Genomic DNA, 57,671 nt, shown 5'->3' on the forward strand with positions numbered 1-57,671 from the left:
CCGATACGAAAACCGGTATGGAAACGGCAGCCGCAATGTCTTTCTGGAACAGGGCAAGAAAGCCGCAGGATCCCGTGATCGCACGCACGCCCTTGTCCTCAAGCCGTCGAGCGGCGGCAATCACACGGTCCTTCATATCTCCGCTCGGGTTATTCAAAAGCTCCGGCACGGTGATGCCGTCAAGCATTTCGTAGATGACGGAAAACGGCAGGCTTGAGGGGTTCTTGATATGTCCGGGAGGCTTTGGAAAGTAGCTCTCCAGCGCCAGGACGCCGATTGAGACGCCGCAGATATTTTGTCCGCCTGGATAAGTGACCATCTTGGGCCTTCTTTCAAAATCGGTTTGGACGATAGGGCGAAAGGTCGATGTTGGGGCGTCCGCCAGCGGCGAGTTCTGCCACGATCCGTCCGGTTTTCGGCGCCATCATCAGCCCGTAGTGGCTGTGCCCGAAGGCGGCGATAAGATCTGGAAACCCGTCGAATTCGCCGATGCAGGGCAGGCTGTCGGGCAGGCTTGGGCGCTGTCCGGACCATTTGGTGAAGGCGTTTGCGTTCAGGTCTGGCGAGAGTTTCCCGGCAAGTGTGACGAGCCCCGCAAGGCGTTTTTCGTTGATCGGCGAATCAAGCCCGGCGAATTCGGCAGTGCCGGCAACGCGCAAGCCGTCCTCCATGGAGGAGGCGACGAACTTCATGTCCACATCCATGATCGAATTGTTGAGAGTGATGCCCGGCTCGGTAAACGTCACGTGATAGCCGCGTTCGGATTGCAGCGGAACCTTGATGCCAAGCGGCCGCAGTAGTTCCGCGGACCAGACACCCATCGCCATGACAAGCTTGGATGCGGTGTGCTCGCCATCGTCGGTCACATAACGCCAGCCGCCAGCTTCCATCGGTTGAATACCGTGGACGGTCGCGCTTGAAAAAACGCCGCCCAAGTCTTTGAACTTGTCAAAGAGAACCTCGCCGATCCGCCCCGGAGCCAGCGCGCGGGCCTGTCCCTTGATCACGATGGCGGCCTCGAACTCTTCGGATAGGGCGGGCTCGATCTCGCGCAATGTATTGCCGTCGACGCGCTCGAGATCCGCTCCGGCGGCACGGCGTAATTCGTTGTCGAACGAGTCGAGCCGCGCCGCGTTTCCATCGCGGAAGGCATGGATGTAACAACTGTCGCGGATCAGACTTTCATGCCCCGTTCCGGCCAGATGGTGACGGTAGAGAGAGATGCAGTCATGGTTGAGCGTGTCCATCGCCGCTGAAATCTCGCGCACCCGCTCTCTCTTTCCCTGCGCCAGAAAGCGCAGCCCCCAGCCAGTCAGCTGCGGCAGGTAGGACGGCTTGATCGACACTGGCCCGAGGGGATCCATCAACCAGCCGGGAATCTTCTTCCACACACCGGGCATGGATTGCGGGACGATCGACCAAGGTGAAATAACACCCGCATTCCCGAAAGACGTGGCCTGCCCCGGATCTCCCCTGTCGACAAGACGGACGTTAAGCCCGCGTTCGATCAGCGAGAGAGCGGTGCATATACCGACAATCCCCGCGCCCAGGACAGTGACATCGCGTTCCATTGCCTCAGGCCACCTTCTCAAGGCGCTTGCGCTGAACCACCTGACTGATGATCGCGGGGGCCGCAATGATGAGTGCCGTCAGATCGGCTTGCAGGGATGGCGCTATGAACACCAGTCCGGCAAGAGCCATCAGCCAGCGGTAGATCGCACCCATCGGCACCAGCCAGTATCCGACGACCGCAGCCGAGAGAGCGATGACTCCGGCGATGCAACTTGCCGCCGTGTACGTGAATTGCCAAAAATCGAACCCTGTCGAGGACACGAACAGCAGCACCGGCGCATAGACAAACGCCATCGGGGCCACCACCTTGCCAAGGCCAAGCGTGAAAGCCGACATGCCGGTGCGAAACGGGTTGGACCCTGCAATCGCCGCCGCGGCATAGGCCGAGGTGCAGACCGGCGGTGTGATCTCGGCGACCACGCCGTAATAGAGCACGAACATATGGCTGGCGATGGGCGGGATGCCAAGTTGCGCCAGAGCCGGCTGCGCGACCGAAACCAGCATGATGTAGAGCGCGGTGGTCGGCACACCCGCGCCCATCAGGATGCAGGCCAGAGCGATGAAGACGAGGCTGATGAAAAGCGTGAGATCCGCAATCGAGAACAGCTCCCAACTACCGACGGTGAAAAGCCAGTGCAGATCGGTGCCAAGGTTCGACGCGGCCTGCGTGACCATGAAGCCGATGCGAAAGCCGATGCCGGTGGTGTTGATGACACCGATCACGATGCCGACGGCAGCAGCGGCAGCGCCGACAGCCAGGGCATACTTGACGCCCGTTTCGAAGGTATCGGCCATCTCCTTGATCGTGGTGCGCTGCTGAGGATTGAACGATGCGATCACGGCGCCTGCGATCAGGATGGCAGACATGCTCAAATCGAACCCACCACCCAGATATTTCCAAATGACAAAGGCGATGAACGCCGCGGCATAGGCCAGCGTCACGGGATTCCTGATGCGCGACATACCGGCGATAATCGACAACGAGATGCCGCAGAATGCCGACATATAGGGTGTGTACCCTGAAAAAAGCACCACGAGCAGACCGATCAGCGGCACGATGTTCGCCCAGCCACTGGTCCAGACGGCCTTGAGCCTCGGCAGTTGATCCGCAGGCAGACCGCGAAGATCGAGACGCCGCGCCATGAGGTGCACTACGGAAAAGACACCGACATAGTGCAAAAGCGCGGGAAAGATCGCGGCGATGACGATGGTGGTATAGGGGAGTTCGAGAAACTCGGCCATGATGAAGGCGGCGGCGCCCATGATCGGAGGTGTGATCTGACCCCCCGCCGAAGCCGCCGCCTCGACGCCGCCTGCGAAATGGCCGGGATAGCCCAAGCGTTTCATGTTGGGAATCGTCAGTGCGCCGGTGGAGACCGTGTTGGCCACCGAGGAGCCGGAGATCGTGCCGAAGAAGGCCGAAGACACAACCGATACTTTCGCCGGCCCGCCGGTATAGCGCCCAGCGAGAATGGTGGCGTTGTCGATGAAGAGCTGACCCAGCCCCGTGCGCTGGGCGATCACGCCAAACAGGACAAAGTGAAAGACGATGGTCGAAACGACCCAAAGCGTGACGCCGAAGATGCCCTCTTGCGGGAAGTACATCGAGCCAATGAAAGTCTTGAAATTTACGCCCGGATGCTGAAGCAGACCGGGAAAGATGGGTCCAAACAGTGCGTAGGAGATGAAAACGCAGATGATCAGGGGCAAAATCCAGCCCAGTGTGCGCCGTGCAATATCCAGAACGAGGACGATCAGGATGCAGCCGAACACCAGATCGTAGGTGTTTGGATTGCCCATGCGGAACGTCTGTTCCTCGATCCCGAGCCATTCGATGCCGCGCCAGGCGAGCCCAAGATAGAGCGCCGAGGCAGTGCCGAGGATCATCAGAAGAATATCTGTGTAAGGCACTCCACCAAGACGAAACCTGCTTTCCCTAAGCTCGAAAGCCGACGATGTCTTGAACATCGGAAACAGAGCGTAGGTCAGAATGAACAGGCCCGACAGATGCCAGCCCATGTGCCAGTAATCGGTTGGCAACGCCAAACCTGCCGTCAGGTAATGATAGGTTGCGAAGGCGAGCGCGACGTAGCGAAGGAACTTGGCCATTCCGGGAGCGATCTGGCGCGTCGCTGCCCCTTCGTCGTACTTTTTTTCGATCTCCGCCAGGTCTTCGGCGGAAAGACCACGCGCCTCGTGCTCGGCTGTGTTCGTCATTGTCCGCTCTTTCGCAATATTCAGATATTGGATCGGCGGGCGACTGACAGATCATGCCTGTCGCCCGGTTTCGATCTGCGCGCAAAGGCCGGGCGCTTATTTCAGCAGGCCGGCTTCCTTGTAGAACTTCTCTGCACCCGGATGCAGCGGCACGCCGAGCGACGCGACGCCGTCAAGCGCGGTTTCCGGTGTGATCTGTTTGCCCTTGGCGTGTCCGTTGTCCAGAAGCGTGCGGGTATTGTCGTTCCATAGCGCCTTGGTGATGCCGTAGACCAGCTCTTCGCTGAGATCCGACGAAACGATCAAGAGTGCGGATACGGCTGGGGTGTTCACCTCGTAATCCACGCCGCTGTAGACGTTCGCCGGGATCTTGGACGGAATGTAGGCCGGAACGATTTCATTGATCGTGGCAAGGTCTTCATCGCTGAAGCTGTGCAACTCCATTCCCTTGGTGGTGGAAAGTTGCACCATTGCCGACACGGGCCAGCCAGCGGCATAGAAATATGCGTCGATCTGACCGTCGGCCAGTCGCTCTGCGGACTGGCTGTTGTTCAACTCGGCCTCGTCGATATTGTCGCGCGTGACGCCCCAGTGTTCAAGCATTTGAAGTACTGCGACCTGTGTACCCGATCCGGCCTGCGCGATGCCGACGCGCTTGCCCTTCAGATCGGCCAAGCTGTCGATTGACGCGCCATCGGGTAGGACAAGATGCAAATCTTCTGGGTAGAGATTGGCAACAATGCGCAGTTTCTCATGCGGTTTGCCGTCGAATTTTCCCTCACCCAGATACATCGAGCGCGTCACGTCCGCCGCGGCCATTCCGGCCTCGAGCTCTCCATTCTGAACCGCGGTGTTGTTGAACACCGACGCGGTGGTGGATTGCGCGATAGCGATCAGGCCGGGCACGCCGCATTGGCCGCCCTCATCGCATGGCCGCGATCCCGGAGGGGCGGAAATGCCGTTTGCGATGGTGCCGCCAATGGGGAAGTAGGTGCCCCCCGCAGACCCTGTACCGATGCGGAAAAAGGTTGGATCTTGAGCCATCGCCATACCGGCGGTCAACGCCGTGGCGAATGCCGCTGCAGTGATTTTTGTCAGGACGCTCATGTTTTTATCTCCCTGTTTTAGGCAAGGCTCCGGGGAGCCTTCAAACTCAGTTTAGTTGAGCACAAGGTAATCTAGACGGTATCTTCCTGATAAAAGCAAATTTGAAATTTCTATGTTTTCCATAATTGATCTTATATGTATCGCTTATGAACTTGCAGCAGTTGGCGGTCTTCCGCGAGATTATGAACACCGGCTCGATGAGTGCCGCCGCACGCAATCTGAACCGGACCCAACCCGCGATCAGCGCGGCGTTGAAATCTCTCGAAGCCTCGCTTGGCATGGATTTGTTCTATCGCGAGGGGCGTCGCCTCGTGCCGGTTCCCGAGGCGTATTATTTTCTCTCCGAAGCGGCTGGAATTCTGGATCGTCTGTCTGCCACGCTGTCGAACATGGAGGGTTTGCGAAACCGCACGAGCGGCGCGCTTCGCATCGTCGCCATGCCCGGCCCCTCGGCCTATCTGCTGCCTGATTTCGTAAGCCGCTTTACCCGCGATAAGCCCGACATCCGGATTACCCTGGCAACGCGCAGTTCACCGCAGGTCCTGAACCTGATTGCAGCGCAGAACTTCGATGTGGGATTTGGCGACCTGAGCCTGAAGGGAAGCATTGCCGAAGACCTCGGAAACGAGCTCTTCGAGACGATCACTTTGACCCACGATTGTGTTTGCGCCCTGCCGGCCAGCCACCCGTTGGCGGCGCAGGATGTCGTCACCGCAAAAGACCTTGACGGCCAACCGATGGGTGCGCTGCAACCGGGCCACAATACGGTGAGCGACACGCAAGCCGCTTTCGATCAGTGCCGGGCAACGTTAAACGTTTGCGTCGATGCGCAGTATTTCATGCCGCTGCTGCACTTCGTCGAGGCACGTCAGGTTTGCGCTATCATTGACCCTCTGAGCGCCCAGACTTATTGCCTTCAACATCCTAATGAACGCACGATCAGGTTCGTCCGGTTTGAACCGTCGGTGCGATTTGAATATTCTCTGATTACACCAAGACGACGCCCGCAATCCCTTCTCGCGAAAGATTTCGCAGGGCAATGGTTGAATTACGTCAATGACATTCTCGCCGCGACCGATACGATCTGCTCCGGGTAGGTCAGGTGTCGAGCCGTTTGGCGGCGATGCTGAGTTCACGCCAGAGTGCCTCCGCCAAAGATCTGAGCCCCATGACCGTGAGATGATCATCAGCGCGTCGAACAAGAAATACGGTCATATGCTTCAGTCCGGTCCGTGTGGCGCAGCCGGGACACAACAGCGTCGGGTCAAGGTTAACGAGCTTGGACATCAATGCCGCAATCAAATCCGCGCCGGTGTTCGACACTATGTCGAGGACGACGAAACCGTCGGTCTGCTCGGTCACCGCGCAACCGGGTGCCTCTTGTTTGACAGCGGCGGCAAAGTCGGCGGCTTCAGTCTCTGCGCGTCCGATCAACCATTGATTACTTCCGATCCAGAGCGCGACCGCATCGCCACTGAAAGTCGCTGTCCCGGCTGAGGGCAGGGTCATGCCGAACGGTTGAGGCGCGCTTCGATCTCGCAGTACGGCCAAGGACGCCAGAGCAAGATCGACATTTTCACTGATCGTGAGAGCGCCGAAGGTTTCGCGGCGCGGCGTTCGCCCACCAAAGGCGGAATTCGGAAGCAAATCAGTCACGAAGGCGCCCTCCTTCCGGATCGACAAAGCATGGCGATAGCACTTCGACGTCGAAGTTCTGGCGCTCTATGGGGTTGGCTGCAATGATCACTTCGCCCATGCGCGTGTCACCGTTTTCAAGATAGCCGAGGGCGATGTGGCTGCCGACCGAAGGGGAGTAGCAAGCGGACGTGATCCAGCCCTGATCGGTTTGCAGATTTTGCACATCGCCTCTCGTAAAGAGATGCGCGCCTGCTGGCACGGGCGAGTGTGGGTTGAGCGGTTTGAGACCAACGAGACGGCGCTCGTCCTCGGCAAGACCTTCGCGGCGTGACATGATTGCGCCAATCGCATCCTTCTTGTGCGATACCATTCTGGCCAGGCCAAGCATTGTCGCGGTTGTCTGACCGTTCAATTCGGCACCCGCCGCATGGCCTTTTTCGATCCGCATCACACCAAGCGCTTCGGTGCCGTAAGGTGTGGCGTACAAGTCCGAGCCGCGTTCCATCAACCGTTCCATCAAAGCGTTCGCGTATCGCGCCGGGACCGCGATTTCATAGGCCAGTTCACCTGAAAACGAGATGCGAAAAAGCCTCGCGCGCAATCCGCCGCAGGCTGTAAGCGCGCAACAGCCCATGAAGGGCAATGCGTCGTTTGAGATATCCAGGTCGTCGACGATACGACTGAGAAGCTCACGTGAGTTCGGACCTGCCACAGCGATTTGCGCCCAGGCGTCGGTTGTCGAAATCAGATGGACGTCCAATTCGGGCCAAAGGCACTGCCGCGCAAATTCCAGATTGCGATAGACGGCACCGGCGTTCGCGGTGGTTGTGGTGACCACATATTGATGCTCATCGAGACGCGCACAGGTGCCATCGTCAAACACGTGGCCGTCCTCCCGCAACATCAGACCATATCGGACCCTGCCGACCTTCAGCGTTTCCATCGTATTGGCGTAAACACGGTTGAGAAATTCGCGTGCACCGGTGCCTTGCACGTCGATCTTTCCGAGTGTGGAGACATCGCAGAACCCCACTCCGCGACGGACAGCATTGACCTCGCGGTCGACAGCCTGTCGCCAGTGCGTTTCGCCTGACTTCGGAAAATACTGCGCGCGCATCCAAAGCCCGATTTCGACAAATTCCGCGCCCTGCGCCTTTGCCCAAACGTGGGTCGGTGTCAAACGCCTTGGTCGAAAACGGGTGCCGGTGTCACCGCCGCCGAGAGCCGACAACGACACCCCTGTATAGGGGGGGCGAAACATGGTCGTGCCCACTTGCGGGATCGTCCGGCCCGTCAGTTCTGCCATCACAGCAAGAGCAGAGACGTTGGAGGTCTTGCCCTGATCGGTCGCCATGCCAAGAGTGGTCCAACGCTTCAAGTGCTCGACGGAGCGCATGTTCTCTTGGGCTGAAAGCACAATGTCCTTGACCGTCACGTCATTCTGGAAATCAACCCAGGCACGCTTTGTGCCGGGCGCATGCCAAAACGGAGCTTGTCTGACGCCGCGATCCTCTGCCGTCGGCAGAGCGATCGCCTGTGCGTCGATGCCCAGATCGGACACCGCCGATAGCGCCGCGTTCATGCCATCCTTCAGCGCAAGCGTTGCGCTGCCCCGGCCCATCGCGGCGCCTGCCGCAATCATTCCACGGGGGCCACGCTCGCCCGGCACGAAAGCCAAGAGATCGTCTTTCCAGACCGGGCGTCCGCCATGCTGAGACGCGAGGTGGATGTTCGGATTCCAGCCACCCGAAACGGCAAGAGCTCCGACGTTATGCCAGGCCGATTTGCCGTCTGACGAGATTTGGATCGCCTTCAGACCAAGACGCCCTCGCGTGCCAGTGATGGTGCCATTCGCGATCAAGCGGTAATCTCCGAACTTGCGCGCGTCTGCTCGCGTGTCGATCACGCCAAGAACATCGATGCCCTTGGCGATCATGTCCAAGGCGGTGCGGTGCCCGTCGTCTCCGTTGGTAAAGACAGCAACCGTATCAGATCTGGACCGCACGGGTGCCGCAGCCCAACGATTGACGTAAGCGCGCATCGCACCGCCAAGCATGATGCCGGGACGGTCGTTGTCGGCAAACGGAATGTGCCGTTCGATCGCCCCCGCTGCCAGAACCGCACGTTTGGCGGTGATCCGCCAGAGCGTCTGGCGCACCTTGTGACCCGCCTCTGGCAGGTGGTCTGCCACGCGTTCGACGGCACCGTATATGCCGTGATCATAAACCCCGAAGACTGTGGTTCGCGGCATGATGCGAACATTGGACAGGCTTTCGAGTTCGTCCTCCACCGTCGCCACCCAGTCGGCGGCGGGCGCATCATCAATGGGATCGCTCTCCAACAAGAGCCGCCCACCCAACCGGAAATCGTCATTGACCAGAATGACGCGCGCACCCGCGCGACCGGCAGTCAGCGCTGCGGCCAGACCCGCCGCGCCACCGCCGATGACCAACAGTTCGCAGTGCAGAAAGCCTTTGTCGTATTCGTCCGGATCGGGCAGCATCGACAGCGCACCGAGGCCCGCCGCCTTGCGAATTGCCGGTTCATAGACCCTTTCCCAGAAGGCGCGCGGCCACATGAAGGTCTTGTAGTAGAACCCTGCTGCGAAGAACGGCGCGACGCGGTCATTGAATGACAGAAGGTCTCGTTCGAGCGATCCGACATTGTTTTGAGATCGCGCGACCAAGCCTTCGAATAACTCGACCGTTGCAGCGTTTGTGTTGGGTTCGGTGTGTGCGCCATCGCGGATGGTCACCAGTGCGTTCGGTTCTTCGGACCCAGCCGAGAAAATCCCTCTGGGGCGGTGATACTTGAAACTGCGCCCAACCAGCTGCACGCCATTCGCGAGGAGAGCGGAAGCAAGAGTGTCGCCGTAATGACCGGTATAGGCCGTTCCGTTAAACGTGAATTGTATTGCCTTTTCGCGGTCGATCAGACCACCGCACAGACGGCTCATGCCATATCCCGCAATACGAGTTCCGTTGCCAGTTCAGCATCAAGAATTTCATGCGTTATCGTATCGCGCGTCACGACCAGCCATGAACGGTCGCCCTGTTCGTGAAACCATAGTTCGCGGTGCAGACCTGCCAAATTGTCACGAAGAAACACATAATCGCAAAACGCGTGTTCGGCGTCGGCTGCATCGGGATTTGGCCGCTTTAAGAGCCTTGCATCGCCGAGATACGTGAATTCCTGACTGTCTCGCAGACCAAGAAGCGGATGAGGGATCAACATTCCGGGTTCCTCAATGCAAGTTCGGCTGGGCGCCAGCGCCCTTTTCATCAATGATATAGCCGCGCGCGAAGCGATCCATCCGATACGCTGCGGCAGTCTCGTGCGGGCGATCGGTGGCCAGCAAATGCGCGAAGGCGTAGCCGGACGCGGGCGTCGCCTTGAACCCGCCATAGCACCACCCGCCGTTGAAATAGAGGCCGTCGATTTCGGTTCGGTCGATGATCGGTGAGCCGTCCATGGACATGTCCACGACGCCGCCCCAGCTTCTCAACAGCCGGGCGCGTCCGATCATGGGCATGAGCGCTGTGCCGCCTTCGACAACATCCTCAACAACCGGCAGACCGCCGCGTTGCGCGTAGGAATTATACCCGTCGATATCGCCTCCGAACACCAACCCGCCCTTGTCGGATTGGCTGACATAGAAATGTCCCGCGCCGAAGGTGATGACTCCCGGAAGTGTCGGCTTGAGACCTTCGGAGACAAAAGCCTGCAACACATGGCTTTCGATGGGCAGGCGGATGCCGGCCATCGCCATCACCCTTGACGATGATCCGGCAACTGCAACGCCTACCTTTTTCGCGCCAATGTAGCCGCGCGAGGTTTCAACTCCGACCATCCGACCCTTGTCGCGCCGCAGCCCCGTGACCTCGCACCCCTGGATCAGGTCGACACCGTATATGTCGGCCGCACGCGCGTAACCCCAAGCAACGGCGTCATGGCGTGCGGTTCCGGCGCGCTTTTGGATGAGCCCGCCCTTGATCGGGAAGCGCGCGTTGTCGAATTTGAGAAATGGCAGCAATCCTCGCAGGTCGTTGCGCGACAGAAGCTCTCCATCAGCGCCTGACAGATGCATCGCATTCCCACGCCGCCGAAACGCATCGCGCTGGCCGTCGGTATGAGCAAGATTGATGATCGAGCGTTGACTGACCATCGTGTTGAAGTTGAGATCCTGTTCCTGGGTTTCCCAAAGCTTCATGGACATTTCATAGAATGGCTGGTTTCCGGGCAGCAAGTAGTTGGATCGGATGATCGTCGTGTTTCGGCCGGTGTTGCCGGAGCCCAACCAGTTTTTCTCGAGCACGGCTATGTTGCTCTGCCCGAAACGGCTGGCCAGATAGTAGGCCGTCGCAAGCCCGTGGCCGCCGCCGCCGACGATCACGATGTCATAGGATTTTTGCGGTTCGGGATTTCGCCATAACGGCTTCCATCCCTTGTGGCCCGTCAGCGCCTCTTTCGCGACTCTGAAACCCGAGAACTTCATGCCCTTGCTCCTCCCGAATCCCTGATGTCACAGTGAATGCGACCTGACGGCGGTGATCCACGAATTCACCTTAAGCCGAGGTTGTCGATGACCGCAAATGGGTGGGGACGGATTTGGATGGGCGGAAAATCTTGAACCAAATAATTGCCATTCGCCAAACTAGCCCGGCTTCTGATATCGTCAAACCTTGGAAACCTGCGCTTATGATGACGATCTGAAATAGGTTTACGGGTTCGTTTTTATATCATACCAATGCTTTGGTGCAGCGATCCGCGATTGCTGCGTCCTGTGAATGACGCTTGGATTTCCGTCCGTGGGATCGGAGTCATATCACACACCGGATCATTCCGGCACGAAATCTGGGAGGATATAACGTGACAAAATCTGATATCATGGGCCGTCGGTCCTTTCTCAAGAGAACCGCTCTGGGCGGGACCGCCGCGGGTGTCGGCGCTTTGGCTGCACCGGCTGTTCTGGCGCAATCGCCACAAGTTCTGAAGATGCAAACAGCCTGGCCATCGTCCAATATCTGGCAGGAAATGGCGCAGGATTATGTGACCCGTGTCGAGGCGATGTCGGGCGGTCGACTGAAGATCGACCTGTTGCCAGCCGGAGCGGTCGTCGGGGCGTTTCAGGTTTTGGATGCGGTGAACGACGGCCTGTTGGACATCGGCCATGACGTGCCGGTTTACTGGTACGGCAAGAACAAGGCCGCGTCGCTATTCGGCACCGGGCCGGTGTTTGGTGGCTCTGCGACCACGATGATGAACTGGTTCTACGAGGGTGGCGGCAAGGCGCTTTATGACGAATTGACCCAGGATATCATGGGGCTGGACGTTGACGGCTACATGGCATTCCCGATGCCCGCACAGCCCTTTGGCTGGTTCAAGGATCCGGTAACAACCGTCGCTGACGTGCAGGGCTTCAAATACCGCACGGTCGGTCTGGCCGCAGACCTGATGACGCGGCTCGGCATGTCCGTTGCCCAGCTTCCCGGCGGCGAGATCGTGCCCGCCATGGAGCGCGGCGTGATCGACGCCTTCGAATTCAACAACCCGTCGTCGGACCGCGATTTCGGCGCTCAGGACGTTGCCAAGAACTACATCCTGTCCTCATATCACCAGGCCTCGGAGAGCTTTGAATTCCTGTTCAACGGTCTGCTGATGGAAGACATGGAGCCTGATCTGAAGGCGATCCTGATTCATGGCGTCGAAGCGGTATCGACGGCCAACACCGCCAAGGCGGCGCGCCGCTATTCGGCGGACCTCAAGTATCTGCAAGAAGAAGCCGGTGTCGATGTGCAGCGGACCTCGCAGGAAATCCTTGCGGCGCAACTGGAAGCTTGGGACCAGATCATCCCCGAACTCGAGGCTGATCCTTATATGAAGAAATGTCTCGACAGCCAGCGCGAATGGGTGGACCAAGTCGTTTATTACGAGTTGATGAACTCGCCGGACTACACCCTGGCCTACGAGCATTACTTCCCCGGCCGTCTCAAAATGTAATGGCCCCACGGCCCCTGTGTTCTGACAGGGGCCGTTTCACTTTGCGGGAAGTTTTTCATGCTGCAATATATCCGGTTTGCGGACGCGGTGTCCGCGTGGTTCGGCAAAACCTTTGCCTGGCTCATCGTATTCATGTCGGTCGGCACTGGCTACGAGGTCTTCGTGCGCTACGTGATGAACAAACCCACATCCTGGGCGCTTGATGTGTCGTTCATCATGTACGGCACGCTGTTCATGATGGGCGGGGCCTATACGCTGTCCCGACGCGGGCACGTGCGGGGTGATTTCCTCTATCGCCTCTGGTCGCCACGCTGGCAGGCGCGGGTCGATCTGGTGCTCTACATCATCTTCTTTTTTCCCGGCGTCAGCGCCCTGATCTTCGCGGGCTGGAAATACGCGTCGCGATCGTGGGAATATGGCGAAGTTTCGGTGAGCAGCCCGGCAGGTATCCCGATCTATCAATTCAAGACAGTCATCGTCGCCGCAGGCATATTGCTGTTCATTCAAGGCATCGCCGAAGTGTTTCGCTGCATCCATTGCATCCGCACCGGTATCTGGCTGGAACCGGACGAAGACGTGTTCGAAACCGAAGACCTACTTATTCAACAGGCCAACAAGGCCGAAAAGGATGCCCATCCATGACCGATCCGCAGGTCGCCCTGATGATGCTGGGGCTGTTTATCGTCTTTGTGTTCCTGGGCTTTCCGATTGCATTCACCCTGATGGCGATGGGGATCGGGTTCGGCTACTACGCCTATTTCGACGAACGCCGCATGTGGCGCGCCTATGACAGGCTCGACGCCGAGGCGGCAAGCTGGTGGGACAGCACCAGTCTGTGGTTGGAAGGGTTGTTCAACAACCGAATATTCGATCTATTCGTAAACCAGACCTATACTGTGATGAGCAACGAGGTGCTGACCGCAGTGCCGTTGTTCTTGTTCATGGGCTATATCGTCGAACGAGCCAACATCGTTGACCGGCTGTTCGATACGCTGAACATAGCCTCGCGCCGGGTTCCGGGCAGCATGGGTGTGGCCGCTCTCATCACCTGCGCTCTGTTTGCAACCGCTACCGGCATTGTCGGGGCCGTCGTGACCCTGATGGGACTTTTGGCCCTGCCTGCGATGCTCAAGGCGCGCTACGATCCGGCCTTCGCGTCCGGTATCATCTGCGCGGGCGGCACATTGGGTATTCTCATCCCGCCATCGATCATGCTCATCGTCTACGCCGCCGCGTCCAACGTCTCGATCGTGCGGCTTTATTCCGGAGCGTTGCTGCCGGGCCTGACTTTGACGGGGCTCTACCTGATCTACGTCATCGGCCGCTCGATCCTGCAACCCAGCGTCGCCCCCAAGCCGACAAAGGAAGAGGTGCCGGACGTACCCTCAGGCAAGTTGCTGATGATGATCCTGACATCCTTTGTTCCCTTGGCCGTGCTGATCTTTGCGGTGCTTGGTTCGATCCTGTTCGGCCTCGCAACTCCGACCGAAGCGGCTTCCATCGGTGCGCTGGGCGGCATTCTTCTGGCGTTCATCTATCGCGCGATGACGTGGCAGCGCATGCGCGAAAGCGTGTATCTGACGGTGCGCACGACGGCGATGGTCTGCTGGCTGTTCGTCGGCTCCTACACCTTCAGTTCGGTCTTCTCGTATCTGGGCGGCGAACACCTCATCAGCGAGTTCGTGCAATCGCTCAACCTCACACCCCTGATGTTCCTGTTGCTTGCGCAGTTGATCATCTTTCTGCTGGGCTGGCCGCTGGAATGGTCAGAGATCATCATCATCTTCGTGCCGATCTTCCTGCCGCTATTGCTGATCTTCGAAATCGACCCGTTGTTTTTCGGCGTGTTGGTGGCGCTGAACCTGCAAACCAGCTTCCTGACCCCACCGATGGCGATGTCGGCCTATTACCTCAAGGGCATCGCCCCGCCCGAGGTCAAGCTGACGCAGATCTTCGCGGGCTGTCTGCCGTTCCTGGTTTGCGTGATCATCTCGATGGTGCTGATGTATATCTTCCCGCAGATCGTGTTCTACCTGCCGAACCTGTTCTATGGGAGCTGATCAAACCATGACTGACGCCGTAGCCTTGCGCGACCGGATCGCGCGAGGCGAACTTTCAGTGACCGACCTGGCCGCGCATTACATTGACGCGATCGAGGCAAGTGAGCCCGAAATCGCGGCCTTCGCCTGGTTTGACGCCGAGTTTGTGCGGCGGCAGGCCGAAGCGCTTGATGCGCAGCGCCGTGCCGGACGGGTGATCGGTGCGCTGCACGGGATACCCGTTGTGCTGAAAGACGTGATCGACACGGCGCGCATTCCTACTGAAAACGGCGCCAGCAACGATGCAGGCCGCGTGCCGCGCTCCGACGCGGCACTGGTCGAACAGCTTAAATCGGCAGGCGCCCTGATCCTTGGTAAAACGGTCACCACGGAACTGGCGTTCATGAACCCGCCGCACACACGCAATCCGCATAATCCCGACCGCACACCGGGAGGCTCGTCTTCCGGTTCGGCGGCCGCCGTCGCGGCGGGCATGGCACCTCTGGCAGTGGGCACGCAAACCGGCGGATCGGTGATCCGACCCGCGTCATTTTGTGGCGTGACGGGGTTCAAACCCACCTTCGGCGCGATCTCGACGCAAGGCGTGCTACCGCAATCGCCAAGCCTCGACACGGTTGGTGTCTTTGCCCGAACTCCCCGCGAAGCCGCGCTCTTGTGCGACGTGCTGTTCGCGCCAAAGCAGGGCGATGTCCCGGTGCCGGCGCCTGCATTGCTGCGCACCGTCGACGCAGGCGCGCCGCTGAAACCGGTTCTGGCCCTGTTGCAACCGCCCGGATGGGAGCGCGCAAGCGAGGACACGGTTGCCGCCTTTGATGAACTTGGCGCGGCGCTTGGCGAGCAGGCGTTCGAAATCACATTGCCCGATCTTTTCGCCAAGGCCGAGGCCGAGCGTCGCCGGATCAACGTCGCGGAGATGGCACGGTGTTATCACGGCTATGCGACACGCGGCGGCCTGTCCGATATTCTGAGCGAGGCCATTGCAGAGGGCAATTCGGTCCTTGCGCGTGACTATATCGCGGCGCTGGACTGGCCCGATGTGCTGAACGCGATGCTGGACGAGGTATTTCAACGCTGCGATGCCATCCTGTGTCCCGCAGCGACCGGGCCCGCCCCCGGACGGGACACGACAGGCGATCCGATCTTTAACGGGTTGTGGACCCTGTGCGGCACCCCGGCCGTGACCGTCCCGATCCTCACCGTCGATGACATGCCGATGGGCGTGCAACTGATCGGTCCCCGCGGCGGCGATGCGCGCTTGCTCCGCACCGCGCAATGGCTCTACGATTGGGCCGAAACCGCAGGAGAGACAACATGAACTGGATTCTGGCCGCCCTCGCTTTTGCAGTTTTCGCAGGCTTCATCGGTATCCTGATCTTTTCCGTGCCCAGCCCCGACCTGATAGCCGTTGCCGCGTTGACGCTTGGTCTGGTGATCTATGACCTTGTGACATCGGTGCGCCGGAAGGACTGATCGCGCTGGCGCGTCTCTCAAGCACACATTTTTGTTCCATTTTAGACTCCGTCATGGTCCACTCAGTGAAACTTCGCGGTTTCTGGGGAGCGAATCACGCCGATGGAGGGACAACGCGCCATATCGGTCCAAACCGTTGGCCGGACAGCGCTTGTCCTGCGCGCTTTGGCCGAAGGCGCGAGCCAGGGATCACGTCTTGCGCGGGTGGCCGATGCCACTGACCTGAGCAAAGCCACTGTTCTTCGCTTGCTCAAAGCGCTGATAGAGGTCGGGTATGTCGAATATGATGAGGCGACCAAACTCTACAGGCTGGGTTACGCGCTTTTCCTGCTCGGTCAGTCTGCGCGTCGCCTGCATATCATAGATCTCGCGCGCGCCAGTCTGGACCGCTTGGCTTTTGAAACAGGCGACACTGTCTTTCTGTCAATCCGGGACGGCACGATGGCGCAGTGTGTCGACCGGCGCACAGGTTCCTATCCCATCCGCAGTCTGACCCTGTCGGTCGGTGATCGGCGTCCCCTTGGCGTTGGGGCCGGGTCGCTGGCGTTGCTGGCCTTCGAAAGCGCTGATGAAATTGCCTCGGTTCTCACTGCCAACGCTGCCGAACGAAACGCGTTCGAGAGGTTTGACACCGACGCACTGAACCAGATGATCGCGGCGGCGCAACGGTCTGGGTACGCCTATAACGACGGGCGCATCGTGGCGGCGATGAATGCCGTTGGTGTGCCGGTCATGGACGGAGAGGGACGCGTTGCAGCGGCAATCTCGGTTGCTGCTATCCACGAGCGCATGAACCCGGAACGTCGGCAGATGATTGTCGACCTTCTCAAACGCGAAGCGGCCAGTGTCGGGCGCGCTCTCGATCAAAGACATCGATCCGGCGCCAATTCCGCCCCGGTCCGGGCTCGGGAGCCGATCGAATGACCCAGACCGCCAATTTCGACAGCGACCGGTCCACCACGATGCTTGCCCTGATGCACCGCATTCGCGCGTTCGAAGAGGCGGCAATCACAGCGCAGAAGCAAGGTCTGGTGCTCGGTGCGATCCACCCGTCCATTGGACAGGAAGCCGTTGCGGCTGGCATTTGCGCCAATCTCGAACGCGCCGATCTGATGCTGTCCACCCATCGCGGTCACGGCCACACACTTGCCAAGGGTGCCGATCCCTTGGCCATGATGCGCGAACTGTTCGGGCGCGCGGGTGGCACATGCGGCGGCAAGGGCGGCTCGATGCATATAGCGGATTTCGGTGTTGGCATGCTGGGTGCAGACGGCGTGGTTGGTGCAAATATTCCGATTGCGACAGGTGCGGCGCATGGGCTGAAGCTGCAAGGCTCGCGCCAGATCGTGACCTGCATCTTCGGTGACGGCGCGATCAACAGAGGGCCGTTTCTTGAAGGCCTCAACTGGGCGCGGGTGTTTGATTTGCCGGTCCTGTTCGTCTGCGAAGACAACGGATTTTCCGCGACCACCCGAACCTCGCACATGACTGGCGGCGCCGGGGCTGGCGCGCGCGCCGAAAGCCTTGGCATACCATCGGTTGCCGTCGATGGTAACGATCTGGTGGCCCTTGATGCCGTTGCCCGAAACGCAATCAGCGACATTCGCGCCGGCGGCGGACCAATGTTCTTGCATGCCAAAACCTATCGCATCACCGGACACACTGCTGTCGATCCCGCGACCTATCGACCGGCAGACGAGGTCGAAGCGCAGCGTGCCAACTGTCCGATTGCACGGCTTGAAACCGCACTCGGCTTGTCCGGCGTCACCCCCGAGACCTTTTCCGCACTGCGAAACGATGCAGCGCGTGAAATGGCCGACATCGCAGCACAGGCGCAGGCAACCGACTGGCCCGATGCCGCGCTTGCCTTCGTTGATGTGCAGGATGTCGGGTCTCCTCGGCAAAGGCCTTTCTGATGGCGCGCGACACCTACCTGAACGCGGGACGCCGCGCCGTGATCGAGGAAATGCAGCGCGACACCGCCGTCTGGGCTTTGGGCGAAGACCTTGGCCGTGGTGGTGTGTTCGGCCAGTACAAAGGCATGCAAGAGTTGTTCGGCAACGCGCGCATTGCTGACACTCCTATTTCCGAAGCGTGTATCATGGGCGCGTCTGTTGGCGCTGCCATGACCGGCACACGTCCCATCGTGGAGATGCGGTTTTCCGACTTTGCGCTGTGCGCTGTGGACGAACTCGTCAATCAGGCGGCAAAGGCGCGTTTCATGTTCGGCGGGCAGATGCGCGTGCCGATGGTCGTGCGCGAGCCCGTAGGCATCTGGCGATCCTCTGCGGCGCAACATTCGCAATCGCTCGAAGCGTGGTACACCCATATTCCGGGGCTGGTGGTGGTCGCGCCCGCGACGCCCGCTGACAACCTTGGACTGCTTAAATCAGCAATCCGCTGCGACGATCCGGTGGTCTACATGGAACACAAGGATCTCTGGGCGCTGGAGGGCGCGCTGCCCGACGGGGATCATCTGATCCCCGTCGGGCGCTGCTGAAACTGCGCGCAAGGGCGACGCGCTCACGCTCGTGACATGGTCGGCCATGCGCCACGTCAGCCTTCGCGCCGCCAAGTCACTGGCGCAATACGGTGTCGAAATCGAAGTGATCGACCTGCGCACGCTTTGGCCGTGGGATCGGGAAACGGTGTTCGCATCGGTGTGCCGCACGGGGCGTCTTTTGGTGGTGCAGGAAGCAGTCAGCGTATCGGGCTTTGGCGCTGAAATCGCGGCCAGCGTGGCCGAAGCGCTGCATCACGAACTGCGTGCGCCGGTTCGCCGCCTTGGCGCGCCGCGTATTCCGATCGCCTATGCCCCGCCGTTCGAAGAGATGGCTCGGGTTAGGGAAAATGCCATCATTGATGCGGTGCAGAGCATGATTGCCCCATGTACCGCGGCTTAAAACCGACGGCATATGCCGTCGCAACATTTAAAGGGAGGAAACCAATGAAGATTTTCACGAATATCGTTGCCGGTGTGGCCTTGGCCACCATCGGTGTGACCACCGCGGTGGCGCAGGAGTACAAAGACGAATACCGCGTCTCGACTGTGGTGCCCGCGCCGTTTCCGTGGGGAATCGCCGCCGAGAAATGGGCCGAGCTGACGGCCGAACGCACCGACGGGCGCATCAACCTCAAGGTCTATCCCGGTGTCCAGCTGGTGCAAGGCGATCAGACCCGCGAGTTCACCGCGATGCGGCAGGGCGTGATCGACATGGCGGTCGGATCGACGATCAACTGGTCGCCCCAGATCACCGAGCTGAACCTGTTTTCGATGCCGTTCCTGATGCCCGACTATGCAGCGCTTGATGCTCTGACCCAAGGTCCGGTTGGCGAGAAGATCTTCGAGATCGTCCAATCCAAGGGCGCGGTGCCTTTGGCATGGGCCGAAAACGGCTTTCGCGAAGTCACCAATTCCAAAACCCCGATCCGCAAGCCGGAAGACATGGCTGGCCTGAAACTGCGCGTCGTCGGCTCGCCAATCTTTAGCGACATGTTCAGCGCGCTCGGTGCCAACCCGACCCAGATGAGCTGGGCCGACGCGCAGCCTGCGCTGACCACCGGTGCGGTCGACGGGCAGGAAAACCCGCTGACCATCTATTCCGTGCTCAACATGCACGAGCTGGGTCAAAGCAACGTGACGCTCTGGCACTATGTGGCCGATCCGCTGATCTTTGCTGTCAATCAGCAGGTGTGGGACAGCTTCACTCCCGAAGATCAGGAGATCCTGAAACAGGCCGCGGTTGATGCTGGCGCGCATGGCATCGAGGTCGCGCGCAAGGGTCTGACCGAAGATGACCAGTCCTTGATCGAAGAGATCAAGGGTCACGGTGTCGAGGTTGTGACGCTCACCGATGACGAGCGGCAAGCGTTCATTGATGCAACGCGCCCGGTTTACGATGCCTGGAAGGACAAGATCGGGGCCGATCTTGTCGATATGGCGGAAGAGTCGATCTCGAACCGCTGACAATGCGATACCACGTTGCCGGGCCTGCAATCGGGCCCGGCATATGGCCCAGGAGAATAGCCAATGGACCCGAGCGCGCCTGATCCGGACGCCGAGACTGGTACTGACCACACCATCGTGCCGATCCGCATCGAAGAAGCGCTCGGAGCTGCTGCGATGGCGCTGATCTGCCTGATCTCGTTCGCCAATGTTGTCGCCCGTTACGCCACCAACGTGTCTTTTGCCTTTACCGAGGAATATTCGGTGTTCCTGCTGGTCTTCATGACCTTCGTCGGCGCTTCGGCCGCATTTGCCGCCAATGAACATATTCGCATCACCTTTCTGGTCCAGCGACTGCCGCGACCGCTGCAACAGCTCTGCGGCGTGATCAGCCTGTTGGCCACGACGACGCTGTTTTCGCTGATCGTCTATTACGGCGGGCGCGTGACCTATGCGGAATGGTACTGGGAGGAAACGACACCGGGGCTGGGCAATCCTTCATGGATCTACACCATCTGGTTGCCGATCCTGTGCATCGCGATCCTCGGCCGCGTGCTGGGCCGGGGCTGGGCGCGGTGGCGTCGGGGCCAAGTGTTGTGATCTTCGCAAATGTGATGCTGCTCGCGGTGTTTGTCGGGTTGATGATGATCGGCACTCCGATTGCCGTTGCCTTGGGTCTGGGCGGGGCCGTCGGTGTCTGGCTCGGCCTTGATCTTGTATCACTCGGCATGATCGGGCCGAACACATATGCTGCTGTCGCCAAATATCCGTTGATCGCCATTCCGCTCTTCATCCTGACCGGCGCTGTGTTCGAGCGTTCCGGCGTAGCCGCGCGACTTGTGGAGTTTGCGCAAGCGCTGATCGGCCCTCGCCGGGGCGGTTTGGCGATGGTGGCGATCCTCGTCTGCATGATCATGGGCGGCATGTCTGGCTCCGGCCCGGCCGATGCCGCGGCTGTTGCCACCGTGATGTTACCCTCGATGGTCAAGGCGGGATATCCAAAGCCGTTCACCGCATCGGTCATCGCCGCCAGCGCCTCAACGGCCATCCTGATTCCGCCCTCCATCGCGATGATCGTCTATTCGGTGATCATCCCGGGCATGGATCTGCGCGCGCTGTTCGCTGCCGGTCTGATCCCCGGATTGCTACTGGGGCTTGCCATTGCCGTACCCACGATGATCCTGTCACGCCGCCACGGTTTTGGCGACAACGAGCAACCCGAACGTTCGCCATTCTGGGCCAGCTTTCGCCGCGCGGCGCCGGGCCTCATGGCACCGGTCATCATCCTCGGCGGGTTGCGCTCTGGCCTGTTCACACCGACGGAAACCGCCGTTGTTGCGGTGTTCTACGGCCTGTTCGTCGGCACGGTGCTGTATCGCACGATGGGCTGGCGTGATGTATACAACGTGCTGGCCGAAAGCGCGCGCATCTCGGGAGTGTTGATGATTATCCTGTCGCTCGCCGGATTGTTCGCCTGGGCCGGGTCAACGATGGGTGCGTTCACGGCCACGGCCGATCTGATCCTTGGTGTCAGCGACAACCAATGGATCATCCTGATCCTTGTGATGATCGTCATGCTGCTAGCGGGAATGGTGCTCGACGGGGTGTCGATCTATCTGATTACACTGCCGCTGCTGATCCCGATCATCAACGCCTTTGGGTGGTCCTATGTCTGGTTCGGCGTGGTCATGGCGATCAACATCGCGATGGGGCAGTTCACACCTCCCGTTGCCGTCAATCTGATGGTCACTGCCAAGATCGCAGGCGTGCCGCTGGAGTCGACCTTCCGCTGGGTCGGCTGGCTGCTGCTGGCAATGGCTGTCGCGCTGGCGCTGATCATCATCTTTCCTGAAATCGCCCTGTGGCTGCCACGGCTACTGGGCTACCGCGTGACATGAGGCAAGCATGACAGATACCAATGAAATGACCGGCGGCGAGGCTCTGGCCCGCACGTTGCTGGCGCATGAGGCCGGGCCGATCTTTGGCATGGGCGGCTTTCAGTTGCTGCCGTTCTACGACGCGGCGCGGCGGCTGAGGCTGAACCATCACCTGATCAACGACGAGCGCTGCGGCACCTTCGCCGCCGACGCCTATGCCAAGGTGTCCGGGCGGGTCGGGCTGGTGGATGCCACGCTCGGACCGGGTGCCACCAATTTGGTCACCGGTCTGGTCGAGGCGTTGAACGCGGGCTCGCCCATTGTGGCCATCGTTGGCGACACGCACCGCGATCACGCGTGGAAGAACATGACACAGGAAACCCACCAGGCCGAGATCCTGCGCCCCGCCGTCAAGGAAGTGATCCGCGTCGAGGCGGTGCATCGTATCCCCGAGCTTTTGTCGCGCGCGTTTCAGGTGGCCACCACGGGCCGTCCCGGACCGGTTGTTCTGATCGTGCCGGAAGATATCTGTCACGGCACGCACTGGTTCAGTGATGATGAGTTTCTCTCCGATCCGCGTTATCAGGCGGCTCCGGCGCTGCGTTGCCGGCCCGATGCAGACAGTCTTGCGCAGGCAGTTGCGATGCTGGCTGTTTCGGATCGCCCGCTGATCCTGGCGGGCGGCGGTGTTCATATCTCGCAAGCGAGCGATGACCTGACCGCGCTGGCCGAGGCCGCACAAATCCCTGTCGCCCACACGATGAGCGGCAAAGGAGCAATCGCCTGCACCAGTCCGCTCTCGGCTGGATTGTTCGGGCGCTATGACCGCATCGCCAACGAGTTGATCGACGCGTCCGACTGCCTTCTGGTCGTGGGCTGCAAACTGGGTGAGATTGCCACCAAACGCTATACCGTTCCGGCGCCCGGCAAGACGGTTATCCATCTCGAAGCGGTGGCCGAGGAAATCGGCCGCACCTATGCTCCCACTTTGCCCCTTTGGGGCGACGCCCGCGAGGGGCTGCGCGACTTGCACGCTGCGCTCAAGGATTGTCCGATTCCGGATGCGCGCAAGGCGTGGTGCTCCGGTATCGAGACGAAGATGCAAGCCTGGCGCGACATGGCGCGCGACAGGCTCGAAAGCGAGGAGGTGCCGGTCTCAATGGGGCGACTGATGGGCGAGTTGAACCAGCACCTGCCGGCCGATGCCATTCTCATCGCAGATGGTGGCTTTGCTGCGCATTGGGGCGGTTTGCTTTATGACAGCAAGGTTGCAGGGCGCGGTTTTGTCCCTGATCGCGGGTTTGCCTCGATCGGCTATGGTCTTCCCGGTGCCATAGGTGCCTGCATGGCGGCACCCGACCGCCCGGTCTTTGCGCTCACCGGCGATGGTGGGTTCAACATGGTTCTCGGAGAGATCGAAACCGCACGCCGCATGCGGCTCGCTCCGACGATCATTGTCGTCAACAACGCGGCGTCGGGTTATGTAAAGGCGCTTCAACATCTGATGTACGGTCAGGATGCCTATCAATCCAGCGATCTGACCGAGACGGATTACGCGAAGGTGGCCAGCGCAATGGGCTGTCTGGGCATTCGCGTCGAAACGCCAGATGCGCTGGGCGATGCGATAAAACAAGCGCTGGCGGAAAACCAACGGCCGACTGTGCTTGATGTGGTCGTCACGCGCGATCCGGCCAAGATGCTGCCCGCCGCAGACAGCCGTGCCGTGAAGGTCAAGAAAGGCGACAGAATTGCCTGATCACCCGCCCGTTCTGGCCGATAGCGTGACCAAGCTCGACACCAGTGCTGCTGGTCGGGTCATCGTCACCGGTTCGCATGGCGGAGTTTACGCGGCCTACCTCGCGAGGCGCGCCGGAAGTCGCGCGGCGATCTTCAACGATGCGGGCGTTGGTATGGGCAACGCAGGCATCAGTGGACTGTCGTGGCTCAATGAACAGGGAATGGCCGCCGCTGCGATTGATTACACAAGTGCGGATATCGGCAATGCCGAGCAAGCATTTGCGCAGGGCCGGATCTCTCACGTCAATCAAACCGCAGAGCGCGTTGGCGTGACGCCCGGCATGGCCTGCGCCCAAGCTGCAACACGTCTGGCGGCTGCAGACATGCCGCACGCACCGTGCCCCGACATCACCGAAAGCCGTGACGTGATCCGCCCGAAAGGCGCGTTGTGCAAACTGGTACTGATTGACTCCGCCGCCTTGGTTCGCCCCGAAGATGCGGGGCAGGTTATCATCACCGGTTCGCACGGAGCTCTGTTTGGCGATGATCCGTCAAACGCCCTCAGGGTGGATGCTCTGCTGGCCCTGTTCAACGATGCAGGCGGGGGCATTGGCACAACACGTCTGCCCGCCCTTGACCAGCGCGGAGTCGCTGCGGTCACTGTCGCTGCAAGCTCGGCGCGGATCGGAGAGGCGCATTCCAGCTGGAAAGACGGTGTGATCTCGGCGGCGAATGCTTCGGCATCTCGTTTTGGCGCGAAGGTCGGAATGCCGGCGCGCGATCTGGTCCATTCGGCGCTGACTGCGCCGCAGTAAGCGTCTCACTGGCTCTTGAAGCCTTGAAAGCGGTGTGAACAAGTGAGAGAGATGCCGCATATTCAGAAAGACACGTCCCATGACGATCGCCGCCCGCCCCGGAACTCATTTGACAGTGCTGATGGTTCTTGGTCTGACCCATCTGCTGAACGATCTGATGCAATCCCTGATCCCGGCGGCGTATCCGATCCTGAAAGAGATCTATGACCTCGATTTCGTTCAGATCGGTGTCATAACCCTTACGTTCCAGATCGCGGGCGCAATGCTCCAACCGGTGATCGGCATGGCAACCGACCGTTACCCCGCGCCCTATTCCCCAGTCGTCGGCATGATGTTCACGCTGTCGGGCCTGTTCAGCCTCGCCTTTGCGCCAAGCTATGCGATGATCCTGGTGTCTGTCGCGCTGATCGGAATCGGATCGTCGATCTTTCACCCCGAAGCGACCCGTATGGCGCGCTATGCGGCCGGGCGAAATCAGGGCTTGGCACAGGGGATCTTTCAGGTTGGCGGACAGGCTGGCGGAGCTTTGGGTCCGGTCTTTGCCGCATTGATCATCGTGCCCTGGGGGCAGCCCAGCCTCGCGTGGTTCGCGTTGACCGCGCTATTGGCGATGCTGCTGCTGACGTGGATCGGCAGCAAGCAAAACCAGATCAGGGCCGAATTCACTGCAATGCGTGCGCGGGGGAAGGCGAGTACCGAAACCACCAGTCACGCCGCAGCGACCATCGCGATCGGGCTTGTCGTGCTGACTTTCCTGATGTTCACCAAGAATTTCTACAGCGAAAGTTTCCGCTCGTTTTATACGTTCTACCTGATCGAACGCTTCGGCCTCAGCATCCCTGCCTCGCAGATGATGCTCTTTCTGTTCCTGCTCGCCGCGGCTGTCGGGGTCTTAATCGGCGGTATCATCGGCGACCGGATCGGGCGTTATCGCATCATCTGGATCTCGGTTCTTGGCCCATTGCCGCTGACCCTGATCCTTCCTTATGCGGATCTGTTCTGGACCGGGGTTCTGACAGTGATGATCAACCTGATCATGGCCAGCGCCTTTGCTTCGATCCTGATCTACGCGATTGATCTGCTGCCGAACCGGATTGGCCTGATCGGGGGGTTGTTCTACGGGCTGAACTTCGGACTCAGCGGTGTCGCCGCCGCCTTTCTGGGAATCCTTGCCGACAGCTACGGGGTGGAAACTGTTTTCTGGTTCTGCTCTTTCCTGCCACTTGCAGGATTGGCCACATGGTTTCTTCCGCGAATAAACGACGAGCCAGACTAGGCCGGCATATCTGCGATCTCTCCAGAGGTTGAAAACCGCACGGTCGCGGCCACCAAGACCTGCATCGCATCAAAAACCGGCACGATCGCTTTGATCTCCTTTGCCAAGAGCGAAAACTCGGTGCAACAGATGCAAATCACGTCAGCGCCCTGATTTTCCATATCCGCCGAAACATCGCTCAGAATACGCGCGGCGCGTTTGGTTGGCCCCTCGGCCTTGATCGAGCGAATGGTTGCCAGCACCTGCTCGGCATCTTGTGCATAGACCGGCGTCATCCCCGCAGCGCGCAACGCTGGTTCGAATACGCCAACGCGCTGCAAGGCGGGCGACCCCAGCAGACCAACCTTGCCTTTCGGGGCCAGACGCGCCGCCTCGGCACTGGCAAGATCAACCATGTTGAGAAACGGAACATCGGTCGCTGCGGACACCTGCGCCGCATAATAATGCGCGGTATTGCACGGCATCACCAGCGCCTGCGCTCCGGCCGTCACAAGACGTGCAGCCATGTCGGCCAGGACCGGACCCGGGTCTTCGTCTCCGCCGTCAAGGATCGCCGAAATGCGGGATGGCACCTGCGTATTGTTGTCCACCAAAAGCGGCACATGATCAGCATCATCCCGCGCCGAGACCGCGCCAACGACCTGCTGCATGAAATAAATCGTCGCTTCGGGGCCCATGCCGCCCAACACACCAACTGTTCGCATCCTTGACCCCTGTTTGTAGCCTTTGCCCCCAGAATATTCCTTGTGTCTGCCATAGGCGCGCGGTCCTCAAGACCAAACGACAAAGCGATGCTCGCCGCACAAGCCGCCCATTGGCTGCCTGGGCCGGAATGGAATGTCGAATTTGGCTCGACTGAGCTACTCCCCATTTATTGGACAGCATCTAGCGTAAATTAAGCTACTCTTTGCATCTGCTGATTTTTTTGCTTCGTTTCGCCGCCAGTAGATCACAGCGGGTGGTTTGCCGCCAAGGGCGGAATGCGGGCGCTTATGGTTGTAGAAGTCGATCCACTTCCTGACGCCTGCCTTCGCCTCTGATCCGGTTTCCCAGGCATGCAGGTAGACGCATTCATACTTCAAAGACCGCCAGAGACGCTCGACAAAGATGTTGTCGAGGAAGCGGCCGTTGCCGTCCATCGAGATGCGCACGCCGGATCGCCGAAGCCGGTCTGTCCACGCAAAGGACGTGAACTGGCTGCCCTGATCCGTATTCATGATTTCTGGCGGGCCAAACTTGTGAATGGCTTCATTCAGCGCATCGACGCAAGTTTCAGGGGGTCGCACAGTCAACCCGATAGTTTTTTAGCGCCAAGCAGCTAGGCGCCGCAAGTTCACCCCCCAAGGATAGCCTTTTCATCCCCTTCTAGGTTGACTTACTCAAAACCCCTTCCGTGATCTGGCCTGTGTACGGTAATGGGGATGCCCTCCCCGGCACTCGCGTCCCCCCATGCCATGCCCGTGAGCTAGAATGCTCTGAGAAGTATCCCGTTTGTCACACAGATAGCTATCGTCGTGATTCATATTTGTAGGCCCCCAGTCGGATGAGATCGCGCTGACGGCTTCAATAGCCCTGTACGACTCTCTGAGGACTCCTGAGGGGCATACCTTTCAAGGCACCCTGATTAGGATACTCCATGATCGACCACGAAAGGCCCGTGTCCGTGGACCGTAGCACAAATCGTCTAACAAAATGCTCCTATTGACCGTGAATCCACGGAACTGGTAGGCCTTGTTTTGCTGATGCAAGCAGCGTGTCTGTACCGAATTTGTGCCTGAACCCGGAACCAAACCCATGTCCTGTCCAGACTTCACCCGGACAATGCACGGAAACCAGTCCCTTCAGCGGCACCACATGTTCCGGTTCATCCCAACGCCTTCAACCCGGTGCGCACTGCGCGGTTCGGGTTTTGCTGTAGGATGTATTCGCCCAGCGTTTTGGCAAGCGCGGTATGCCCTTTATCGAGCGCCCGGTTGAACAACTCGCGTTGATAGCGCGGAAAGCTGCGTCGGGTGCGCAGCATTTGGTAATACGCTTCGCTGGTGAGCGTGCCGTTCAACGCGCCGAGGATGATCGGGCTGAGGATACCCATCTGGTTGAGCGAACTGCCCAAGCGGTGACCCAGCAGCGGGGCACGCAGGTTTTGAACGTTCTTGTTGGTGAAGCGCGCCGCATGCTGCGCGTCAAGAGGCTCGTAGGGATCGAACAGGATCGACACGCGATTGGCCGCCTTGCTGACCTTCGCAGCATCGCCATAGCGCCCGCTGAAATCACGATCCCAGACCACCTTGTAACGCGTCTCCCAGGGGACCACCGACTTATCGACGGTCGATTGCGGTGAAATCGCCACCACGTCGCACCCCGGCGCCGCGGGCGAGAACGCACAAGCGGCATAACCGCCCATCGACGCCCCGTAAAACACCACACGTTTGAACTGTTCGAAAAACCCCGATGCCTTGAGATCGTCGAACTGGTCATAGACCCAAGGTTCGCGATACCATGTCCAGCCGCCCGCCAGAACGCCCAGCATCGACCATCCCTGATCCTCGATAAAGCTGTACCCCCAGGGCCGGCGGTCCTCGCGCTTCGTCATCGCGATATCGAGATTGTCGAAAGTGACGACCAATGTCTCCGGATCGCGCGGCACATAGAGAAAGCTGTGGCCATTCGTGCCGGGTCTGTACCAGCCATCCTTGCCCGCAAGTCCGGTCGCAATCTCGTCCCAGCTTTCATCCGCCACTGGCTCTGGGGGTTTCGGCGTCACGCAGATGCGGGTGATGTGCTGACCGTCTTCCTCACGTGTCGAAAGCGGAGTGTTGCTGCCATAGACCTTGAGAAACGGGAACGCGCCGGACCCGCGCCGCACGTCCATGAACACTCGCGTGTCGGAATGGATGCACCGTTGCAGAAACGGCTCGAGAAATGGCACTTTCCAACGGTCACCAAACCCTTGCAGATTGCACAGCACATCAACCGGGCGCAGGGCGTTTTCGGAACGAACGACTCTGATCCGGTCGGCATCCACCTCGTTCGCTGTCAGAAAGGCGATGTAATCTGCAAGCCACGGCTGATCGTCGTCCTTGAATTTCGCACGCCGATTGGTGTTCACCAGATGAATGTCGCAATCGAACCGATGATGCAGCGCCAGAACGAAACTGCGCGCCGTGCCGGCAAGGTCGGCCACGCTGCTCACCTCGGCAAGATCCAGATGGTCGATCAGGGCGCCATCGAACGTCGCGGTGCCGCGCCCCTTGATCGGGGCAAGCGCGGGGGTGATTTTGTGCTCCTGCACCAGGCGTTCAAGGTAGGATCCTTTCGGCGGCAAGCCGTCGTGCAACTTGCCCAATTGCCGCTTGTTCGACGCCCAGAGATGCAGGGCGGTCGTCTCGTCGGTGATCAACCCTTCGGCCAGCTCCGCTCGACGCATGAACTTGGTCCGTTCGCGAAAGGTAATCGGATAAAACGCGTTGAGTGGCTGGACATGATGCTCCAGCCCAAGCTCATGCACATAATTTGTGACCATCATGGGGCCCCACACACCCCAAGGCTGTTGCGTGACATGGACCGGCTTGCCCTTGTCGGCCTTCTTGCGCATCTCGGCCTGGCGCTTTTTCGGCAAGAAGGGCGCGATAGAGTAACGGTCGTCGGTAAATGCCAGCATCTGCCGCAAGGCTTCGCTGTCTGACGGCAGCCCCAGAATAGCGTTATTCACCCGGTGCTCGCCCGGCAGTTCATAACCGAAGACATAATCGCTGTCATACGTCATCGGGCGATGACAATAGACATCCGTATCCACCCAGATCATGCCGGGGTTCTGGTGGATCATGTGCAGGCGAAACCAGTCGGCAAACAGCGCGAAACTGTTCTTTTGCTCGTATTTGATAAAGTCGTCCGTGTCGATGATCTCGCGCCCGTCGCGGCGTATCACCCCATCCGGAACGTTGGGAATATCCTCATAGCTGAACAGCGTGATCTTCTGGCCCTTGTCCACAAAGGATTTGAGGCAAAGCTGTTCCATCCAGCTAAGCGGCCCGCCGATCCAGAGTGTTCCGACCTCGCGTGTGCGTGGCATCTGCAAGTCCTCAATCGCGCCAGCCTCGTGATGATGGGCGGCGTCGTGACACAAGTGTTACGCAGATTGCCGCGTTTTGGGTAGCCTGCGTGAATTCTGACTCAGTTTTTGCGGCATTCGTGCCTTTGCGGCCATGTCGCTTGCACGTCATAGCGACGCCGCGTTAATTTTTGGAAAAACAGAACAATAAAGCGGGCCACGACGTCCGATCATGGGGCAATGATGAGCAACGAGAGTTTCACAGTCGTCTCGACGATGAAGAACGAGGGTCCGTATATCCTCGATTGGGTGGCGCATTACAAAACACTCGGTTTCGATCACATTCTGGTCTGCACCAATGACTGTACCGATCCCACGGTCGAGATCCTGTTGCGATTGCAGGAGATGGGGCTGGTCACGCAGCATGACACCATCGTGCGCAAGGCCGGCATCCACCGCAGCGCGCTGCGGCAAGCCAGCCGACGCTATGATGTCGTGATGAATGCCAAATGGGTTTTTGTCTGCGATGTCGATGAATACCTGAACATTCACCTGGGAGACGGGTCGGTTCAGTCGCTCGTTGATGGGTCAGGCGAGGATGCCGATGTGATCTCGGTTCCCTGGCGCATCTTCGGCCCATCGGGAATCGAGAAGTTTGCCGACAAGCCCGTGACGCAACAGTTCAGGATGGCAGAACTTGAATGGGATGCGGACACCCGCCCCGAGACCGGCAAATTCGTCAAATCACTCTACACCAACCAGCATAAATTCCAGCGCATGGGGCTGCACGCGCCGGTGTCGCTTGAAGACCATCTCCACGACACGCGCCGCGTCTTGCCCGGCGGAACAGACTATATCGTCAACGGAGAGCGTACCGATGCGCCACCGCTTTTCACCGATGCGCAGGTCAATCACTACGCGCTCCGTTCAATGGACAGCTTCCTCGTCAAGCGCGCGCGCGGACGCGCCAATCATTCGCATCACGTTCTGGGAATGGAGTACTGGGATCGATTCAATCTCAACGATGAAAAAGATATGTCAATCGACCGCTACAAGACCAAAACCGCTAAGCTGGTGAAGGAATTAAAGGCCGATCCGGTGCTGAAAGACCTGCACGCCCGCGCCGTCGACTGGCACAAACGCAAAGCCGCTTCGCTCCGCATGGACCCTGAAATGGACGGGTTGGTCGAAGGTCTGAAGGCCGCCTTGTGAAAATCAGACACCCTCGGCCCAAGCGTTGTCGTTACCGCCGTGCAACCCTACTTGCCGCTCACTGCGCCGTAGTCTGCCACCGGTTCACATAATCTGTTTGATAGACCTTTGTATTCGCCGATTGCGCCTTCATGGGCTTTCGAACGGCATAGTTGAGAATGATGCCACCGGGCGAAAGGTCACCCGATAAGCGCGGGCGCGCGCCTGTTTCGTTGGGGTTGGTGGTTGTGACCACCTTGTGCGCATACATCGGCATCAATGGCTGTAATACACACTGCAATACGGTGTAATTCATGGTCTTTTCCCAAAAGCCATACACCATCTCCGGGTTGATTTGATAAAAGGAATGATTGACCCAGTTATTGCAGGGAGAGTGGCCAATCAATACGCCGCCGGGTTTCAGCATCTTGTGAATGTTGCGGTACGCCGTCGGGAGGTCGAATATGTGTTCGCACGTGCCTCCGTCGTAAATCACATCGAACTTGCGCTCGAGCGCTCTCGGCAGCTTGTCGCCAAGGTCCTGTATGATGCTCGCGTTCTCAAAGTCGGAGAAATCGATGGACTCGACTTTGGAGAACCCGATCTTCCTGAAGAACGTTTCCGAATATTCATCGTCGGAATTGGCCAATTCCTCTTCGGTCACGCCGGGGAAATAGGTTTCCAGTGTCTTTTCGAAGAGCGCCGCAGACCGTTTGCGCCGTTTTCCGACCCAGCGTTGTCGTCCCAACATCGCAATCGAACCGGACAGGTCGTTGTCCTTGACCGTCTCGATAAGACGCGCCGCAAGAGTATCGGGGAGAGCCATCAACCGCACCTTCTCAACATTCTGACGTCTGACGCGCCGATTGCGTGCCAGATTACACGCAACGGACTGCCAGCGCACAGATTTTCCGTTCTGTTGGTTTAAATGTTGCAAACGTCTGTGACCCGTTTGCACGCGTCAGCGCCACAGATCCCCTTTCATTACAAAGACCTTTCCGCTAGCAATTGTTGTCAAAACAAGAAGATACTAACCTTCAGGCGTTGGAATTTCCGGGCGTCCGAGGTGACGGGGCATAACATGGAACGCGTGATCACCCGACGTTTGGCGGGGCGCCGAACCGGCGCTTTCACGGTGTTGGATGCAGTCAGACACCAGCATGGCGATGAACAGCGCGTCACGCTGTTTTTCGCCGCGGGCACTGATGTTGCTGCGTTGTCGCCTGTCAACAATGACAGCGGAATATCGGTGCAAAGCGTCGCTGGCGCGCCGTGTGTGACCTATGTCAAAGGTATCTCACCCGAGTTTGGCGAGCACGAAACGGACATTGTCTCTGACGCAGAGTTGCATCTCTTCGAAGGCAAGAATGCTATCGCCGCTGTCCGGAACGGCGAAGATGCCGATGTGGTTGCGCTGTGGCTTGCGCATCATGTCAGAACCCAAGACCTTCAGGCCGCGTTGATCGTCGACAGAGCCGAGCCTGTTTCGTCCGAGGCGTTTGCCAGCACGCTTGAGGACAGGATCGCGGCGCTGGATCTGTCATGCCGCGTGCTTGTGCTGTCCAGTGAGCTTCCGCTGGGCAAGCCTGACACCCCGCCCGAGGCGCACCCGATCTGCGTGCCGGAGGCTCCCGGTAAAGACCGGATGGAGCCGCCGGAGCCATCGCCGTGGGATGCCCCATTGGGGGAGATGTCGCTTTACGAAATCCTGCGCACGCGATTTCTGGCCGACGCGCGGGCGGTGGCAAATCTTGATGTGCACGACCTGATCCCCATTGACATCCCCAATATATTCGACAGCGCAGTGACGGCCGAGGGTGGTGTGATCGCTCTGGTCGGGCGGCACTGCTATCCGTGGCGGGTGCGAAAGGACCAGCCGACTGTCTTTGCCGATCATGTCTGTGTCCAGTTTGACGCGACAAGCGGGCGGCAGCGCTGGTGCATCGCTCCTGCCAAAGCGCCGCAGAATGCCGTGTGGCGGATGATCCGGATCGGCAACGCAGTCCCGGATCGCTCCCGAACCCAGTTGTTCTACCGCCACATGGCGCTTCGTCACCCAACACCGTCGATCTCCAAGATCGTGCCCAAGACCTCGCTGATCGAGCATCCGCCGCTCCTGGACATGTCGCAGCAGTACTGGGGGCACAAGCCGGTCCGGATGCCCGAACTTGAACCGGACGCAATCGCCAAGGGAAAGGGCCGCCGGGCGATTGTCACCACGATGAAGAACGAAGGCCCGTTCATCCTTGAATGGCTGGCCTACCACCGCGCCATCGGGTTTGACGATATTCTGGTCTACACCAATGACTGCACCGATGGCACCGACACGATGCTGAAGATGTTGCAGGAAAAAGGCCTGGTGCAGCACCGCGAAAACCCGTTCCGCGACAGCGGACTGAAGCCGCAGCACGCGGCCTTGCAGGCGTCCGAAGATGAGCCGGTGATAAAGACTGCCAAATGGGTGACCTGCATTGATGTCGATGAGTTCATCAACATCAAGACCGGTGACGGCACGCTGGACGCGCTGTTCGCCGCCGTTCCCGATGCCAACATGATCGCGATGACGTGGCGGTTGTTCGGCAATAACGATGTGCATGAATTCAAAGACCAGCCCATTACCGAGCAGTTCCTGCGATCCGCGCCGGAATTTGCCCGCAAGCCGCATCAGGCCTGGGGGTTCAAGACGTTGTTTCAGAATATCGGATTGTTCAAGAAGCTGGGTGTGCACCGCCCCAAGGGGCTCAACCCGCAGCTTTGGGAGGAGATCAACTGGGTTAACGGTTCGGGTCAGCCCTTGCCGCGCGAGATGTATCGCAACGGATGGCGCTCCACGACCGAGACCTATGGCTATGATCTGGTGCAACTCAATCACTACGCCGTACGCTCGGCCGAAAGCTTCCTCGTCAAGCGCGATCGCGGGCGGGTGAACCATGTGGATCGCGATCAGGGGCTCGCCTATTGGTTCCGCATGAACAACAACGCCGAGGAGGAGCGTTCGATCCAGAATAGGCTTGGGATGATGAAAGCCGAGATGGCGAGACTGCTGGAAGATCCGGACATTCAGGCAGCGCATGACGCGGCCGTTGCGTCACATCGCGAGAAGATTGACGCGTTGAAGGCAACCGAAAACTATGCGGCGTTTTATGCGGATTTGACGGGAAAGCGCTTGGAAACGCTGTCGCGCTTGCACGCTCATTTCGGATCGAACGTGTTTCTATCCGGTCCGGGCGTGGTGCCTGACGACGTGATGGGGCAAGATCCTGACCAGGACTGGTTTTTCACCGTTGATGATGTTGATGAAACTGCCCACTAGGGCATCCCTGATCTGAACGCCTGCAACCGGCTCGCAGAGGCGCAGCGCTGCTCCGGTGTTATTTGAGGCCGCCCGTCCTGGGCGGCCTTTGGGCACCGACGGTGCGTTGTGGACAATTCGTCCTTAATTCACGATGGATTGCACTTGACGGCGCTTTTCGCCCTCGCTGTCACCGGAGTGGATGACCGACAGCAGGATGTTCACCTGAGCATCGGTAAGAGAGGACACGTCAGCGTTGGGCGCATATTGCTTGATCTGGGATGTGTCGGGCATTGCAGACGCGATACCGGCGAAAGCAGTGAGTGCGAGAGCGGTTGTTGCGATGAGCTTTTTCATGTGAGTCGTCCTATCTGTGGTGTCATTTCCCACCATTCGCCGGCGGGTTGAGACGTTTCGTTTGTGCCGGTCTGTGTGTGCCGACACTCATCAAGTTAGGGGCGCAGGTAACGGGTTGAAATTCACAGATCGCGCATAGCGGCTCTCTCAAAATTGACCTTGAAGAAAAGTTTTTCCGACACGTCGTTGCGCAAAAATGCACAACTAACGTGCGGATCAAGTAATGAAGGTGCGTCAGCTCACGAAATACGCGCGTGGGAACACAGGCTCATGAACGGCTTCACGCGATTGGCTATGTCACAGGACATATCAACAAAATGTGTACCAGCCAAAACCGCGGTTTGTTTCAGCGGTCTGACCGCATTGCGAGGCGCGCACAGGGTTTTTGTGAGGGAAAGTGTGCAGTTGGCGGCGATTCCACAGCGCTACAACGCGGTTCTTGGAATCAGTTTTCGCCAAAAAGAAGGGCCGGGCAAAGCTGCCCGACCCAAGATCGGTCTAGCCGATAATCGCGTTCAGTGTCTTGGAGGGGCGCATCACATCGGCGGTCTTGTCCGGATCGCCGTGATAATAGCCACCGAGGTCTACCGACTTGCCTTGCGCAGCGGCCAGTTCCGACACGATCGCGTCCTCATTGTCGGCCAGTTCTTTTGCGATGGGCGCAAAATGGTCGGCCAGTTCGGCGTCCTCGGACTGCGCCGCCAGGGCTTCGGCCCAGTAGCGCGCGAACCAGTAGTGGCTGTCGCGATTGTCCGGCTCGCCCACCTTGCGCGAAGGCGAGCGGTTGTTGTCGAGGATGCCCTGCGTTGCCGCATCCACCGCCTTGCCCAGCACCCGCGCCTTTTCGTTGTCGCGTGCATCGGCAAGGAATTGCAGGCTCTCGCCCAGCGCGCAGAACTCGCCCAGAGAGTCCCACCGCAGGTGGTTTTCTTCCATCAATTGCTGAACGTGCTTGGGCGCAGACCCACCCGCACCGGTTTCGAACAATCCGCCACCGTTCATCAGCTTGACGATGGACAGCATCTTGGCGCTCGTCGCCAGTTCGAGGATCGGGAACAGGTCGGTCAGGTAATCGCGCAGCACGTTGCCGGTGATGGCGATGGACGTCTTGCCATTGCGGATCGTTTCCAGCGACGCGCGGGTTGCTTCGCGTGGCGCCATGATCTTGAACTTGTCGGCCACGCCCTTGGCGTCGAGGATCGGCTTGACGTATTTGATCAGCTCCGCGTCATGCGCGCGGTCCTTGTCGAGCCAGAAGATCGCCTCGCAGTCTTCCGCCTTCTGGCGGTCGATGGCGAGTTGCACCCAATCCTCGATCGGCGCCTTGCGGGTCGAGGCAGAGCGCCAGATGTCACCTTCTTCAACATCGTGCTCATGCAGAACCGTACCGTCCGCCAGTACCATCCGTACAGTTCCCGCGTGCGGAATTTCAAAGGTGGTCGGGTGCGATCCGTATTCCTCGGCCTTCTGCGCCATCAGGCCGATGTTCTGCACGGTGCCCGCGGTCGCCGGATCAAGCTTTCCGGTTTCCTTGAAGTAATTGATCGTCTCGTCATAAACCGGCGCATAGCTGTTGTCGGGAATGATACAGTTCGCGTCATGCTCCTTGCCATCCGGACCCCAGCCCTTGCCGCCAGCGCGGATCAGCGCAGGCATGGATGCGTCGATGATGACGTCTGACGGAACATGCAGGTTGGTGATGCCCTTGTCGCTGTCGACCATGTACATCGGCGGGCGGTCTGCCATCACCTTTTCGATCTCGGCCTTGATCTCGGGCTTGTCCTTGACGCGGTTGAGCAGATCACCGAGGCCCGAATTGGGGTTCACGCCTGCCGCCTTGAGCTCGTCACCGTATTTGTCGAACACCGGCTTCAGGAACGCCTTGACCGCGTGACCAAAGATGATCGGGTCCGAGACCTTCATCATTGTCGCCTTCATGTGCAGTGAAAAGAGCGTGCCGTCTTCCTTGGTCTTTGCGATTTCGTCTTCAAGGAACGAATCCAATGCCTTGGCCGACATGAAGGTGGCATCGACGACGGTGCCGGCCGGATAGGACAGACCGTCCTTCAGGACCGTTTCCGTGCCGTCCTTGCCGACCAGAACGATTTTCGCGCTGGTTTCACTGTCCAGCGTTGCGGATTTTTCGTTGGAGAAGAAATCGCCGCCCGACATGGAGGCCACACGGGTTTTGCTGTCCTTGGCCCAATCACCCATGCGGTGCGGGTTGTTCTGGGCGTAGGATTTGACCGGCTTGGCGGCGCGGCGGTCGGAGTTACCTTCGCGCAGCACCGGATTGACGGCGGAGCCCTTGATCGTGTCGTATTTGGCGCGCGTGGCTTTTTCGGCCTCGGTCGACGGAGATTCCGGGTAGTCGGGAAGCGCGTAGCCTTGCGCCTGCAACTCTTTTACAGCCGCCAGCAATTGCGGCACAGACGCCGAGATGTTGGGCAGCTTGATGACGTTCGCCTCGGGCGTTTTCACCAACTTGCCAAGTTCGGCCAGATCGTCGGACTGGCGCTGGTCGGCGGTCAGTGCTTCGGGGAAGGTGGCAAGGATGCGCCCGGCGAGCGAGATGTCCTTGGTGCCGACGCTGACGCCCGCGGCGCGGGCGAATTTCTGGATGATCGGCAGAAATGAGGCCGAGGCCAGTTCGGGTGCTTCGTCAACCTTGGTGTAGATGATGTCGGGGGTGTTCGTATCAGCCATTTATCAACCCTTTCGTGATTTTCCTCTGCCATAGGCCATCAGGGGTGAGTCGTAAACCGCATACAGTGGTATACATTGCCGCAATCGGCGTGCGCTGGTGGAGGTTCGAACGGCGTGCTACGTCAATCTGAGACAATTCACATTGCCAAAGAGCGCCTCAATGAAACGTGTCCTCGTCACCGGCACCGCCGGCTTCATCGGTTACTATCTTGCGCGGCTGCTGTTGGATGAGGGTTTCGTCGTGCATGGCTACGACGCGATGACCGATTATTACGATGTGACCTTGAAAGAACGTCGCAACCAGATGCTGCTGCAAAGCGCCGGTTACAGCTTTACGCACGCCGCTCTGGAAGAGGAAGGCACCTTCGAACGCATTGCCGACGAGTTTGCGCCAGACATCATCGTGCATCTGGCCGGGCAGGCAGGTGTGCGGTACTCGCTGGAAAACCCCCGTGCTTACCTCGACAGTAACCTGGTCGGGACGTTCAACGTGATGGAGGCAGCACGGCAGCAGAAGGTCGCGCATCTGCTGATGGCGTCCACGTCCTCGGTCTATGGCGCAAACGAGGAAATGCCCTTTCGGGAAACCGACAAGGCCGACACGCCGCTGACGTTCTATGCCGCCACCAAGAAGGCCAACGAAGCGATGGCGCATTCCTATGCCCATCTGTGGAACATTCCGACGACAATGTTCCGGTTTTTCACCGTTTACGGGCCGTGGGGGCGGCCCGATATGGCGTTGTTCAAGTTCACCAAAGGCGTGTTCGACGGCACCCCGATCGATATCTACAACCACGGCGACATGCACCGCGATTTCACCTATGTCGAGGATCTGGTGCGTGGTATTCGGCTGTTGATGGACGCGGTGCCGGGCGGGCCGGAAACCGCCGTGGACGGCGACACGCTCAGCCCTGCTGCACCCTATCGCGTGGTGAATATCGGCAATTCCGACAAGGTGCGGCTGATGGATTTCATCGAGGCCATCGAGGCAGAGACCGGGATTGAAGCCAAGCGCAATTACATGGACATGCAGAAGGGTGACGTGTTCGCCACCTGGGCCGATGGGTCGTTGTTGAAGGCGCTGACGGGATATGCACCGCAGACCGACATGCGCGATGGAGTGGCGAAGTTCGTGGCGTGGTATCGCGATTATTATCGCGTCTAGAACAGGCGCGCAAAGAACACCGCGCTCATACCGAACCCGACAATGGCGACGATGATGCGAACCGCGTTTTGCGGAATCGCCTTGGCCACGCGTGCGCCGAAATAGCCGCCAAGCACGGAAAACACCATCATCAGCAGCGCGGCGGGCCAGACAATGATCCCTGCGACTGCGAACGTGGCCACGGAAATGGCTGAAAGTGCGAAGGACAGCCATGTCTTCAGACCGTTCATCCGGTGGATGTTCTGCCAGCCCCAAAGCGAGAACAGCGCCAACAGGACGATGCCCAGCCCGCCATTGAAATAGCCGCCGTAAAGACTGACCATGAACAGGCCGACCGCGCCCTCGGCAGAGATGTTGGCGCTGTGCCTAGCCGCCCATTGGCGCAATTTCGGACCGTAGAGAAACATCAAGGTCGCGAACAGCAGCAGGAACGGCACGATCAGGTTGAACGCGTCATTCGAGGTGATGAGCAGCAACAGGGAACCGACCAGCCCGCCGAGCAGGGTGATGAGGGTCAGCCGGATCAAGGATGCGCGCGTCAACTGGCGCAATTCTTCGCGGTATCCCAGCGCACCGCCAAGATAGCCGGGGAACACAGCGACGGTGCTGGTGGCGTTCGCGGCGATTGGCGGCACGCCCGTAAGCACAAGTGCGGGAAACGTCAGAAACGTGCCGCCCCCAGCGATCGTGTTGAGCACTCCTGCACCAAAGGCAGCGAGTGCCAGCAAAACCATGTCGAACATCGGGATTTCCTTGCGGTTTGGCGCGTTGCATCAGGCGCGCGCTTCATCGGCCATGATTGGCCGATGTGCAAGGTCGGTTGCCGTGCTGAACGGCGGTGCGGCCTAAAGCACCCTCTCGAACAGGTCCCGGGTGTTGGCCTCGGTCATCTTGACCGGGTTGCCGCCCGTCGATGGATCGTTGAGCGCATCGCGGACCAACACGTCGAGATCGGGGTTTTCGACGCCGAGATCGGTGAGGGTTTTCGGAATCGCAAAGCTGTCGTTGAACCGATCGACAAAGGCTTGGAACCCTTCGAATCCGCCGTCTATGCCTAGATATCCTGCTGCACGATCAAAACGGTCGCGGATGGCGTCGGCATTGAACTTGAGAACCGCCGGCATGAACACCGCGTTGGTGGTGCCGTGATGGGTGTGATGGTGCGCGCCAATGGGGTGGCTGAGAGCGTGGATCGCGCCAAGGCCTTTTTGGAAGGCCGTCGCTCCCATCGCAGCGGCGCTCATCATGTTGGCGCGTGCGTCGAGGTTTTGAGGGTCGCTATAGGCTGTGGGCAGGTTCTCGACGACAAGGCGCATCCCTTCCAGCGCGATGCCTTGGCTCATCGGGTGGTAATGCGGGCTGCTGAACGCCTCGACGCAATGCGCAAAAGCGTCAAGCCCGGTGCCCGCGGTGATGAATTTCGGCATCCCGACCGTCAGTTCGGGGTCGCAGATCACCACGGAGGGAAGCATCTTTGGATGGAAGATGATCTTTTTCTCGTGAGTCTCGGAATTGGTGATGACACTGGCACGGCCGACTTCCGAACCTGTGCCGGCAGTTGTCGGCACCGCAACGATAGGGTGAATGCCTGCGGGGTCGGCGCGCGTCCACCAATCGCCGATATCCTCAAAATCCCACAAGGGGCGCGACTGGCCAGCCATGAAGGCCAGCGTCTTGGCAAGATCGAGGCCGGACCCGCCGCCGAACGCCACGACACCATCGAATCCGCCCTCGCGGTAGACGCGCAGACCCTCTTCGACATTCGTCTCGTTCGGGTTGGGGTCCACATCCGAGAATATAGCGCGGCCCAAGCCCGCCGCTTCGATCAGGTCGAGCGTTCTGGTGGTGATGTCCATGTTCGCCAGCCCGCGATCGGTCACCAAAAGAGGCTTTGTGATGCCGGCAGCAAGGCACGCCTCGGCGATTTCCGAGATGCGGCCCGCGCCGAAGCGGATGGCGGTGGGGTAGGACCAGTTTCCGGTGAGGTGCATGGTTACGCTTTCTTGAGATGGTAGGATTTGGGGCGCGTCAGAGCCTGATACGCCAGTTTCGACAGGCCTTGCCCGCGCCCGGTGTCCTTGCAGCCAGTCCAGCAAAGCGCCGGATCGAGATAGTCGCAACGGTTCATAAAGACAGTCCCGGTCTCGAGTTGGTCGGCGATGGCTTCGACCGCTTGCGCGTCCCTGGAGAAGATCGCGGCGGTAAGGCCGAAGGGGCTGTCATTCATCAACGCGATGGCTTCGTCATCGTTCTTGACCGACATGATGCCGACCACCGGGCCGAAGCTTTCGTCGCGCATGACGCGCATCTTATGGGTCACGTTGGTGAGGATTTGCGGCGTCAGGTACGCGCCGCCATCGTCAGCTGGCATGGTTTCGATGTGGGCTTTTGCGCCATCCGTCAGCGCCTCGTCGATCTGCGCACGCACCTCTTTGGCAAAGCGGATGTTGGCCATCGGACCCATCGTTGTGTCCTGCTCCAGCGGGTTGCCAAGCTTTTGCCCCTTCACCCATGCGACGGCCTTCTCGACAAATTGGTCATAGAGGCTTTCGTGGACGTAAATCCGTTCGATGCCGCAGCAGCACTGCCCGGCATTGAACATTGCGCCGTCCATCAGCCCATCAACCGCTGCCTCCAAATCGGCATCGGCGCGGACATAACCGGGGTCCTTGCCGCCCAATTCGGTGGACACTGGCGTGAAGGTACCAGCGGCGGCGTGTTCCATCGCCTGACCGCCACCGACCGACCCGGTGAAATTGACGAAGTTCACAGCGCGCTCGGCGATCAGCGCAGACGTGGTGTCATGGTCCAGAACGAGGTTCTGGAACACGTCCTGCGGAACGCCCGCTGCGTAGAACGCTTCGGCAAGATGATCGCCCACGGCCAGCGTCTGTGCGGCGTGCTTCAGGATCACCGTATTGCCTGCAATCAGCGCAGGCGCGACGGTGTTGATCGCCGTCATGTAGGGGTAATTCCACGGCGCCACGACCAGAACGACGCCCCAGGGCACGCGCTTGATCACGCGGCGGGCGGAGGTGCTGTCCTCGACTTCCATCGGGGCGAGGCTCTCTTCGGCGACATCGGCCATGTAGGTGAGCCGTTCGTTGAACCCGCCATATTCACCGCCGTAGCGCACCGGACGACCCATCTGGTGCGCCAGTTCAGTCGTCATGCGATCCTGCTGCGCACCGATGATCTCGCCCGCCTTGCGGACCAGCGCGACGCGCTCCGAGACAGGGCGCGTGGCCCACGCGGCTTGTGCGGCCTTCGCCCGCTTGGCCGCGTCGAAGGCGGCCTCTTGGCTCAGGACGTCGCGGCTCAGATAAACCGATCCGTCGATGGGCGAAATGAGGTCTTGGGTCTTGGTCATGGTTCAGGCTCTTTCAAATCCACGCTGGATTTCCCAGTCGGTCACGGCGGCGTCGAACATTTCCTGTTCGACCTCGGCGCAGCGCGTGTAGTGGTCGATCACATCGTCGCCCATCGCCTTGCGCAACATCCTGGATGAGCGCAACGTTTCAGTGGCGGCGCGCAGCGTGTTGGGGATTTCGGGAATTTCCGTCATGTTGTAAACATCGCCCGTGACAGGCGCGTCGAGCGACAGCTTTTCTTCCATCCCGGCAAGACCGGCGGCAAGCTGGGCGGCGCAGGCGAGATAGGGGTTGATGTCAGAGCCGGGGATGCGGCACTCGATCCTCACACCCTTGGTGCCGTCGCCGACAAGCCGATAGCCTGCTGTGCGGTTGTCGACCGACCACGCGATCTTGGTGGGCGCGAACGTGCCCGGCAAAAAGCGTTTGTAGCTGTTGACGTAGGGCGCCATGAAAACCGTCATGTCGGGCGCATATTTGACCAGCCCGGCGACATAGGATTTCATCGTGTCCGACATGTTGAGCTTTGCGTCGGCGTCGTAAAAGACGTTTTCGCCATCCTTGAACAGCGATTGGTGAATATGGGCGGCGCTGCCCACCTTGTCGGCGCGCCACTTCGGCATGAAGGTCACCGCATGGCCCTGCATATGGGCGATTTCCTTGACCGCGTGTTTGGCGATGGTGTGATTGTCGGCGCAGGCCAGCCCATCGGCATAGCGGATATTCAATTCGCCCTGTCCGGTCTCGGCCTCGCCCTTGGTGTTTTCAACCGGCACACCGGCCGCGACCAGATGGTTGCGCACCGGGCGCATCACGTGTTCTTCGCGGGTTGTCTGGAGGATGTTGTAATCCTCGTTAAAGCCGCTGATCGGGGCCAGTTTGCGGTAGCCGCCCTTGCGAATTGCATCGAAGCTCTTTTCGAACAGGAAAAACTCCAGTTCAGTCGCCATCATCGGGACCAGCCCAATGTCGCTCAGGCGGGCGATCTGGGCCTTGAGGATCTGGCGCGGCGAGTGTGGAACAGGTTTGTGCGTCGTGTGATCCATCATGTCACAGAGCACCATTGCGGTGCCCTCAAGCCACGGGACCGGGCGCAGGGTGTCGAGGTCGGGCTTCATCACATAGTCGCCGTATCCGGCTTCCCAGCTGGTCGATTTATAGCCGTCAGGTGTGTTCATTTCCAGATCGGTGGCCAGCAGGTAATTGCAGCAATGCGTTTCTTTCCACGCGCTTCCCAGAAAGTTCGAGACGTGAAACCGCTTGCCCATGAGGCGGCCCTGCATGTCGACAAGGCACACAAGAACGGTATCAATCTCACCGCTTTCGGCTTTGGCTCTCAGATCGTCTAGGGTCATCTTTGCCTCCCGGCGTGGTCTGGGTGCCCAACTCCTTGCACGGAGTTGGGCGTTTCTTTTGTCAGGTCAATCGAACGTATAGGGCGCACCGGCCTGGTTGATGACGCCGTTATAGTCACGGAAGATGTTGATGATCTTCTGATGCACTTCGCCTTCCTGGGCAATCTCGTCCCAGAATTCGATAGCGGCGTTTTCGACCTCTTTCCACTCGTTTGCAGGCACCTGGCGCAAGGCCAGTTTCTCGCCATTGGCGCGCAAGGCCGCTTCGCCACCCCAGTACCACTGATTGCGGTAGGTGTGGCCTGCTTCGGTCGCGGCCATGACCAGTGATTTGAGATGGTCCGGCAGCTCCGCCCAGCGCCCTTGGTTGACAAACCAGGATCCGATCCAGGCGCCGGAGATGTTGTTGGTCAGGAAATAATCGGTCACATCGGCCCAGCCGACGGTGTAATCCTCGGTAATGCCCGACCAAGCCATGCCGTCAAGCTCGCCGGTCTGCACCGCGACCTCGGCATCCTCGTAAGGGATGTTCACCGGCACCACGCCGAACTTTGACAGGAAGCGCCCGGCGGTGGGGAAGGTGTAGAGCTTCAACCCGTCCAGATCGGCAACCGAGGTGATTTCCTTCTTGGTGTTGAAGTTGCACGGATCCTGCCCTGCGGCGGAGAGCCATTTGACCCCGACCTTGGCGTATTCCTCGTCCCAGATCTCGGACAACCCGTACTGGTTGAAGAGCACCGGCACGTCGAGAATGTGCTTGGTCGCAAACGGGAAATAGCCGCCGAACACGCGCAAGGGCGTGGGCGAGGCCATTGAATCGTCGTCGGAATGCACGCCGTCGATGGTGCCGCGTTGCAGCGCCTGGAACAGCTCTCCAGTTGGTACGATCTGGTCGGCGTAGAACAGTTCGACCTCAAGCTCGCCGTTGGAATTGGCGTTGATATAGTCGATGGCCGGTTTGGTGACGTGTTCGCCCAAGGCCGAACCGGCATAGGTTTGAAAGCGCCACTTGATCGCGTCCTGCGCCCGGACGATGCCGGGGCTGGCAAGGGTGGCGGCACCGGCGATGCCGGCGGATGTCAGGAATGTGCGTCTTGTCGTCATTTTGGTCTCCTCCGTTGGGTTTGGGTTGATGCTCCTTGATCGGAGTCTTGGGGTTAGTTCCCGTAGATGTAATTTGGCAGCCAAAGCGCAATTTGTGGAAAGATCATGATAACGGTCAAGGCTCCCACCATGACCAGCACGAACGGAATGATGGATGCATAGATGTCGCGCAGCCCGATTTCCGGCGGTGCCATCGCGCGCATCAGAAACAGGTTATAGCCAAACGGCGGGGTCATATAGGCGATCTGCGTGGTGATCGTGTAAAGGATACCATACCAGATCAGATCGAACCCAAGCGCGCCTGCCAGCGGCACGTAAAGCGGCGCAACGATCACCAGCATCGCGGTGTCGTCAAGGAACGTGCCCATGACGATAAAGCTGAGCTGCATCAGGATCAGGATCACCCAGGGGTTCAACGCCAGCTTTTCGGTGAACAGGCTCTCAATCGCCTTGACCGCGCCCAGCCCGTCAAACACCGCGCCGAAGGCGAGCGCGGCAAGGATGATCCACATGAACATGCACGAGATGCCGAGCGTGTTGCGCACGGTGTTCTCGAACACTTCCCGCGTCATGCGCCCCTTGAGCACCGCCGCCATGAACGCCGCAATCGCGCCGATGGCAGAGCTTTCGACAAGCGAGGTCCAGCCGTTCACGAAGGGCACCATCATGATGAAAAAGATCGCCAGCGGCAGCAGTCCGGCACGCAGCAGGCGGAGTTTCTCCTTCATCGGGATATCGCGCTCGTCCGCTGGCAAAACCGGCCCCAGCGCCGGGTTCAGCTTGCAGCGCACCACGATGTAGATCACGAACATCGTCGCCATCATCAGCCCCGGAATGACTCCCGCGAGCCAAAGCTGGCCCACCGGTTGACGCGCGATCATCGCATAAAGCACCAGCACCACCGACGGCGGCACGAGGATGCCCAAAGACGATCCCGCCTGTATCACCCCGGTGACCATGCGCTTGTCGTATCCCCGCCTGAGAAGTTCGGGCAGGGCGATTGTCGCGCCGATGGCCATGCCTGCCACGGACAGCCCGTTCATCGCAGAGATCAGCACCATCAACCCGATCGTGCCCACGGCCAGACCGCCGGACAGCCCGCCCATCCAGACGTGGAACATCTTGTAAAGATCGTCGGCAATGCGGCTTTCGCTGAGGACGTAGCCCATGAAGATGAACATCGGCAGCGTCAGCAGCGGATACCATTTCATCAGCTTCATCGCCGCCGAAAAGCCAAGATCGTATCCGCCGCGATCCCCCCAGAGGAAAAACGCGGCCACGACGGCAACAAAGCCGATCGCACCGAACACCCGTTGTCCGGTGAGCAGCATCAGCATCATCGTCGAGAACATCAGGATCGCGATCAATTCGTAGGACATCAGAGCTTGGCTCCCATGTCGTAACCCTTGATGCGCAGGATGTCCTTGCACAGCTCCGACAGCGCTTGCAGCAGCATCAGGAAGATGCCCACCACCATGATGACCTTGATCGGCCAGAGGTAGGGCCGCCACGATGTCGGGCTGCGCTCCATGAAGCCGAGCTCGCTTTCGCCGGTGAGGAAGCCTGCGAAAAAGCTGATCGGTTCGGAGCCGAAATAGCCGAAGGAATAGGCGGTCGAGGCGATACCGCCATAGAGCAGAAACAGCAGATAGATGAGCAGGAAGAATACGGTGACCGCATCAATCGCCGCTTTGCGCCGGGTCGACATTTCGCCGTAGATCAGATCCATGCGCACATTCGATCCCATCTGGATCGAATAGGGTCCGCCCAGAATGTAATAGGCCACCATGGCGAACTGCGCCATTTCCAGCGTCCAGAGCGTCGGTACGAAGAACGCCTTGGAGATCGATGACCAGAGCAGGATGCCCATCATCACGAAGATGCCGTACATCACGATCCGCCCGATGAGGTGATTGACCGGATCAACCGCCGCGACAAAGCCCTTCATCGCGCGGATCATTGCGCCGCCTCGCGGTTGAGGGCGCGTGTCAGCATGTCGCTCAGGAGTGTGGCGAACCGGGACACGCCTGCCGGGTCGGAGATGAGATCGTTGCGCACCTCGATCATGACGTTTTGCAACCCGCGCGCGATGCCGTGTTCGCGCAAGGTGTGGGTGACGCCATCGGTCACGGAATACGGCGCATTCAATCGTGCATCCAGGTCTTCGGGTGCCGCTCTCAGCATCGCGAGGGCGAGCGTGTCATCGCTGTCATGCAACAGGCCAAGCTCCACATCGCGCGGCTCTCCGAACCAGACCGGCGTGAAGGAATGGACGGTGACAAGCGCGGGCGGGGTCGCAAACCCGTCAAGCGTGGCGCGCAGCAGATTGCGGAACGGGTCATACACCTCGCAGATTCGCGCGGCGCGTTCGGTCTCGGTCAGGTTCAGATTGCCCGGCACGTCGATGGCTTCCGATTTTTCGGGGATCGCCGCGGTCGCGCTGGGTGGACGATTGCAATCATAAACCAGCCGCGAGACGCGCGAGGCAACAAGAGGAGCATCCAGCCTGTCAGCCAGTGCCACCGCCAGATCACGACCGCCGATATCCCATGCAGCGTGGCTTTCACGGTGCTCCGGGGCGACCCCCAGATGGTTTACGGAAGCCGGGAAAAACGCGCTCGCGTGCTCGCACACGAGGCAGATCGGCGCCGTGCCGTCGGGGTTTATCACCTCCGCAGCGGGGCCTTCGTCCTCCCCCAGAACCTTATGACTTGCCTTGATGCTCACGCACCGCATTAGGCGCAGGGGTTTGCCACCTGTCAAGAAAGTTCGTTGAATTTTGTACCAACATTTCCTATGCTGTAACGAATTCTACAAAGCGAGCCGCGCAATGCCCAAACCCCTTTCGGTCCGGGACCGTCTGCACGATCAGGCCGGGGCTCTGACACCGGCAGAGCGGCAATTGACCAGTGTTTTGATGCGCGACTATCCAGTGGGAGGGCTGCAATCCATCACCCGCATCGCGGACGCGGCCGGGGTATCGACGCCGACTGTGATCCGCCTCGCCCGCAAGCTTGGCTTCGATGGTTTTCCAGAGTTGCAATCGGCCATGCGCGACGAGGCGTCGGCGCAGTTCAAGACCCCCATCGGCAAGCGTGAGGGTTGGGGCGATGCCAAGCCGGGATCGGCGGCATTCAAGGCATTTGCCGAGGCGGTGTTCGACAATCTCAGCCGCACCATCGACCGGCTCGAACCCAATACGCTGGACGCGATTGCGGGTGTTCTTGCCGATGCGCGGCGCCCCTTATTTCTCTCTGGCGGCCGTATCACGCGCTCGAATGCGGACTACCTTTTCAATCATCTCCAGATCATCCGCCCTTCGGTCACGCTGCTGGGGGGCTCGCCGAATGTCTGGCCGCAATACATTCTGGACATGGACCGTGCGGCGGTCTTGATCCTGTTCGACATCCGCCGCTACGAGCGCGATCTGGAACGTTTGGCGGAACTGGCCAAGGAGCGGAAGGCGGAGATTGTTCTGTTCACCGATCAATGGGGCTCGCCGATTTCCCGGCTGGCCGACCATGTGGTCAACGCCATGATCGAGGTGCCCTCGAACTGGGATTCAACGCTGGCGATCAACCTGATCATCGAGGCCCTGATCGCCGAGGTCCAAACCCGCGTGTCGGAAAGCGCGCGCGACCGGATCGAGGCGCTGGAAGACATGTTTCAATCGACCCGCATCTTTCGCAAGTCAACCTGACGCACCGGGCACCGGGTCGTCCGTCAGCCTGCTGTCGAGCAACTGCCCCTCGCGCCGTAGGATCGGATGCGCCACGGTGACGACCCAGGAGTGCATTTCCTTCAGCGTATAGGCGGTTTCGATATGAACGTCGCTGGAGCCGAAACTGGCGTCATTGCCCGCACTCAATCGCTTTAGATGCGCCTTGCGGGTCCGGCGTTCGAGCCGCGCCATTTCAGCCTTTTCCTCCAGCAACTGTCGCGCGCCGATCAGGTCATTGCTGACCAGAACGCTGGACGCGGTGGACAGGTTCTGGCTCAGTTTCATGTGCAACTCGGACAATTCCGCGAACCCTTCGGGAGAGAATTGCAGCGCGCGATCCGATTTTTCCCGCGCCAGTTCAAGCAACCGCTTGACCAACAGATCACCCGACGCTTCCAGCGCAATGGCATAATCCACCAGCGCGCGCAGTTCCCGCTTTTGGTCCTTGGGCATTGCATGGGTCGGCAGATCGGCCGCAAAGACCCGGATGTCGTCAAGCGCCTTGTTCAGCACCTCGTCTTCGTCAAAGATCGCGGCGGCGCGCAGCGCGTCGTAATTCTGGTAGAGATCCATCAGCGGCGAAAGCATCTCGGAAAGGACATCCGCCATGCGGATCACCTCGCGCCGCAAACTGGCAAGAGCGCGCACCGGCACATCGGTCGTGCCGGGATCGAGATGCGATTTGTGCAAGGGTTTGGCCGCGTGATCGAAGGGCGCATCGGGTAGCATGCGATGCAGCAACGACTCCATCGGCACGCCAAGTGCGATCAGCGCCAGGACCGCCACGTTGAACGCGATGTGCACGGCAACGAGCACCTGGCTGTTGCCGATCGATTGCAATTGCTCCGGAAGGCCGAACATGTCGATGGCGGTTGCCGCAACCAACGCGGCGCTTCCGCGCAGGATCAGGTTGGCCACGGGAATGCGGCGGGCCACAGGGTCTGAATTTCGGGTCAGCCAGACCGGGATCACGGTCGAGCCGAGGTTGGCGCCCAGAACAATCGATACGCCGGCCGCCAATGGCAGCGCGCCCAATCCGACCACTGCCACCGTCATCAGAATTGTGGCGACGGAACTGTGCATGATGAACGCCAGCACCGCACCGGTGAGGAAGGCTGTCACAAAGTCACGTTCGAAATATCCCGCAAGGGCAGGCAAGACCGCGCTGTCTCGGATCGGTTCGACCGCTTCGCGCAAATAGCGCAGGGCAATCAGGATCAACGCGATCCCGACAAGCACACGGCCGACCTGTTTCCAGCGTGCAGTGTTGGCCTTGAGAAACACCAATCCGCCAATGGTAAGCAAGACCGGCACGAGCGCTTCGAGATGGAACGAAAACAACATGATAAGGATCGCCGATCCGAGGTCGCCCCCAAGCACCATCGCGAGGCCCGGTACGAACCCGATCCCGCCTGAGCCTGCGAACCCGGAAACCAACAGCGTCACCGCCGCCGAACTTTGCAGCACCATCGCCATCAATAGACCCGAGGCCATCATCGTCACCGGAGAGCGGGTCTTGCTGACCGCGCGATGCAACCGGGGTCCGGACGCGCGTTCAATGCCTGTGCGCACCATGCGCACGGCAAACAGCAGCAACAGCACTGCACCGGAGAGTTGGGTCAGAAAATAGAGAATTTGCATAGCGTAACCAGCTTGTCAGGTTACAGTGAGGATTACCGCGCCGCAAGCGGCTCCTCGGGTCGCAAACAATGATGATTATCGGATGAGACGGCGGTCGCGGGGCAAATCGTGCCCGCGTGTCAGAGCCTAGCTGTCGTGCGCCGGTCTGAGCGTGCCATGTGTTCTGGCCCGTCTGAAATCCGCCGCGAGTGTCGGGCTGAGGCTCAAGGCGCCGCTGGGCGTGAGACGCGTTGAACTGACATAATCGCTTGATAAGCCACCACGCGCGTCACAGCGCGCTTCGGAGCAGAACACCGGCCATGTGTCGACATATCTCACGCGTCCCGTTGCAGCGAGTTTGCCAAACATCCGGTCAACACTGGCTTGCCGGTTGGCTGCGTCACGTTGCGGAACGAAATCGGACATCTCGGGCATCGAGCGGTAGAGCCAGTGTCCGGGGGCGGCTGCGCGGGCCGCAATTTCCGCATCGAACCCCGGTTGCGCCGGGACCTGGCGGATCACTGAAACATGAACGCCGCGTTCCAACAGCGTCTCTATCGTTTGTCTGGCTGCTGTCTCGATATATTCGAACTGATGTGCAGTGTCGATTGGAGTGCCATCGACCGGGCCAAGCCGCACCGGTGCGCGTGCCTTGAATTCGGCGGCAGAATTGCCGGTGTAATGCAACCAATCCGCCACCAGCGTGACGTGGCGGATAGTGTCGAGATGCGGTAGCGCCTGAAGCACCTGAGCGGAGTATTGATCACAGCTGCGGCCGGTGTGATTTTTGGCATCGGTCAGGCGGGTTTGCAGTCCACCAAGGGGAATGCAGCCGGAATTTGCGATCACCAGCGCCGACACGTCTGCGCGGCGGGCCGCCTCTTCGATGCCTGCGTGCATCGCGCGCAGTTGATGATCGCCCCAGACCAGAACCGTTGGTGGCCCGTTTCGCCCAACCTGACAGACCGCCAACCCGGCCAAAGGCCCGTCGGTCTGCGTAGGGCACGCGCTGGCATGGCTTGCCGCGTCAATCGCATGGATGTAGGCTTTGGCGGTTTCGGGATAGCGCATCTGCAATCCCTGTCCGGTGAGTGCGATGACCCCGCTGGCCAGCAAAAGCCCGGCTATCAAAGCCGAAGGAGTGACGCGGGAGAGATGCACGGTTTGCTCGACCCGCTGCCAAATCGACCAGGACATGATCGAAAGCAGAACGCATGGAATGATCAGCGCGGTATAGTTTGCCGCATCAGGGTTCACGATATCCAGCGCCGCCGTTACCTGCGCCAGCGGAACCATCCACAAGAACATATGGAGCGCCATGCCAAACCATCTGCGCCGGCGGGTCGTGTCTTCCTCGGGCGCGTGGTGCTGGCGGCTGCCCAGATACAAGAACGACACACCCAAGGCGAAAAAGATGCGTGCAAAAATGGTGTCGCCGGAGACCGAAACCGTCAGGACGCCAGCGAGAAGATTGATGATGCCCAGAAGCAAGGCGTGTCGCAGGACCGGGTAACGGTTGGCGGCGAAGAACGGGATCGCGCCGCACAGGAACGTCCAGAATTGGCCGACAGGCAGCAAATGAACAACAACGGCGTCAATCGCCGAAATCGCCAGAGATGCCAGCGCGGTGAGCGACAGCACCAGCAGCAGAGCCCGCGTATTGCGATGTAGCACCCAGTAAAGCGCAATCAGAATCGCGCAGGATTGCGCAATGAGCGCGGGGACCCAAAGATGATCGAACACGCCGTCAAATCTCAGCGCATTGGACGTAGGCAGAAAAGCGAGTTCAAAATTGGTGGTGAACGTGGCTGCGAACATCAGGGAATGACCCAGATGGACGTATTCGCTGGGCAGGAAGACCATCCAGCCGACAATAAAAAGCGCGATGGAGCAGCAAAACAAGCCAATGAAATAGGCTTGCAGGACGCAGATTGCCTGTTCCTTGAACACGGAGGGGCCGCGGATCAACTGGTTGGCGCACCATGCGCCGCACAGCACCAGCACGATGTCGGCGGCAAAGGCCCGTGGCCCGGTATCGCTCGTTCCGAGCGTCGACAACACAAACGCGAGTCCGGCGAGCGCCATCAGGAATTGGCGCACTTCGGAACGCGCCGACGCGGTGTTGGGCACGTGTAGTATCGCAGGATGTGAGTTGCCAGTCCGGGTGTTCACAAAACCACTTGTTGCAAGTTACGGCCCCACACCGATGGGCCAAAATACCTAAAGGGGCATTAATTCCGCAACAATGAATGTGGAAACAGTTTGTTATGCGGATGAGTGGAGTGTTTCCTCTGGCATTAGAACGCGATCATAGACAGCGCGCACCTGTTCGGCCTTGCGCGACCAAAGGTATTTCTCTTGCACAAGCGCCCGCGCGTTTTCCGCCTTTGTGGCCAGTTGAGACGGATCATCAGCCAGCCGTTCAAGATGTCCGCGAAACGCCGCGATGATGTCTTCGCGCGTGCCGCATGGCACCTTGTAGCCCGTTGCATCCGAGACCAGTTCGCCCGGGCCAGCGTAATCCACGACAAGCGGAACAACGCCCAATGCCATCGCCTCCAGTACCACGCCGCCGCCGAATTCGCGGATGGACGGGAAGCTGAGGATATGAGACCGACCGAGAATTTCCTGCACGTTCTCGTGCGGAATCCACTTGTGAAACGTCAGCCCGTGGCCGCACTCCAGTGATATCGCCTGTTCCGTCAATTGCCCCAACATCGGGCCATCGCCGATGATATCGAGCGTCATCCGCCCCGCGCGAAGCAAGTCCGCCACCGCAGAGATCAGCATATCCGCGCCCTTATAGGGCACCAGTCGGCCAACGAAACAAGCCTTCAACAGATCGCCGCGCGGGCGGGCGGACCCTTGATCGAACCGCTTTGGATCAATGCCGTTTTCGGGAATGTAAACGGTTTTGTGCCGAACGCTTGCGGGCATTTCCCCTTCAGTGTGGCGCGAGCCGACGATGATCGCCGCGGCATGTTTCAGCGTGCTGGCGCGACCGGGCAAATGCTTGTAGGCGCTGCGAAGATAACTAAGCCATTCCTTTTCAGCCCGCCGCTCTGCTTCGAACTGGCGGGGCCAGGGCACTCCGCCGTTGAGAGGACCGAGGACGAACGGAACTCCCGATGCCGCAAGCTTGCCGGCGATCGGCGATGCGATTGTCGGACTGAGCGGGGTCACGCGGTGAACGAGGTCAAACTCGCCCGCCTTGAGCGCGGATTTGAATTGGGTCCAGACAAGATTTTCGAACCACGGGTAGATCAGCGCGTTGATCGCCTGGAGTGTGGTCCAGCCTTTGCCCTCTCCCATGCGCAGCTTTTCGGCCAGCGCCCATAGGGGCCGCGCGACCGTTTCAGAGTCGATTGCGGTGAAATCCCGTCCCTCGACACGTCCGGTGCGCAGAATGGCATCGCGATTGCGGATTTGGGTGACGAGATGCACATCCGCCACCTCGCGCAAAGCCTCGGCCAGCGACCAGCCCACCAGAGGCACGCTGACCCATTCGGGGTTGGCAGCCTCTGCGATGACAAGCACGCGCGGGCGACTTGCGCGAGGAGATGTCATTTCATCGCTCATCGTCTACAGGACCGGACGCCATTGCAGGCGCTGAGCGGACTTGTAAGCGTCCCGGCTGTGCCGCAGGGATTCCGCGTACCCGGTCGATGCGCCGGCCATCATCCAGGTGAGCGGCGTCAGCGTGGCGTTCGGCAGCATGTCGAACACGTTCACGGCCAGTATCAGCGACAGTGGCACGATCAGCGCCGAATAGCCGTCAGGCGTGCGATACCGCGTCTCCCGCCAGACGAAAAACACCGGAAGCACCAGAAGCCCGAACTCGGCCAGAAATCCGAGCCAGCCGAACTGACCGATGAGAAGCACCCAACGCCCATCGGTGACGGTTTCGACCTCGCCAGAGGCGCTGTCGATGATCTGGTTGCGGTTGTAATTGCCCCACCCGAACAACGGTTTCTCGTGCGCTCTCTCAAGCAATTGGTTCTCGTTGCCAAAGCGGAATGCCAATGACGCCGCGCGGTCGGGGTCGATCTTCTCCACGGCATACAGGATGCGGTCCTGCGGCAGGACGTTGATGCCTTTCAGGGCCGGATAGGCGATTGCGAACGATACGATGAGAACCGCCAGACGCATCTGCCAACGTGCGTTCAGCAGGACGACCGACGGGATCAGAACCGCGGCGAACAGCCACGCGCCAAGTGATTTTGCCAGCACCAGAACGCCGGTCAGATAAAGCGCGATGAACAGAAGCTTCCAATTGGCGCGACGCTGTTTGGTTTTCCAAAGCGCAAATGCCGACAACACGGCCATCAACATGAAAAACGCGACCCAGATGCCGTGATACAGAAAAACAGTGGGTCGGAAGCCGCCAAAGCGGATCGTCTGAATGAAATCGTGCTGATAGTACCCGTAGACCCACAAGTTCAGCTGTGGCGAGAGCCGGATTTCGAGGAGCATCGGAAGGGAGTATAGCAATCCGCCGATCATGAAGGCGTACATCAGGTCACGCTGGTCCTCGGCGCGCCAGAGGAAGCGGCGGGCCAGCAGGAACGGAATCACCAAAAGAACTTGCTGGATGACCAACCCGAGCGCGTCCTTCGGCACCATCGCCTGAATGTGGAACACGCCCCAATGGATCGCTTCGCTGTTCAAGAGGGTCGTCGCAATCGGAGAGGCGATGAAAACAAAGAGCAGAAGATTCACGACCGGGGATCGTGGCAGAAAATTGCCTTCGTGACCGTAAAGCAGAAACCACATCACAAACGCGCTGAGTGCGGGAATGGTGTGTTTTTGCAATGGCGGGATCAGGGGAAAATCAAAGCCGGCGGGAGGTTCGGGCAAAAACAGATATCCGACCAGCAAGGCTGCGATCACCGCGCGACCGGGCGGCAGCTTCAGGAACAGCGCCGCTGTCACAAGAGGCCATGCCGCCAAGATCAATGTGGCCAGCGCGTTGGGCATTCAGCATCCTGCCTTTGCCCCGACATCAGGGGCGCAGTTGAAATTTCGGGCGGCGCTCTCGGGCAAGCCGTGACAGGTGAAGACCTGTTTCTCCGGTTAGCATACTGCAATTCAAATCCGGCACAAATGGCACCGGAATGTAGCAAATGCATGATCCGCCCGAGGTCAGGCGGCGCGTAGTAAGCGGTATCGCTCGCGAATTGGTATTAAGTGGATGGGCGATCTGGCCCTATTGGCAAATGCTGCTCATCGCTACTGTCGCGCTCAATCGCGCCGCCGCTCTGGTCGGTGCCATTTGATCCGGAGAGCCCCCATGAAAATGACCACCGAAGAAGCCTTTGTCAAAGTCCTCCAGATGCACGGCATCGAACATGCGTTCGGGATCATCGGATCGGCCTTCATGCCGATTTCCGATATTTTTCCCAAGGCGGGCATCACGTTCTGGGATTGCGCGCATGAAGGTTCGGGCGGCATGATGGCCGACGGCTATACCCGTGCGTCTGGCAAGATGAGCATGATGATCGCCCAGAACGGGCCGGGAATCACCAACTTCGTGACTGCTGTAAAAACCGCTTATTGGAATCACACGCCGCTGTTGCTGGTGACGCCGCAGGCCGCCAACAAGACGATCGGGCAGGGTGGCTTTCAGGAAGTCGAGCAGATGAAGCTGTTCGAGGATATGGTCGCCTATCAGGAGGAAGTGCGCGACGCTTCGCGGGTCGCCGAAGTGCTGAACCGCGTCATCTTGAACGCCAAGCGCGCGTCGGCACCGGCGCAGATCAACATGCCGCGCGATTTTTGGACGCAGGTGATCGACATCGACCTGCCCGAGATTGTGGAATTCGAACGTCCCTCGGGCGGCGACGAGGCGATTGCGCAGGCGGCGGAGTTGCTGTCGAACGCGAAGGACCCGGTGATCCTCAACGGTGCCGGTGTCGTTCTTGCCGGTGCGATCCCCGCGTCGATGGAATTGGCCGAGCGCCTGACCGCGCCGGTCTGCGTTGGTTATCAGCACAACGACGCTTTCCCTGGCTCGCATCCGCTGTTTGCCGGTCCCTTGGGATATAACGGCTCCAAGGCGGGGATGGAGTTGATCTCGAAAGCAGATGTGGTGCTGTGCCTTGGTACGCGCCTCAACCCGTTCTCGACATTGCCGGGCTATGGAATCGACTATTGGCCCAAGGATGCCAAGATCATTCAGGTCGATATCAACCCCGATCGTATCGGCCTGACCAAGAAAGTCACCGTCGGAATCGTCGGCGACGCCGGGAAGGTGGCCAAGGGCATCCTCGCCAAGCTGTCCGACACCGCTGGTGACGAAGGCCGCGAAGAGCGCAAGAACACTATCTCCAAGACGAAATCTGCCTGGGCGCAGCAACTGTCCAGCATGGATCACGAAGAGGACGATCCGGGAACGAACTGGAACGAGCGTGCGCGTGCCGACAAGCCGGACTGGATGAGCCCCCGTATGGCGTGGCGCGCCATTCAATCGGCGCTACCGAAAGAGGCGATCATTTCCTCCGACATCGGCAACAACTGCGCCATCGGCAACGCTTACCCGGAGTTTGACGAGGGGCGCAAATATCTGGCGCCGGGCCTGTTTGGTCCCTGCGGCTATGGCCTGCCTGCCGTGATCGGTGCCAAGATCGGCTGCCCGGACGTGCCGGTGGTCGGCTTTGCCGGCGATGGCGCGTTTGGCATCGCGGTCACGGAGCTGACGGCGATTGGCCGTCCCGAATGGCCGGCGATCACCCAGATCGTGTTCCGCAACTACCAGTGGGGCGCGGAAAAGCGGAACTCGACGCTTTGGTATTCCGACAATTTCGTTGGCACCGAGCTGGATGAAAGCGTGAGCTATGCCGGGATCGCCAAGGCCTGCGGATTGAAAGGCGTCGTCGCCAGAACGATGGAGGAGCTACGGGATGCCCTGAGCACCGCGATCACCGACCAGATGGAGCATGGCAAAACCACCCTGATCGAGGCGATGATCAACCAGGAATTGGGCGATCCGTTCCGTCGTGATGCGATGAAAGCACCCGTTTCGGTAGCCGGGATCGACCCGTCCGACATGCGGCCGCAAAAGGTCGGATGATTTGGCCAGCTGTGCGGATAGGGCGGCGGATCAGGGGGCGAGCAATCCGGTGATCAATGTGGCGGCGACAATATCGTCCGCCACAGCACCCCGGCTCAGGTCGCAAACGGGACGCCTGAATCCTTGCAGGATCGGGCCGATCGCCTGCGCGCCGCCCAACTCCTGGCATAGCTTGTACGCGATATTGCCGGCATCGAGCGACGGGAAGACCAGAACATTTGCGTCGCCGTTGCCCATTCCCTTCTTGCCCGCGATGCCGGCATTCAGCGCAGCGTCGGCCTGTATCGGGCCGACAAAGCCGGTCTTGTCAGCAACCTCCTGCACCATGTCGACGCTCGCGCCCGCGCCGCTTGCGCCCGTGGAAAACGACAGCAGTGCAACGCGTGCCTCGCCCAAAAGCGCCGTGCCGGTACGTGCAGAGGCGCGGGCGATGGCGTCCAATGCGCTGGCGTCTGGCGCCACGTTGACGGCGCAATCGGCAAATATGAATTCACGCCCGTCCGGAAAGACCATCAGGAAAAACGATGACGCAACCGCGACGTCATCGGCAAGACCGATCCCGATGCTGGCTGCTTCGATCACGCGGCGCGTTGGGTTTGTCGCTCCAGCGATAAGGATGTCAGCCTCGCCCGCGCTGACCATTGCCGCGGCGCGATACAAGGGTTTTTGCAACATCCGTCGGGCCAGTTTTTCGGTGGTGTCACGCACCGACAAAAGCGCTTCGACCTGTGCATCGCTGACATCGTCCGACACGGGCACCGGCGTACACAACCCTTCGCTTTCCAGCCGCCGCGCCGCTTCGGCGACGCGCGGATCATCAAGTTCGGGAAATACCACGCGCCGGTCTGTTGAGTGTGCCGCCGCGCGTGCCGTTTGCAAAACGCTCATGTCAATCTCCATTCCACTGCCGCCAAGGAGCCCGTTATGACCGAAGCCGTCAAGATCAACCGTGGT

General features: G+C 59.7%; 49 protein-coding genes and 1 pseudogene (2 of these 50 only partly in view). 23 read left to right on the forward strand and 27 right to left on the reverse strand.

What is annotated here, in order from left to right:
• The 4 genes from ACGKZZ_RS01630 to ACGKZZ_RS01645 all read right to left on the reverse strand — a co-directional run.
• A protein-coding gene (locus ACGKZZ_RS01630; RefSeq protein ID WP_411221683.1) for an aspartate/glutamate racemase family protein crosses the window boundary here: on the reverse strand, window positions 1–319 show its 5' end (the start). The gene continues 407 nt to the left of window position 1, outside the view; only the first 319 of its 726 coding nucleotides appear in the window; its start codon is at window positions 317–319; its stop codon lies beyond the left edge, outside the window.
• A gap of 13 nt (window positions 320–332) precedes the next feature.
• On the reverse strand, window positions 333–1,571 hold the full coding sequence (locus ACGKZZ_RS01635; protein WP_411221684.1) for an NAD(P)/FAD-dependent oxidoreductase: 1,239 nt from the start codon (window positions 1,569–1,571) through the stop codon (window positions 333–335).
• A gap of 4 nt (window positions 1,572–1,575) precedes the next feature.
• Complete coding sequence (locus ACGKZZ_RS01640) at window positions 1,576–3,789, reverse strand: TRAP transporter permease (protein ID WP_411221685.1); 2,214 nt, start codon at window positions 3,787–3,789, stop codon at window positions 1,576–1,578.
• 96 nt (window positions 3,790–3,885) lie between these two features.
• Window positions 3,886–4,896 (reverse strand): TAXI family TRAP transporter solute-binding subunit, encoded by a 1,011-nt coding sequence (locus ACGKZZ_RS01645; protein WP_411221686.1) that lies wholly within the window; start codon window positions 4,894–4,896, stop codon window positions 3,886–3,888.
• A 146-nt stretch (window positions 4,897–5,042) separates the two neighbouring features.
• Here ACGKZZ_RS01645 and ACGKZZ_RS01650 point away from each other — a divergent pair, with 146 nt between their 5' ends.
• Complete coding sequence (locus ACGKZZ_RS01650; protein ID WP_411221687.1) at window positions 5,043–5,993, forward strand: LysR family transcriptional regulator; 951 nt, start codon at window positions 5,043–5,045, stop codon at window positions 5,991–5,993.
• A gap of 1 nt (window position 5,994) precedes the next feature.
• Here the strand turns inward: ACGKZZ_RS01650 and ACGKZZ_RS01655 are convergent, their stop codons facing one another.
• The 4 genes from ACGKZZ_RS01655 to ACGKZZ_RS01670 are packed head-to-tail and all read right to left on the reverse strand — an operon-like array spanning window position 5,995 to window position 11,029.
• Entirely contained in the window at window positions 5,995–6,552 is a 558-nt protein-coding gene (locus ACGKZZ_RS01655) for a sarcosine oxidase subunit gamma (RefSeq protein ID WP_411221688.1), read from the reverse strand.
• Window positions 6,545–9,490 (reverse strand): sarcosine oxidase subunit alpha family protein, encoded by a 2,946-nt coding sequence (locus ACGKZZ_RS01660; RefSeq protein WP_411221689.1) that lies wholly within the window; start codon window positions 9,488–9,490, stop codon window positions 6,545–6,547. The genes ACGKZZ_RS01655 and ACGKZZ_RS01660 overlap by 8 nt, the downstream gene beginning before the upstream one ends.
• Entirely contained in the window at window positions 9,487–9,768 is a 282-nt protein-coding gene (locus ACGKZZ_RS01665; RefSeq protein ID WP_411221690.1) for a sarcosine oxidase subunit delta, read from the reverse strand. The genes ACGKZZ_RS01660 and ACGKZZ_RS01665 overlap by 4 nt, the downstream gene beginning before the upstream one ends.
• Before the next feature lie 10 nt (window positions 9,769–9,778).
• Window positions 9,779–11,029, reverse strand: coding sequence for a sarcosine oxidase subunit beta family protein (locus tag ACGKZZ_RS01670; protein ID WP_411221691.1), 1,251 nt, complete (start codon window positions 11,027–11,029; stop codon window positions 9,779–9,781).
• A 392-nt stretch (window positions 11,030–11,421) separates the two neighbouring features.
• Between ACGKZZ_RS01670 and ACGKZZ_RS01675 the strand changes: the two genes are divergently transcribed.
• The 15 genes from ACGKZZ_RS01675 (at window position 11,422) to ACGKZZ_RS01745 (ending at window position 25,715) form a co-directional block, all read left to right on the forward strand.
• Entirely contained in the window at window positions 11,422–12,534 is a 1,113-nt protein-coding gene (locus ACGKZZ_RS01675) for a TRAP transporter substrate-binding protein (RefSeq protein ID WP_411222191.1), read from the forward strand.
• A 57-nt stretch (window positions 12,535–12,591) separates the two neighbouring features.
• Entirely contained in the window at window positions 12,592–13,176 is a 585-nt protein-coding gene (locus ACGKZZ_RS01680; RefSeq protein WP_411221692.1) for a TRAP transporter small permease subunit, read from the forward strand.
• Entirely contained in the window at window positions 13,173–14,594 is a 1,422-nt protein-coding gene (locus ACGKZZ_RS01685; RefSeq protein WP_411221693.1) for a TRAP transporter large permease, read from the forward strand. The genes ACGKZZ_RS01680 and ACGKZZ_RS01685 overlap by 4 nt, the downstream gene beginning before the upstream one ends.
• Window positions 14,595–14,601: 7 nt before the next feature.
• Complete coding sequence (locus ACGKZZ_RS01690; RefSeq protein WP_411221694.1) at window positions 14,602–15,909, forward strand: amidase; 1,308 nt, start codon at window positions 14,602–14,604, stop codon at window positions 15,907–15,909.
• Entirely contained in the window at window positions 15,906–16,064 is a 159-nt protein-coding gene (locus tag ACGKZZ_RS01695; RefSeq protein ID WP_411221695.1) for a hypothetical protein, read from the forward strand. The genes ACGKZZ_RS01690 and ACGKZZ_RS01695 overlap by 4 nt, the downstream gene beginning before the upstream one ends.
• 102 nt (window positions 16,065–16,166) lie before the next feature.
• Entirely contained in the window at window positions 16,167–16,988 is an 822-nt protein-coding gene (locus ACGKZZ_RS01700; protein ID WP_411221696.1) for an IclR family transcriptional regulator, read from the forward strand.
• Entirely contained in the window at window positions 16,985–17,980 is a 996-nt protein-coding gene (locus tag ACGKZZ_RS01705) for a thiamine pyrophosphate-dependent dehydrogenase E1 component subunit alpha (RefSeq protein WP_411221697.1), read from the forward strand. The genes ACGKZZ_RS01700 and ACGKZZ_RS01705 overlap by 4 nt, the downstream gene beginning before the upstream one ends.
• Complete coding sequence (locus ACGKZZ_RS01710) at window positions 17,980–18,564, forward strand: alpha-ketoacid dehydrogenase subunit beta (RefSeq protein WP_411221698.1); 585 nt, start codon at window positions 17,980–17,982, stop codon at window positions 18,562–18,564. Before ACGKZZ_RS01705 ends, ACGKZZ_RS01710 begins: the two co-directional genes overlap by 1 nt.
• Window positions 18,565–18,595: 31 nt before the next feature.
• Entirely contained in the window at window positions 18,596–18,967 is a 372-nt protein-coding gene (locus ACGKZZ_RS01715; RefSeq protein ID WP_411221699.1) for a transketolase C-terminal domain-containing protein, read from the forward strand.
• A 44-nt stretch (window positions 18,968–19,011) separates the two neighbouring features.
• Window positions 19,012–20,031 (forward strand): DctP family TRAP transporter solute-binding subunit, encoded by a 1,020-nt coding sequence (locus ACGKZZ_RS01720; RefSeq protein ID WP_411221700.1) that lies wholly within the window; start codon window positions 19,012–19,014, stop codon window positions 20,029–20,031.
• A gap of 63 nt (window positions 20,032–20,094) precedes the next feature.
• Complete coding sequence (locus tag ACGKZZ_RS01725) at window positions 20,095–20,610, forward strand: TRAP transporter small permease (RefSeq protein ID WP_411221701.1); 516 nt, start codon at window positions 20,095–20,097, stop codon at window positions 20,608–20,610.
• Window positions 20,511–21,908, forward strand: coding sequence for a TRAP transporter large permease (locus ACGKZZ_RS01730; RefSeq protein ID WP_411221702.1), 1,398 nt, complete (start codon window positions 20,511–20,513; stop codon window positions 21,906–21,908). Before ACGKZZ_RS01725 ends, ACGKZZ_RS01730 begins: the two co-directional genes overlap by 100 nt.
• Window positions 21,909–21,915: 7 nt before the next feature.
• Window positions 21,916–23,643: a thiamine pyrophosphate-binding protein gene (locus ACGKZZ_RS01735; protein WP_411221703.1), complete on the forward strand. Its 1,728-nt coding sequence runs from the start codon at window positions 21,916–21,918 to the stop codon at window positions 23,641–23,643.
• Window positions 23,636–24,439, forward strand: coding sequence for a hypothetical protein (locus ACGKZZ_RS01740; RefSeq protein ID WP_411221704.1), 804 nt, complete (start codon window positions 23,636–23,638; stop codon window positions 24,437–24,439). Before ACGKZZ_RS01735 ends, ACGKZZ_RS01740 begins: the two co-directional genes overlap by 8 nt.
• Before the next feature lie 79 nt (window positions 24,440–24,518).
• Entirely contained in the window at window positions 24,519–25,715 is a 1,197-nt protein-coding gene (locus tag ACGKZZ_RS01745) for an MFS transporter (RefSeq protein WP_411221705.1), read from the forward strand.
• On the opposite strand, the gene ACGKZZ_RS01750 is transcribed toward ACGKZZ_RS01745, so the two are convergent.
• From ACGKZZ_RS01750 to ACGKZZ_RS01760, 3 genes and pseudogenes are all read right to left on the reverse strand, one after another.
• A complete protein-coding gene (locus ACGKZZ_RS01750; RefSeq protein WP_411221706.1) occupies window positions 25,712–26,419 on the reverse strand; it encodes an aspartate/glutamate racemase family protein in 708 nt (235 codons plus the stop codon). The two genes, ACGKZZ_RS01745 and ACGKZZ_RS01750, sit on opposite strands and share 4 nt — an antisense overlap.
• 156 nt (window positions 26,420–26,575) lie before the next feature.
• Window positions 26,576–26,989 (reverse strand): annotated as a pseudogene (locus tag ACGKZZ_RS01755) (transposase); the annotation flags it as partial.
• Window positions 26,990–27,579: 590 nt separating this feature from the next.
• On the reverse strand, window positions 27,580–29,787 hold the full coding sequence (locus ACGKZZ_RS01760; protein WP_411221707.1) for a hypothetical protein: 2,208 nt from the start codon (window positions 29,785–29,787) through the stop codon (window positions 27,580–27,582).
• Between the two features lie 222 nt (window positions 29,788–30,009).
• On the opposite strand from ACGKZZ_RS01760, the gene ACGKZZ_RS01765 reads away from it, so the two are divergent.
• A complete protein-coding gene (locus tag ACGKZZ_RS01765; RefSeq protein WP_411221708.1) occupies window positions 30,010–30,978 on the forward strand; it encodes a glycosyltransferase family 2 protein in 969 nt (322 codons plus the stop codon).
• 58 nt (window positions 30,979–31,036) lie between these two features.
• On the opposite strand, the gene ACGKZZ_RS01770 is transcribed toward ACGKZZ_RS01765, so the two are convergent.
• Window positions 31,037–31,783 carry a methyltransferase gene (locus tag ACGKZZ_RS01770; protein WP_411221709.1) on the reverse strand — a complete coding sequence of 249 codons (747 nt, stop codon included), beginning with the start codon at window positions 31,781–31,783 and terminating at the stop codon, window positions 31,037–31,039.
• A 255-nt stretch (window positions 31,784–32,038) separates the two neighbouring features.
• On the opposite strand from ACGKZZ_RS01770, the gene ACGKZZ_RS01775 reads away from it, so the two are divergent.
• A complete protein-coding gene (locus ACGKZZ_RS01775) occupies window positions 32,039–34,270 on the forward strand; it encodes a glycosyltransferase family 2 protein (protein ID WP_411221710.1) in 2,232 nt (743 codons plus the stop codon).
• Window positions 34,271–34,393: 123 nt separating this feature from the next.
• On the opposite strand, the gene ACGKZZ_RS01780 is transcribed toward ACGKZZ_RS01775, so the two are convergent.
• Both ACGKZZ_RS01780 and ACGKZZ_RS01785 read right to left on the reverse strand, forming a co-directional pair.
• Complete coding sequence (locus tag ACGKZZ_RS01780; protein WP_411221711.1) at window positions 34,394–34,606, reverse strand: hypothetical protein; 213 nt, start codon at window positions 34,604–34,606, stop codon at window positions 34,394–34,396.
• A gap of 498 nt (window positions 34,607–35,104) precedes the next feature.
• Window positions 35,105–37,312: an NADP-dependent isocitrate dehydrogenase gene (locus ACGKZZ_RS01785; protein ID WP_411221712.1), complete on the reverse strand. Its 2,208-nt coding sequence runs from the start codon at window positions 37,310–37,312 to the stop codon at window positions 35,105–35,107.
• Window positions 37,313–37,472: 160 nt separating this feature from the next.
• On the opposite strand from ACGKZZ_RS01785, the gene ACGKZZ_RS01790 reads away from it, so the two are divergent.
• Window positions 37,473–38,477 carry an NAD-dependent epimerase/dehydratase family protein gene (locus tag ACGKZZ_RS01790; protein ID WP_411221713.1) on the forward strand — a complete coding sequence of 335 codons (1,005 nt, stop codon included), beginning with the start codon at window positions 37,473–37,475 and terminating at the stop codon, window positions 38,475–38,477.
• Here the strand turns inward: ACGKZZ_RS01790 and ACGKZZ_RS01795 are convergent.
• The 8 genes from ACGKZZ_RS01795 to ACGKZZ_RS01830 form a co-directional block, all read right to left on the reverse strand.
• Window positions 38,474–39,220, reverse strand: a complete 747-nt coding sequence (locus tag ACGKZZ_RS01795; protein WP_411221714.1) for a sulfite exporter TauE/SafE family protein — start codon at window positions 39,218–39,220, stop codon at window positions 38,474–38,476. The two genes, ACGKZZ_RS01790 and ACGKZZ_RS01795, sit on opposite strands and share 4 nt — an antisense overlap.
• A gap of 102 nt (window positions 39,221–39,322) precedes the next feature.
• Entirely contained in the window at window positions 39,323–40,468 is a 1,146-nt protein-coding gene (locus ACGKZZ_RS01800; RefSeq protein WP_411221715.1) for an iron-containing alcohol dehydrogenase, read from the reverse strand.
• 2 nt (window positions 40,469–40,470) lie between these two features.
• Window positions 40,471–41,847, reverse strand: a complete 1,377-nt coding sequence (locus ACGKZZ_RS01805; protein WP_411221716.1) for an aldehyde dehydrogenase family protein — start codon at window positions 41,845–41,847, stop codon at window positions 40,471–40,473.
• Between the two features lie 3 nt (window positions 41,848–41,850).
• Complete coding sequence (locus tag ACGKZZ_RS01810; protein WP_411221717.1) at window positions 41,851–43,203, reverse strand: glutamine synthetase family protein; 1,353 nt, start codon at window positions 43,201–43,203, stop codon at window positions 41,851–41,853.
• Window positions 43,204–43,269: 66 nt separating this feature from the next.
• Complete coding sequence (locus tag ACGKZZ_RS01815) at window positions 43,270–44,307, reverse strand: TRAP transporter substrate-binding protein (RefSeq protein WP_411221718.1); 1,038 nt, start codon at window positions 44,305–44,307, stop codon at window positions 43,270–43,272.
• Between the two features lie 53 nt (window positions 44,308–44,360).
• Window positions 44,361–45,686 carry a TRAP transporter large permease gene (locus tag ACGKZZ_RS01820; protein ID WP_411221719.1) on the reverse strand — a complete coding sequence of 442 codons (1,326 nt, stop codon included), beginning with the start codon at window positions 45,684–45,686 and terminating at the stop codon, window positions 44,361–44,363.
• Window positions 45,686–46,267, reverse strand: a complete 582-nt coding sequence (locus ACGKZZ_RS01825) for a TRAP transporter small permease subunit (RefSeq protein WP_411221720.1) — start codon at window positions 46,265–46,267, stop codon at window positions 45,686–45,688. Before ACGKZZ_RS01825 ends, ACGKZZ_RS01820 begins: the two co-directional genes overlap by 1 nt.
• Window positions 46,264–47,043, reverse strand: coding sequence for an N-formylglutamate amidohydrolase (locus ACGKZZ_RS01830; RefSeq protein ID WP_411221721.1), 780 nt, complete (start codon window positions 47,041–47,043; stop codon window positions 46,264–46,266). The genes ACGKZZ_RS01825 and ACGKZZ_RS01830 overlap by 4 nt, the downstream gene beginning before the upstream one ends.
• 94 nt (window positions 47,044–47,137) lie before the next feature.
• On the opposite strand from ACGKZZ_RS01830, the gene ACGKZZ_RS01835 reads away from it, so the two are divergent.
• Complete coding sequence (locus ACGKZZ_RS01835) at window positions 47,138–48,007, forward strand: MurR/RpiR family transcriptional regulator (RefSeq protein ID WP_411221722.1); 870 nt, start codon at window positions 47,138–47,140, stop codon at window positions 48,005–48,007.
• Here ACGKZZ_RS01835 and ACGKZZ_RS01840 read toward each other — a convergent pair.
• The 4 genes from ACGKZZ_RS01840 to ACGKZZ_RS01855 form a co-directional block, all read right to left on the reverse strand.
• Window positions 47,999–49,669 carry a Na/Pi cotransporter family protein gene (locus tag ACGKZZ_RS01840; RefSeq protein WP_411221723.1) on the reverse strand — a complete coding sequence of 557 codons (1,671 nt, stop codon included), beginning with the start codon at window positions 49,667–49,669 and terminating at the stop codon, window positions 47,999–48,001. The two genes, ACGKZZ_RS01835 and ACGKZZ_RS01840, sit on opposite strands and share 9 nt — an antisense overlap.
• A 126-nt stretch (window positions 49,670–49,795) precedes the next feature.
• Window positions 49,796–51,778 carry an SGNH hydrolase domain-containing protein gene (locus ACGKZZ_RS01845; protein WP_411221724.1) on the reverse strand — a complete coding sequence of 661 codons (1,983 nt, stop codon included), beginning with the start codon at window positions 51,776–51,778 and terminating at the stop codon, window positions 49,796–49,798.
• 135 nt (window positions 51,779–51,913) lie between these two features.
• Window positions 51,914–53,215 (reverse strand): glycosyltransferase family 4 protein, encoded by a 1,302-nt coding sequence (locus ACGKZZ_RS01850; RefSeq protein WP_411221725.1) that lies wholly within the window; start codon window positions 53,213–53,215, stop codon window positions 51,914–51,916.
• A gap of 15 nt (window positions 53,216–53,230) precedes the next feature.
• The gene (locus ACGKZZ_RS01855) at window positions 53,231–54,625 is read right to left on the reverse strand and encodes an O-antigen ligase family protein (protein WP_411221726.1); all 1,395 of its coding nucleotides are present in this window, start codon (window positions 54,623–54,625) and stop codon (window positions 53,231–53,233) included.
• Window positions 54,626–54,771: 146 nt separating this feature from the next.
• On the opposite strand from ACGKZZ_RS01855, the gene ACGKZZ_RS01860 reads away from it, so the two are divergent.
• Both ACGKZZ_RS01860 and xsc read left to right on the forward strand, forming a co-directional pair.
• Entirely contained in the window at window positions 54,772–54,924 is a 153-nt protein-coding gene (locus ACGKZZ_RS01860; protein ID WP_411221727.1) for a hypothetical protein, read from the forward strand.
• Window positions 54,925–54,938: 14 nt separating this feature from the next.
• On the forward strand, window positions 54,939–56,717 hold the full coding sequence (xsc, locus tag ACGKZZ_RS01865; protein ID WP_411221728.1) for a sulfoacetaldehyde acetyltransferase: 1,779 nt from the start codon (window positions 54,939–54,941) through the stop codon (window positions 56,715–56,717).
• 30 nt (window positions 56,718–56,747) lie between these two features.
• Here the strand turns inward: xsc and ACGKZZ_RS01870 are convergent, their stop codons facing one another.
• The gene (locus tag ACGKZZ_RS01870; protein ID WP_411221729.1) at window positions 56,748–57,605 is read right to left on the reverse strand and encodes a phosphate acyltransferase; all 858 of its coding nucleotides are present in this window, start codon (window positions 57,603–57,605) and stop codon (window positions 56,748–56,750) included.
• Window positions 57,606–57,641: 36 nt separating this feature from the next.
• Between ACGKZZ_RS01870 and ACGKZZ_RS01875 the strand changes: the two genes are divergently transcribed.
• Window positions 57,642–57,671 carry the 5' end (the start) of a citrate/2-methylcitrate synthase gene (locus ACGKZZ_RS01875; protein WP_411221730.1) on the forward strand. The gene runs 1,107 nt beyond the window's last position, so the window shows 30 of its 1,137 coding nt (coding positions 1–30); its start codon is at window positions 57,642–57,644; its stop codon lies off the right edge, out of view.

The sequence above is a fragment of the Marivita sp. S2033 genome, assembly GCF_046592965.1.
Classification (GTDB): Bacteria; Pseudomonadota; Alphaproteobacteria; order Rhodobacterales; family Rhodobacteraceae; genus Marivita.

What these genes read in the sequence shown, in the direction of transcription:
- ACGKZZ_RS01830 (WP_411221721.1), bottom strand. Translation starts at nt 47,043, where the DNA reads ATGCGGTGCGTGAGCATCAAGGCAAGTCATAAGGTTCTGGGGGAGGAC.
- ACGKZZ_RS01645 (WP_411221686.1), bottom strand. Translation starts at nt 4,896, where the DNA reads ATGAGCGTCCTGACAAAAATCACTGCAGCGGCATTCGCCACGGCGTTG.
- ACGKZZ_RS01765 (WP_411221708.1), top strand. Translation starts at nt 30,010, where the DNA reads ATGAGCAACGAGAGTTTCACAGTCGTCTCGACGATGAAGAACGAGGGT.
- ACGKZZ_RS01705 (WP_411221697.1), top strand. Translation starts at nt 16,985, where the DNA reads ATGACCCAGACCGCCAATTTCGACAGCGACCGGTCCACCACGATGCTT.
- ACGKZZ_RS01805 (WP_411221716.1), bottom strand. Translation starts at nt 41,847, where the DNA reads ATGACCAAGACCCAAGACCTCATTTCGCCCATCGACGGATCGGTTTAT.
- ACGKZZ_RS01775 (WP_411221710.1), top strand. Translation starts at nt 32,039, where the DNA reads ATGGAACGCGTGATCACCCGACGTTTGGCGGGGCGCCGAACCGGCGCT.
- ACGKZZ_RS01760 (WP_411221707.1), bottom strand. Translation starts at nt 29,787, where the DNA reads ATGCCACGCACACGCGAGGTCGGAACACTCTGGATCGGCGGGCCGCTT.
- ACGKZZ_RS01855 (WP_411221726.1), bottom strand. Translation starts at nt 54,625, where the DNA reads ATGCCCAACGCGCTGGCCACATTGATCTTGGCGGCATGGCCTCTTGTG.
- ACGKZZ_RS01710 (WP_411221698.1), top strand. Translation starts at nt 17,980, where the DNA reads ATGGCGCGCGACACCTACCTGAACGCGGGACGCCGCGCCGTGATCGAG.
- ACGKZZ_RS01870 (WP_411221729.1), bottom strand. Translation starts at nt 57,605, where the DNA reads ATGAGCGTTTTGCAAACGGCACGCGCGGCGGCACACTCAACAGACCGG.
- ACGKZZ_RS01695 (WP_411221695.1), top strand. Translation starts at nt 15,906, where the DNA reads ATGAACTGGATTCTGGCCGCCCTCGCTTTTGCAGTTTTCGCAGGCTTC.
- ACGKZZ_RS01735 (WP_411221703.1), top strand. Translation starts at nt 21,916, where the DNA reads ATGACAGATACCAATGAAATGACCGGCGGCGAGGCTCTGGCCCGCACG.
- ACGKZZ_RS01650 (WP_411221687.1), top strand. Translation starts at nt 5,043, where the DNA reads ATGAACTTGCAGCAGTTGGCGGTCTTCCGCGAGATTATGAACACCGGC.
- ACGKZZ_RS01680 (WP_411221692.1), top strand. Translation starts at nt 12,592, where the DNA reads ATGCTGCAATATATCCGGTTTGCGGACGCGGTGTCCGCGTGGTTCGGC.
- ACGKZZ_RS01720 (WP_411221700.1), top strand. Translation starts at nt 19,012, where the DNA reads ATGAAGATTTTCACGAATATCGTTGCCGGTGTGGCCTTGGCCACCATC.
- ACGKZZ_RS01795 (WP_411221714.1), bottom strand. Translation starts at nt 39,220, where the DNA reads ATGTTCGACATGGTTTTGCTGGCACTCGCTGCCTTTGGTGCAGGAGTG.
- xsc (WP_411221728.1), top strand. Translation starts at nt 54,939, where the DNA reads ATGAAAATGACCACCGAAGAAGCCTTTGTCAAAGTCCTCCAGATGCAC.
- ACGKZZ_RS01815 (WP_411221718.1), bottom strand. Translation starts at nt 44,307, where the DNA reads ATGACGACAAGACGCACATTCCTGACATCCGCCGGCATCGCCGGTGCC.
- ACGKZZ_RS01780 (WP_411221711.1), bottom strand. Translation starts at nt 34,606, where the DNA reads ATGAAAAAGCTCATCGCAACAACCGCTCTCGCACTCACTGCTTTCGCC.
- ACGKZZ_RS01800 (WP_411221715.1), bottom strand. Translation starts at nt 40,468, where the DNA reads ATGCACCTCACCGGAAACTGGTCCTACCCCACCGCCATCCGCTTCGGC.
- ACGKZZ_RS01730 (WP_411221702.1), top strand. Translation starts at nt 20,511, where the DNA reads ATGGATCTACACCATCTGGTTGCCGATCCTGTGCATCGCGATCCTCGG.
- ACGKZZ_RS01660 (WP_411221689.1), bottom strand. Translation starts at nt 9,490, where the DNA reads ATGAGCCGTCTGTGCGGTGGTCTGATCGACCGCGAAAAGGCAATACAA.
- ACGKZZ_RS01850 (WP_411221725.1), bottom strand. Translation starts at nt 53,215, where the DNA reads ATGACATCTCCTCGCGCAAGTCGCCCGCGCGTGCTTGTCATCGCAGAG.
- ACGKZZ_RS01825 (WP_411221720.1), bottom strand. Translation starts at nt 46,267, where the DNA reads ATGATCCGCGCGATGAAGGGCTTTGTCGCGGCGGTTGATCCGGTCAAT.
- ACGKZZ_RS01810 (WP_411221717.1), bottom strand. Translation starts at nt 43,203, where the DNA reads ATGACCCTAGACGATCTGAGAGCCAAAGCCGAAAGCGGTGAGATTGAT.
- ACGKZZ_RS01725 (WP_411221701.1), top strand. Translation starts at nt 20,095, where the DNA reads ATGGACCCGAGCGCGCCTGATCCGGACGCCGAGACTGGTACTGACCAC.
- ACGKZZ_RS01750 (WP_411221706.1), bottom strand. Translation starts at nt 26,419, where the DNA reads ATGCGAACAGTTGGTGTGTTGGGCGGCATGGGCCCCGAAGCGACGATT.
- ACGKZZ_RS01770 (WP_411221709.1), bottom strand. Translation starts at nt 31,783, where the DNA reads ATGGCTCTCCCCGATACTCTTGCGGCGCGTCTTATCGAGACGGTCAAG.
- ACGKZZ_RS01840 (WP_411221723.1), bottom strand. Translation starts at nt 49,669, where the DNA reads ATGCAAATTCTCTATTTTCTGACCCAACTCTCCGGTGCAGTGCTGTTG.
- ACGKZZ_RS01675 (WP_411222191.1), top strand. Translation starts at nt 11,422, where the DNA reads ATGGGCCGTCGGTCCTTTCTCAAGAGAACCGCTCTGGGCGGGACCGCC.
- ACGKZZ_RS01790 (WP_411221713.1), top strand. Translation starts at nt 37,473, where the DNA reads ATGAAACGTGTCCTCGTCACCGGCACCGCCGGCTTCATCGGTTACTAT.
- ACGKZZ_RS01690 (WP_411221694.1), top strand. Translation starts at nt 14,602, where the DNA reads ATGACTGACGCCGTAGCCTTGCGCGACCGGATCGCGCGAGGCGAACTT.
- ACGKZZ_RS01670 (WP_411221691.1), bottom strand. Translation starts at nt 11,029, where the DNA reads ATGAAGTTCTCGGGTTTCAGAGTCGCGAAAGAGGCGCTGACGGGCCAC.
- ACGKZZ_RS01665 (WP_411221690.1), bottom strand. Translation starts at nt 9,768, where the DNA reads ATGTTGATCCCTCATCCGCTTCTTGGTCTGCGAGACAGTCAGGAATTC.
- ACGKZZ_RS01860 (WP_411221727.1), top strand. Translation starts at nt 54,772, where the DNA reads ATGCATGATCCGCCCGAGGTCAGGCGGCGCGTAGTAAGCGGTATCGCT.
- ACGKZZ_RS01820 (WP_411221719.1), bottom strand. Translation starts at nt 45,686, where the DNA reads ATGTCCTACGAATTGATCGCGATCCTGATGTTCTCGACGATGATGCTG.
- ACGKZZ_RS01700 (WP_411221696.1), top strand. Translation starts at nt 16,167, where the DNA reads ATGGAGGGACAACGCGCCATATCGGTCCAAACCGTTGGCCGGACAGCG.
- ACGKZZ_RS01745 (WP_411221705.1), top strand. Translation starts at nt 24,519, where the DNA reads ATGACGATCGCCGCCCGCCCCGGAACTCATTTGACAGTGCTGATGGTT.
- ACGKZZ_RS01685 (WP_411221693.1), top strand. Translation starts at nt 13,173, where the DNA reads ATGACCGATCCGCAGGTCGCCCTGATGATGCTGGGGCTGTTTATCGTC.
- ACGKZZ_RS01835 (WP_411221722.1), top strand. Translation starts at nt 47,138, where the DNA reads ATGCCCAAACCCCTTTCGGTCCGGGACCGTCTGCACGATCAGGCCGGG.
- ACGKZZ_RS01635 (WP_411221684.1), bottom strand. Translation starts at nt 1,571, where the DNA reads ATGGAACGCGATGTCACTGTCCTGGGCGCGGGGATTGTCGGTATATGC.
- ACGKZZ_RS01785 (WP_411221712.1), bottom strand. Translation starts at nt 37,312, where the DNA reads ATGGCTGATACGAACACCCCCGACATCATCTACACCAAGGTTGACGAA.
- ACGKZZ_RS01640 (WP_411221685.1), bottom strand. Translation starts at nt 3,789, where the DNA reads ATGACGAACACAGCCGAGCACGAGGCGCGTGGTCTTTCCGCCGAAGAC.